The 57671-nt window shown below is 66.7% G+C and carries 35 protein-coding genes (2 of these 35 cut by a window edge); 21 read left to right on the top strand and 14 right to left on the bottom strand.

All coding sequences use genetic code 11. The features are described from left to right. The 4 genes from FVD38_RS18200 to FVD38_RS18185 form a co-directional block, all read right to left on the bottom strand. Positions 1–1504, bottom strand: partial view of a glycoside hydrolase family 2 protein gene (locus FVD38_RS18200; protein WP_147936128.1) — the 5' portion only. It extends 344 nt beyond the left edge of the window; only the first 1504 of its 1848 coding nucleotides appear in the window; it begins with the start codon at positions 1502–1504; the stop codon falls past the left edge of the window. Positions 1505–1515: 11 nt separating this feature from the next. Beyond that, complete coding sequence (locus FVD38_RS18195) at positions 1516–3801, bottom strand: TonB-dependent receptor (RefSeq protein ID WP_229493789.1); 2286 nt, start codon at positions 3799–3801, stop codon at positions 1516–1518. 331 nt (positions 3802–4132) lie between these two features. Then, positions 4133–5740, bottom strand: coding sequence for a phytoene desaturase family protein (locus FVD38_RS18190; RefSeq protein ID WP_147936127.1), 1608 nt, complete (start codon positions 5738–5740; stop codon positions 4133–4135). A gap of 104 nt (positions 5741–5844) precedes the next feature. Next, a complete protein-coding gene (locus tag FVD38_RS18185; RefSeq protein WP_147936126.1) occupies positions 5845–8046 on the bottom strand; it encodes an OsmC domain/YcaO domain-containing protein in 2202 nt (733 codons plus the stop codon). 265 nt (positions 8047–8311) lie between these two features. Here FVD38_RS18185 and FVD38_RS18180 point away from each other — a divergent pair, with 265 nt between their 5' ends. From FVD38_RS18180 to FVD38_RS18165, 4 genes are all read left to right on the top strand, one after another. Then, positions 8312–9253 carry an alpha/beta hydrolase gene (locus FVD38_RS18180; protein WP_229493787.1) on the top strand — a complete coding sequence of 314 codons (942 nt, stop codon included), beginning with the start codon at positions 8312–8314 and terminating at the stop codon, positions 9251–9253. Between the two features lie 122 nt (positions 9254–9375). Then, a complete protein-coding gene (locus FVD38_RS18175; RefSeq protein WP_147936124.1) occupies positions 9376–9972 on the top strand; it encodes a TetR/AcrR family transcriptional regulator in 597 nt (198 codons plus the stop codon). Positions 9973–10019: 47 nt separating this feature from the next. Beyond that, positions 10020–11471 (top strand): MFS transporter, encoded by a 1452-nt coding sequence (locus tag FVD38_RS18170; protein WP_147936123.1) that lies wholly within the window; start codon positions 10020–10022, stop codon positions 11469–11471. A 290-nt stretch (positions 11472–11761) separates the two neighbouring features. Beyond that, positions 11762–12754 carry a site-specific integrase gene (locus FVD38_RS18165; protein WP_147936122.1) on the top strand — a complete coding sequence of 331 codons (993 nt, stop codon included), beginning with the start codon at positions 11762–11764 and terminating at the stop codon, positions 12752–12754. An 18-nt stretch (positions 12755–12772) separates the two neighbouring features. Here the strand turns inward: FVD38_RS18165 and lldD are convergent, their stop codons facing one another. Continuing rightward, positions 12773–13906, bottom strand: coding sequence for an FMN-dependent L-lactate dehydrogenase LldD (gene lldD / locus FVD38_RS18160; RefSeq protein WP_147936121.1), 1134 nt, complete (start codon positions 13904–13906; stop codon positions 12773–12775). Between the two features lie 250 nt (positions 13907–14156). On the opposite strand from lldD, the gene FVD38_RS18155 reads away from it, so the two are divergent. Genes FVD38_RS18155 through FVD38_RS18135 form a run of 5 tightly spaced genes read left to right on the top strand, consistent with a single transcriptional unit; the run spans position 14157 to position 22225 of the window. After that, positions 14157–16028: a rhamnogalacturonan lyase gene (locus FVD38_RS18155; RefSeq protein WP_147936120.1), complete on the top strand. Its 1872-nt coding sequence runs from the start codon at positions 14157–14159 to the stop codon at positions 16026–16028. Positions 16029–16047: 19 nt separating this feature from the next. Beyond that, positions 16048–17268 carry a DUF4861 family protein gene (locus tag FVD38_RS18150; RefSeq protein ID WP_147936119.1) on the top strand — a complete coding sequence of 407 codons (1221 nt, stop codon included), beginning with the start codon at positions 16048–16050 and terminating at the stop codon, positions 17266–17268. A 4-nt stretch (positions 17269–17272) separates the two neighbouring features. After that, entirely contained in the window at positions 17273–19945 is a 2673-nt protein-coding gene (locus FVD38_RS18145; RefSeq protein WP_147936118.1) for an exo-rhamnogalacturonan lyase family protein, read from the top strand. Between the two features lie 19 nt (positions 19946–19964). Further along, positions 19965–21254 (top strand): rhamnogalacturonan acetylesterase, encoded by a 1290-nt coding sequence (locus FVD38_RS18140; protein WP_147936117.1) that lies wholly within the window; start codon positions 19965–19967, stop codon positions 21252–21254. Beyond that, the gene (locus FVD38_RS18135) at positions 21251–22225 is read left to right on the top strand and encodes a glycoside hydrolase family 43 protein (protein WP_147936116.1); all 975 of its coding nucleotides are present in this window, start codon (positions 21251–21253) and stop codon (positions 22223–22225) included. The genes FVD38_RS18140 and FVD38_RS18135 overlap by 4 nt, the downstream gene beginning before the upstream one ends. Before the next feature lie 9 nt (positions 22226–22234). Here the strand turns inward: FVD38_RS18135 and FVD38_RS18130 are convergent, their stop codons facing one another. Together FVD38_RS18130 and FVD38_RS18125 are read right to left on the bottom strand one after the other, a co-directional pair. Then, a complete protein-coding gene (locus tag FVD38_RS18130; RefSeq protein ID WP_147936115.1) occupies positions 22235–23659 on the bottom strand; it encodes a glycoside hydrolase family 88/105 protein in 1425 nt (474 codons plus the stop codon). A 15-nt stretch (positions 23660–23674) separates the two neighbouring features. Beyond that, positions 23675–25948 carry a DUF6250 domain-containing protein gene (locus tag FVD38_RS18125; RefSeq protein WP_147936114.1) on the bottom strand — a complete coding sequence of 758 codons (2274 nt, stop codon included), beginning with the start codon at positions 25946–25948 and terminating at the stop codon, positions 23675–23677. Positions 25949–26104: 156 nt separating this feature from the next. Here FVD38_RS18125 and FVD38_RS18120 point away from each other — a divergent pair, with 156 nt between their 5' ends. Next, positions 26105–27454: a TolB family protein gene (locus FVD38_RS18120; RefSeq protein WP_147936113.1), complete on the top strand. Its 1350-nt coding sequence runs from the start codon at positions 26105–26107 to the stop codon at positions 27452–27454. Positions 27455–27504: 50 nt separating this feature from the next. Here the strand turns inward: FVD38_RS18120 and FVD38_RS18115 are convergent, their stop codons facing one another. The 3 genes from FVD38_RS18115 to FVD38_RS18105 form a co-directional block, all read right to left on the bottom strand. Continuing rightward, positions 27505–27828 carry an L-rhamnose mutarotase gene (locus FVD38_RS18115; protein ID WP_147936112.1) on the bottom strand — a complete coding sequence of 108 codons (324 nt, stop codon included), beginning with the start codon at positions 27826–27828 and terminating at the stop codon, positions 27505–27507. A gap of 2 nt (positions 27829–27830) precedes the next feature. Then, positions 27831–29126 (bottom strand): L-rhamnose catabolism isomerase, encoded by a 1296-nt coding sequence (gene rhaI, locus FVD38_RS18110; RefSeq protein WP_147936111.1) that lies wholly within the window; start codon positions 29124–29126, stop codon positions 27831–27833. Positions 29127–29239: 113 nt separating this feature from the next. Then, positions 29240–31348: a bifunctional rhamnulose-1-phosphate aldolase/short-chain dehydrogenase gene (locus tag FVD38_RS18105; RefSeq protein WP_147936110.1), complete on the bottom strand. Its 2109-nt coding sequence runs from the start codon at positions 31346–31348 to the stop codon at positions 29240–29242. Between the two features lie 361 nt (positions 31349–31709). Between FVD38_RS18105 and FVD38_RS18100 the strand changes: the two genes are divergently transcribed. From FVD38_RS18100 to FVD38_RS18075, 6 genes are all read left to right on the top strand, one after another. Continuing rightward, on the top strand, positions 31710–32570 hold the full coding sequence (locus FVD38_RS18100) for a DeoR/GlpR family DNA-binding transcription regulator (RefSeq protein WP_147936109.1): 861 nt from the start codon (positions 31710–31712) through the stop codon (positions 32568–32570). Beyond that, on the top strand, positions 32567–33586 hold the full coding sequence (gene rhaS, locus FVD38_RS18095; protein WP_147936108.1) for a rhamnose ABC transporter substrate-binding protein: 1020 nt from the start codon (positions 32567–32569) through the stop codon (positions 33584–33586). Before FVD38_RS18100 ends, rhaS begins: the two co-directional genes overlap by 4 nt. Before the next feature lie 73 nt (positions 33587–33659). Further along, positions 33660–35219 (top strand): sugar ABC transporter ATP-binding protein, encoded by a 1560-nt coding sequence (locus FVD38_RS18090; RefSeq protein ID WP_147936107.1) that lies wholly within the window; start codon positions 33660–33662, stop codon positions 35217–35219. 14 nt (positions 35220–35233) lie between these two features. Next, positions 35234–36235, top strand: coding sequence for an ABC transporter permease (locus tag FVD38_RS18085; RefSeq protein WP_229493784.1), 1002 nt, complete (start codon positions 35234–35236; stop codon positions 36233–36235). Continuing rightward, positions 36232–37284 carry an ABC transporter permease gene (locus FVD38_RS18080; RefSeq protein ID WP_147936105.1) on the top strand — a complete coding sequence of 351 codons (1053 nt, stop codon included), beginning with the start codon at positions 36232–36234 and terminating at the stop codon, positions 37282–37284. The genes FVD38_RS18085 and FVD38_RS18080 overlap by 4 nt, the downstream gene beginning before the upstream one ends. 14 nt (positions 37285–37298) lie before the next feature. After that, entirely contained in the window at positions 37299–38696 is a 1398-nt protein-coding gene (locus FVD38_RS18075; RefSeq protein WP_147936104.1) for an FGGY-family carbohydrate kinase, read from the top strand. 331 nt (positions 38697–39027) lie between these two features. On the opposite strand, the gene FVD38_RS18070 is transcribed toward FVD38_RS18075, so the two are convergent. From FVD38_RS18070 to FVD38_RS18055, 4 genes are all read right to left on the bottom strand, one after another. Beyond that, positions 39028–42834: a beta-galactosidase gene (locus tag FVD38_RS18070; RefSeq protein WP_147936103.1), complete on the bottom strand. Its 3807-nt coding sequence runs from the start codon at positions 42832–42834 to the stop codon at positions 39028–39030. 46 nt (positions 42835–42880) lie between these two features. After that, positions 42881–43912, bottom strand: a complete 1032-nt coding sequence (locus FVD38_RS18065) for a glycoside hydrolase family 43 protein (protein ID WP_147936102.1) — start codon at positions 43910–43912, stop codon at positions 42881–42883. 69 nt (positions 43913–43981) lie between these two features. Then, entirely contained in the window at positions 43982–47146 is a 3165-nt protein-coding gene (locus tag FVD38_RS18060; protein ID WP_147936101.1) for a TonB-dependent receptor, read from the bottom strand. A 194-nt stretch (positions 47147–47340) separates the two neighbouring features. Further along, complete coding sequence (locus tag FVD38_RS18055) at positions 47341–50289, bottom strand: glycoside hydrolase family 2 protein (RefSeq protein WP_147936100.1); 2949 nt, start codon at positions 50287–50289, stop codon at positions 47341–47343. Positions 50290–50475: 186 nt separating this feature from the next. Between FVD38_RS18055 and FVD38_RS18050 the strand changes: the two genes are divergently transcribed. The 5 genes from FVD38_RS18050 to galK all read left to right on the top strand — a co-directional run. Further along, positions 50476–51285 (top strand): NAD-dependent epimerase/dehydratase family protein, encoded by an 810-nt coding sequence (locus FVD38_RS18050; RefSeq protein WP_222706946.1) that lies wholly within the window; start codon positions 50476–50478, stop codon positions 51283–51285. 7 nt (positions 51286–51292) lie between these two features. Next, positions 51293–54067, top strand: a complete 2775-nt coding sequence (locus FVD38_RS18045) for a glycosyl hydrolase 115 family protein (protein WP_147936098.1) — start codon at positions 51293–51295, stop codon at positions 54065–54067. 274 nt (positions 54068–54341) lie between these two features. Then, positions 54342–56012, top strand: a complete 1671-nt coding sequence (locus tag FVD38_RS18040; RefSeq protein ID WP_147936097.1) for a sodium:solute symporter family transporter — start codon at positions 54342–54344, stop codon at positions 56010–56012. Between the two features lie 18 nt (positions 56013–56030). Beyond that, positions 56031–57116 (top strand): UDP-glucose--hexose-1-phosphate uridylyltransferase, encoded by a 1086-nt coding sequence (locus FVD38_RS18035; RefSeq protein WP_229493782.1) that lies wholly within the window; start codon positions 56031–56033, stop codon positions 57114–57116. A gap of 7 nt (positions 57117–57123) precedes the next feature. Continuing rightward, positions 57124–57671 carry the 5' end (the start) of a galactokinase gene (gene galK, locus FVD38_RS18030; RefSeq protein ID WP_147936096.1) on the top strand. It continues 619 nt past the right edge of the window, so 548 of the gene's 1167 nt are visible here — the first part of the coding sequence; the start codon lies at positions 57124–57126; the stop codon falls past the right edge of the window.

Raw genomic sequence — 57671 nt, 5'->3', positions numbered from 1 at the left:
GACCGTACCAGCCGGCATACACGTTCACCGCCAATACATCGAGCTTGTCGATCAGCGGATCCTGGATCTCCAGCACGTCGCCCTTGCGCTCGACCAGCAGCGCAGCGCTTACCAGGCGGGTCGGATCGAGGGCGCGCACATTGTCGGCCATGGCGCCATGGAAGCGCGTGCGCGACGGAGAGACCGGCGTCTCGTTACCGACGCTCCACAGGATCACCGAGGCGCGGTTGCGGTCGCGGTAGATGGTTTCCGCCTGCATCACGAGCGCCTTGCGCAGCACGGCCGGGTTTTCCCAGTCGACGGTCCAATATACCGGGATTTCGCTCCACACTAGCAGGCCCATCTCGTCGGCCAGGCGCACCGTGGTCTCCGAGTGCGGATAGTGAGACAAACGCACGTAGTTGCCGTTCAGGCCGTGCTTGATCTCGTGCAGCAGCGCGCGCGAAGCCTGTTCGGTCATATTGCGGGCCGGATTCGGGCCGAACTCTTCCTCATGCAGCGAGATGCCGCGCAAGAACAGCGGCTTGCCGTTCAGGAGGATCTGGTTGCCCTTGACGGCGATGGTGCGGAAACCCATGCGATCACGTAGCTGGTCGCCACTGGCGCTAAAGCGCACGTCGTACAGGGTCGGCTTCTCGGGTGTCCAGCGCTCCAGGCCCTTCGGCGCCGGCAGCTCGATCAGCGCGCGGCCGTTGGCGTCGGTGGTAGCGCGCGCCGTACCGAGCGCACCGATCGCCACCGTCACCGCCTGGTTCGCGGCCTGCGGCCCCTGCAGCTGCACTTCGCCGGCGATGCGGCCATCGGAACGCAAAGTCAGCGTCGCATCGTCGATGAAGGTCGCCGGCGTGGTGATCAGACTGACCTTGCGGGTGATGCCGCCGTACAGGTCCCAGTCGGTGATCTGGGTCGGGATCGACTGGGCGTCGTGGCTCGAATCGACGCCGACCACCAGCCGATTGTCGCCCGCGCGCAGGGCCTCGGTGACTTCCAGCACGAAAGGCGTGAAGCCGCCCTCGTGACGGCCCACTTCCTTGCCGTTGAGGTAGACGTAGGCGCGGTAGTTGACCGCCTCGAAGCGCAGGAAGGTGCGCTTGCCGGCTTCTGGCCGCGCGTCGAACTTGCGCTGGAACCAGATCAGGCCATCGTAGTAGCGCAGCTCGGCCGCCGCCGCGTTCCAGGCGCCGGGCACGTTGATGAGCGGGCCGCGGTCCATGTCGAACTCGTAAAAATCGACGCCGCCCTTGGCTTCGACAGCGGCCACGTCGACGTCGCGCGCACGCTGCATGCGCGACTTGGCCACCCAGCCGTTGATGTCGGTCAGGCCGGTGCGGTACAGGTCCTTCGAGTAGGTCCACTGGCCGGACAGGTCCTGGCTGTCGCGGTGAAGCGCGCCGGTAAGCAGGAAGGCGGGGCGCAGAGAATCGGCCTGCGCCGCCTGCGCCAGCGCCGGCTGGCAGGCCAGCGCGCCGACAAGGATCCAGAATGTCGTGATGAGTTTTTTCATGTCTTTCGATCTCAGAAATCGTATTTCATGCGCACGCCGAAGTAGCGGTCCGAGTTGCGCGGCAGGGTCTGGGTCAGCACGTGCACGTTGCCGAACACATTGTAGTTATCGCCGACGAAGCTGGCATAGCTCTTGTCGAACAGGTTGTTGACGTAGAAGGTCAGCTTCACGTTCTGCGATGGATTGAAGAAGGCGATGCTGCCGTTGACGGTGCCGTATCCCTTCTGGTCGGCCAGCGGATTGGCAGCCAGGTCATAGTTCACGCTCGACTGGTACTGGCCGTTGATGTTGGCGATCCCGCTGTAGCCGCTCTCCCCGATCGGGAAATTATAGGTCGCGCCCAGATTGAGCTTGGTGCGCGGCGCGTTCGACAGGCGCTTGCCGGACAGGTCTTGCAGCGGGACCCCGCCGATCAGGATGCAGCCTTCGGCAGCGGTCTGGCCCGGATAGCAGTTCGTGTTCGGGAACTTCTTGATCGTCGCGTCGACCCAGGCCACCGAAGCTTCGAGCAGCAGCGTGTTGATCGGCTTGGCCTGCACCTCGAGCTCCAGGCCGCGGGTGCGTAATTCGCCGACGTTGGTGACGACGTTCTCGTAGGCCTGGGTGAGCGGATCGAGGCGGCGCGACTGGGCCTGGAAGTCCTCGTAGTCGGTGTGGAACACGGTGGCGTTGAGCTGCAGGCGGTTGCGGAAGAAGCGGCTCTTCATGCCCAGTTCCCACGATTCGGACGTCTCGGGCGCCACCGGCAGGCGCACGCGCGCCTCGTTGAAACCGGTCGAAACGTCGTAGCCGGCGCCCTTGTAGCCGGTGGCGAAGGAACCGTAGACCATCACGTCCTTGGCCAGGTCGTGCTGCAGCGCGATCTTGCCGGTGGTGGCGTCGTCGCGGCTACGGCCGTCGAAGATGGCCGGCACCGTCGGCAGGCGGTTGGCGAAGTCGACCTCGATTGTCTCGCGGTTGAAGCGCACGCCGGTGCTGACGCGGGTGGCCGGCGTGATCCGGTACTCGGCCTGGGCAAAGGCGGCGGCGGTCTGGTTGCCGGAACGCGCTTCCCAGTTGGCCAGGTTCGAGACCGGACCACGAAGGTAGCTGCGCTCGGTGCGCGAGTCGGCGTAATACAGGCCGCCGAGATATGTGAGCGCGCCGTCGCCGTTGGACGACAGGCGCAGTTCCTGGGTCGACATGCGCGAGCGGTACGGTCCGCCGGCGGTGACGCCGCCGTGGAAGCGGCCGTTCGACTGCGGGCCGAGCTGGTCGAGGTTGGTGCCGTCGAAGTCAGTCAGGAAGTCGAACTCCCAGTCCTGCCAGGTGGTGACCGAAGTGATCGTGTGGTTGTCCAGCTTCCAGTTCAGGGTGCCGGCGATGCTGCGCGACTCGTGTTCGGCGAAGCCCGGATCGTCCATGCGCACGTCGCGGTTGTCCGGGCCCGGCGTGATGCCGACCAGGGCCGGGCCGATCGGCGCCACGCCGCGCAGGCTGGCGCCTGGCGGCACCGACAGGAAGGTCGTCACCGGGCCTTCGATGCGGCGCTTGTTGTAGTCGGCGATCAGGCGGCCGTCGAGGCTCGTGGTCGGCTTGAAGTCCAGGCGCAGGCGTGCGCCCTTGCTGCGTTCGCCGTTCAGCTTGGCGCCCGACTCGAGGTTGGTGACGTCGCCCTCGCGGTTGCCGGTGTAGGCGTTCAGGCGATAGCCCAGCTTGTCGCTGATCGGGCCGGAGATGCCGGTTTCGAGGCGCTTCTCGCCGTCGCTGGTCAGGGTGACCTGCGCATGGCCTTCCTGCTCCTCGCTCGATTCCTTGGTGACGATGTTGATGACGCCGGCCGACGAGTTCTTGCCGAACAGCGTGCCCTGCGGGCCGCGCAGCACCTCGACGCGCGCGATGTCGCTCAGGTTCGAAAACGCCTGCAATTGCTGGATCACGGGCACGTCGTCGATGATCACCGAGACGGCCGATTCGATGCCGATGCTGAAAGCGAAGGTGCCGATGCCGCGCAGCGCGATATTGTTATTGTTCGGGTTCTCGTTGATGGTCAGGGCCGGCGCCACGCGGGTCAGGTCAGAGAAGCCGACGATCTGCTGGTTCTCGATCGCGCGTTCGTCCACGGTGCTGACCGCAACCGGCACGTCCTGCATCGCCTGTGGGCGTTTTTGCGCGGTCACCGTCACCACTTGCAGGCCGTCCGACGACTGCGTGTTCGTCTCTTGAGCCTGTGCGGTCATGGCGCCGGCGGCAAGGAGGGCCGCGGCGTGGGCGATGGCGGTCAGGGCCGAGCGGCGGCGCGAGGATGGAAAACTCATTGTGTCTCCTGATAATAATTATGAAATACGTTCTACGAGCGACGTGATCGACTAGTATTTCAGCGCTCACGCAGCCGTCCATCGCCGCCGCTGCCTGTGCTATCCGGCTGCGGCGGGTCCACGCCTGGCGTACCAGGCATGGGAAATCTCTGAAAAATGGCTGACTCGCACGGGGGCGAGCCAGCAAAGAGACAGCAGCTGACTCGGGTTGCCTCAGAGCATCCAATCGGCCCACTGCGGTGATATATTAGGATTCCAACCCACCATGCACAACAGCCTGGCGGGTTTAGTCATCAAGTTGAGCGAAGTGACAGTTTGGCGTGCGTTTCGATCACGCTCGTGATCGAAACTGTCGGACGTTGTGAAGGATCTCGCGTGCGGCATTGTGGCCGGGCGCGCCGGTGACTCCGCCACCGGGATGGTTGCCGGCGCCGCAGGTGTACAGGCCCGCCACCGGCCCGCGGTAATCGGCATGGCCCAGCATCGGGCGCGCCGAAAAAAGCTGGTCGAGCCCCAGCGCGCCATGGAAGATGTCGCCGCCCACCAGGCCGAACGTGCGTTCCAGGTCGAGTGGGCTCATGATCTGGCGGCCCAGCACCGCACGCCTGAAATTCGGCGCATAGCGGTCGACGGTGTCGATCATGAGATCGGCCACCTGCTCGCGGTGTTCGTCCCAGCTCGCCCCATCGGGTAGCTGGGGCGCGACGTGCTGGCAGAACAGGCTGGCCACGTGCTGCCCCGCCGGCGCCAGGCTCGGGTCGAGCGTCGACGGGATCAGGAGTTCGACGATCGGCGCTTGCGACCAGCCCGATGCCCGCGCGTCGTGGTAGGCCCGCTCCATGTAATGCAGGCTGGGTGCGATAATGATGCCGCTGCCATGGTGTTCGGCCATCGCCTTGCCCGGCAGGCAGCTGAAGTCCGGTAGTTCGGATAGCGCCAAGTTCATGCGGAAGGTGCCCGAACCGCAGCGCCAGGCCGACATCCGACGCAAAAAGTCGGCCGGCAGCGCGCCTGGATCGACCAGTCGGGTGTACAGCAGGCGTGGATTGAGGTTCGATACGACGGCGTGCGCATCGAGCCGTTCGCCGTCGCCGGTAACGACGCCGGTGGCGCGGCCCTTGTGCAGCACCACTTCGGCCACCGCGCAGTCGGTGCGGATTTCGACGCCGAGAGCTTGCACCGCCTTCGCCATCGCCTGGGTGATGGCGCCCATGCCGCCGATCGCGTGGCCCCAGGCGCCCTTCTTACCATTGACCTCCCCGAACACGTGGTGCAGCAGCACGTAGGCCGATCCCGGCGTATAGGGACTGGCGTAGTTGCCCACCACGCTGTCGAAACCATAGGCAGCCTTGATCGGGTCGCTCTCGAACCAGCCGTCCAGATAGTCGCCCGCCGATTTGGTGAACAGGTCCAGCAGTTCGCGCTGGCCGGCCAGCGACAGCTTGCGCATGCGGTTGCCGAGGCGGCCGGCCTTGAGCAGCTCGGGCAGCGCGGCCAGCCAGCCGCCCTCGATGCGGTTGGGCGGCGTCTGCAGCACCAATTCGCGCAGCAGGTCGGCCGCGTCGTCCAGCTGGCGGTGGTAGTCGTCCAGGTGCGCAGCATCGCGCTGCGAGAACTTGGCCACTTCAAGAGCGGTCCGGCCGGCGCCGACCTTCAGGTAGCGGCCGTCCTCGAGCGGGAGGAAGTTGGAGAGCGGGCGTTCGACGATCCGTAAGCCATGCCGGGCCAGCCCCATGTCATGGATCACCTTGGGATTGAGCAGCGAAACCGTGTAGGCGGCCACCGAGTTGCGAAAACCCGGATGGAATTCTTCGGTGACCGCGGCGCCGCCGACGACGTCGCGCCGCTCGAGCAGCGTCACCTTCAGGCCGGCGCGCGCCAGGTACCAGGCGCAAACCAGGCCGTTATGGCCGGCGCCGATGATGATTGCGTCGCGCATCTGGCGTCTCCCCGAAGCGTGCAAGCGAACGCGACGATTCTACCGAGGGAATGGCCCGATGGCAAAAAAAAGCCCCTGCGGACAGGGGCTGGGTCATGCTCGCCTTACTTCGCGGCCGCCGCCTTCGCGCGCGCCGCGTGCAGCTTGCGGTAGCTGTCGATCAGGCGGTGGTGGCGGTCCAGGCCTTCCAGTTGCATGCTGGTCTGGGTCAGACCGTGGAAGCGCACGCTGCCATCGACCGCGCCCAGCACCGCGTCCATCCGCGTGTCGCCGAACATGCGCCGGAACTTGACGACGTAGTCGTCCAGTTCCATCTCGTCGTCCAGCACCACTTCGAGCACCACGTTCATGGCCTGGTAGAACAGGCCGCGCTCGACGGTGTTGTCGTTGTACTGCAGGAAGGCGCCGACCAGTTCGTGCGCGTCCTCGAAGCGCTGCAGCGCGAGGTTGATCAGGAGGCGCAGCTCGAGCACCGTCAGCTGGCCCCAGTCGGTGTTCTCGTCGAACTCGATGCCGATCAGGCTGGCGATGTCGGAATACTCGTCCAGCTCATTGTTTTCCAGGCGCTCCAGCAGCGCCTCCAGGCTGTCGTCGTCCAGGCGGTGCAGGTTGAGGATGTCGGAACGGAACAGCAACGATTTATTCGTGTTATCCCAGATCAGATCTTCGACCGGATACACCTCGGAATAATCGGGCACCAGGATGCGGCAAGCCACCGCCCCCAGCTGGTCGTACACGGCGGTGTAGACTTCCTTGCCCATCTCTTCGAGGATGGCGAGCAGGGTTGCGGCTTCCTCGGCGTTGGCATTGTCGCCCTGCGCGGTGAAGTCCCACTCGACGAAATCGACTTCCGACTTGGCGCTGAAGAAGCGCCACGAGACGACGCCGCTCGAATCGATGAAATGCTCGACGAAGTTATACGGCTCGGTCACGGCTTCGCTGGCGAAGGTCGGCCGCGGCAGGTCGTTGAGGCCTTCGAAGCTGCGGCCTTGCAGCAGTTCGGTCAGGCTGCGCTCCAGCGCCACCTCGAAACTCGGGTGGGCGCCGAAGGAGGCGAAGACGCCGCCGGTGCGCGGGTTCATCAGGGTCACGCACATCACCGGGTATTGGCCGCCCAGGGATGCATCCTTGACCAGCACCGGGAAACCCTGCTCTTCAAGGCCCTTGATGCCGGCCACGATGCCCGGGTATTTGGCCAGCACCTCTTGCGGCACGTCGGGCAAGGCCATCTCGCTTTCCAGGATCTCGCGCTTGACGGCGCGTTCGAAGATCTCGGACAGGCACTGCACCTGCGCTTCTGCCAGCGTATTACCGGCGCTCATGCCGTTACTGGCATACAGGTTTTCGATCAGGTTCGATGGGAAATACACGACCTCGCCGTCCGACTGGCGCACGAAGGGCAACGATACGATGCCGCGCTCCACATTGCCCGAATTGGTGTCGATCAGGTGCGAGCCGCGCAATTCGCCATCGGGATCGTAGAACGACAGGCTGTATTCGTCGAGGATGCCGTCCGGCAGCGCATCGTCCGGGCCGGGCTTGAACCAGCGCTCGTTCGGATAATGCACGAAGTCGGCGTTGGCGATGTCTTCGCCCCAGAATACGCCGGCATAGAAGTGGTTGTTGTTCAGGCGTTCGATGTATTCGCCCAGGGCCGAGGCCAAGGCGCTTTCCTTGGTCGCGCCCTTGCCGTTGGTGAAGCACATCGGCGAATGCGCGTCGCGGATATGCAGCGACCAGACATTGGGAACGATATTGCGCCACGACGCGATCTCGATCTTGATGCCCCAGCTGGCCAGCATGCCCGACATATTGGCGATGGTCTGTTCCAGCGGCAGGTCCTTGCCCGCGATATAGGTGCGCGATTCCGCGTCGGGCTGCAGGGTCAGCAGGGCCTGGGCGTCGGCGTCCAGGTTGGCCACTTCCTCGATCACGAATTCGGGGCCGGCCTGGACGACCTTCTTCACCGTGCAACGCTCGATCGAGCGCAGGATGCCCTGGCGGTCTTTCTCGGAGATGTCGGCCGGCAGCTCGACCTGGATCTTGAAGATTTGCTGGTAACGGTTTTCCGGGTCGACGATATTATTTTGCGACAGACGGATATTCTCGGTCGGGATATCCCGGGTATTGCAATACAACTTCACGAAATACGCCGCGCACAGGGCCGACGAGGCCAGGAAGTAGTCGAATGGGCCTGGCGCCGAGCCGTCGCCTTTATAGCGGATGGGCTGGTCGGCGATGACGGTGAAATCGTCGAACTTGGCTTCCAGGCGAAGCTTGTCGAGGAAGTTGACTTTAATTTCCATGGAAAAATCCAGATACGGTGGGTAAAAATACAAAGCCCTGTCGGGACAGGGCTCATGGGGGTCACTGTACAGTACGGAATTTCTCGTGGAGAGTCGCGCTTCGCTCGATCCGCTACTGCCAAGATAGCGCGCGTATTTTAACACGCAGGTGCTTCATCGCCGCCCGGCCCGATGGTGCAATGCACTGCTTGCTCAGCCGTCACTGGGTTACCATAAGGATAATAATAACGAAGGGTAACCCATGCACACGACACGGAGACGCATCTTGAAACAAGTCGGGGCCGCCATGCTGGCCGCATCCACATCGGGGGCAGCGCTGTCCGCCACGCCTGCATCGGCAGCAAGCTGGCCACCGGCGCCCGCCACGATCCCGCTCTGGCCCGAAGGCGTGCCCGGCGCCCGCACCGGCCTGGAACCGGAACGCTACGTCGATGGCAGGATCAGCCGGGTTGCCGAACCCACGCTTACTGTCTATCCGCCCGCGGTCGACCGCGCCAACGGCAGCGCCGTCATCATCTGTCCCGGCGGCGGCTACGAGCGCCTGGCCATCGAGCGCGAGGGCGAACAGTATGCGCGCTGGTTGTCGAGCCTGGGCGTGACCGCCTTCGTGCTCAAGTACCGGATGCGTGAATTCGGCCATCCGGCGCCGCTGCAGGACGTGCTGCGCGCGGTGCGCCTGGTGCGCTCGCAGGCGGCGCAGTACAAGCTGCGGCCGGAGCGCATCGGCGTGATGGGCAGCTCGGCCGGCGGCCACCTCGCCGCCAGCGCCGGCACCCTGTTCGACCATCCGCTGGGACGCACCGGCGCCCAGCTCGACGCCGTCAGCGCGCGGCCCGACTTCCTGGTGCTGATGTACCCGGTGATCGCGCTCGACGGGCCGGCCGCCCACGTGGGTTCGCGCAACGCCCTGCTCGGCACGTCGCCCAGCGCGGCGGACGTGGAACTGATGTCGGTGGCGCGCCAAGTGACGGCGCGCACGCCGCCGACCCTGCTGATCCATACCCAGGCCGACGCCGCCGTGCCGGTCGAGAACAGCATCCTGTTCTACCAGGCGCTCACGCGCGCGAAGGTGCCGGCCGAGATGGTTTTGTTCGAGCATGGCGAGCATGGCATGGGTATGCGGCCCAATCTGGGAACAGCGTCGGCGTGGCCGCGGCGCGCCGAGGAGTGGTTGCAGGCGCGTGGGCTGCTGGACCGATCGAAATGAACCCGCTTGGCCGGCGCCCCGAATCCCGCCGGTCCGCCTGGGTCCTGCTTGCGTTGTCCTTACGCACGGTGCTAATATAGGAACCGATCGGTTCACATATTAGCCAGCACCCAGGAGTATCGATGACAAACCATAGCGGTCTCGGTCGCCCACGCGAATTCGAACTGGACGTCGCCGCGCGCGATGCAATGAACGTCTTCTGGCACCGGGGTTACGAAGGCGCTTCCCTGCCCGACCTGATCGAAGGCACGGGACTGTCGCGCGGCAGCCTGTACAAGGCCTTCGGCGACAAGAAGGGCTTGCTGCTGGCCGCGCTCGACCTGTACATGGACAAGGGTCTGCAAGCCACCGCCGACCTCCTGTCCGGGCAGGGCTCCGCCAGGGACGCAATCCGTGCTTCCCTGATGCGCCTTGCTGACCTCTCCTCCGGCGAAGCGGGGCGGCGTGGATGCCTGATCGTGGCGATGGCTACCGAAGTCGGCACGCACGACCCCGATATCGCCGAGCGCACCGGCCGCATGTTCCGCCGCCTGCAACAGCTGTATGGGCAGGCAATCGCGCGCGGCCAGGCCAGCGGTGAGATTGCGCGACGCGACCCGCAGGTGCTGGCCCACTTTCTTGTCTGCCAGATCCAGGGCATGCGCGTGCTGGGGAAGACCGGCGTTGGCAAGGCGGATATGACCGCGCTCGTCGACACCGCCATGCGCATTCTCGACTAATTTTTTTGTCCACTTCGGAACCGATTGGTTCCGTAAAAGGGAATCCTATGACGCACACAACCCCACCCGAACCGCGCCGCTGGGCAATCTTCGCCATCCTGCTGGTCGGTTCCTTCCTGCCACCGCTGGACTTCTTCATCGTCAACGTGGCGCTGCCGTCGATCCAGTCCGAACTGGGCACGTCGGCATCGGCCGAGCAGCTCGTCATCTCATCTTATGCCGCGTTGTATGCGGTCACGCTGATCAGCGGCGGACGCCTGGGCGATCTGTTCGGCCGTGGCCGCATGTTCCTGGTCGGACTGGCCGGCTTCGCGGCCGCCTCGCTGCTATGTGGCCTGGCGTGGTCGCCGGCGGCGCTGATCGCCGGACGCGCCTTGCAGGGGGTGACGGCGGCCATCATGGCGCCGCAGGCGCTCGCGTCGGTCCATGCGATCTTTCCGGAGGCCGATAAGCCGCGTGCCCTCGCCCTGTACGGCGCCGTATTCGGCCTGGCCTCCGTCATCGGACAGGCGCTGGGCGGCATCCTGATTTCACTGGACCTGTTCGGCATGGGCTGGCGCATGATCTTCCTCGTCAACCTGCCGGTGGCGCTCCTGGTCCTGGTGTTCGGCCTTCCCCTGCTGAAGGAAGCGCGGGCGCCGCGTTCGAGCAGGCTGGACCCTGGCGGCACGGCGCTGTCGGTGCTCGCATTGGGCGCCATGATCGTTCCGCTGATCGAAGGCCGGGAAGCTGGCTGGCCGTGGTGGTCCTGGCTGGGTTTGTGCGCCGCGCCCTTGCTGGCATGGTGCTTCTGGCGCTACGAAGCCGGCCTCGTCCGCGCGGGCGGTGCGCCCCTGGTCGATCCCTCCTCCCTGCGCGCACCGGGCATGCGACGCGCACTAGCGATCGCGTTGCTGTTGTACGCGCTCGCTGCATTTTTCCTGCTGTTCTCGATCTATCTGCAGAATGCGCTGCACGTGAGCGCCCTGGACGCTGGCCTGGTCTTCCTGCCGTTCGGCGTTGGCTACCTGCTCGGGCCCCTGGCGACACCGCTCGGCAGGCGCCTCCTCGGCGACTGGGTCAATCCGATCGGCATGGCATTGATGGCAGCGGGCTTCGTCGGCCTGGCCGCGCTGGTGGCGGCAATCCCGGTGGGCGTCGCGCCGCCGGGGGCAACGCTGGCCGCCCTGCTCTTCGCCACCGGCTTCGGCCAGGGGCTGGCGCTGCCGTCGCTGATGCGGATGATCACGGGCCGCGTGGCGCCCACCCATGCCGGGATGATCGCCGGCGTCGCAAGTTCGACCCTGCAAGTCGGCGCCGCGCTCAGCGTGGCCCTGATCGGGGGCATCTTCTTTACCGTCCGCGGCGTCCACGACGACCCGGCGGCGATCACGGACGCCTTCATCGTCGCGATCCTGTGCATCGCCTTTTGCCTGGGCCTCGGCGCGGTGCTGGGGGCGACGCTGGCCCGTCAGGCGAGCGACACCCCGGCAGTGACAGGCCGGACCAGCGGTGCGTAAGGCAGCCAACATCCACATCTTTTCCCGAGAGCGTCCCCACCGCGTCATCTCAGGAGCCTCAGAAAATGAACATCGATTCCCTCCCCGTGCGCCTGCGTAGGGTTGCATTGTAGAGCCAACAGGAATGGAAAAGAGCGTCTGCCAGGCGCCCTTTTCCTGCTAGCCGTGTTTGAGGATTGTTATCTTTTTCGTAGTCGTTAGCATTAGCTGATGTAGTTTGCGGAGCATCTAATGTTGGTTAGTTACGTTTTATGGTATGGTGACGCCACATCCATCCAACACGTCTCGCCATGCACACCTCTACTTCATGGGACGCCGACCCAGTCAAATCCTTCAAGGCATTCATATCCACCACGGCTTTCGCCGAAACCGGCCGGCGCCAGCGCGCCGACGGCACGCTGCGGGTGCTGTCCGCCGAGTCGGCAAAAATCTACCTGTTCATGTTCAACAACCTGGCGGGCTGGCTGCAGGAACAACGCATCACCTTCTCCCGGGTCACGCAGGCCGACCTGCTGCGCTTCATCGGCCGCACGGTCAAGGGCAAGCGCGTCCTGAACAGCAAGATCGCCTACCGCTACCTGCGCCTGCTCGAACGCTGCTACGAGCATCTCGGGGTCGTACCCAATCCGGCGCAAGAGGCGATCCTCGGCATCGACCGCGCCCACATCGCGAAGGACGAAGCCGGACGCACCCTGTCGGAAGACCAACTGCAGCGCTTCTTCGCCGCGCTGCCGGCCGAGGCGCCGCGGAAACGCCGCAACACGCCATTCGATGGCTGGAAGCGTCGCCGCGATCGGGCCATGCAGGTGGTCATCGCGCTGGCGGGGCTGAAGGTAACGGAAGCGGTCGGTCTCCTGACGACAGAAGTCGGCCGCCAGGCGTCGATCGACGGCGCGCTCGTGCTGACGATCACCCCTGAGGAAAAGCTCGACACCAGTCATGAACACGAAGTCGCCCTCCCCCGCGAAGGCGCCGACGAGCTGCGCGCCTGGCTCGAAGAGCGGGAAACGATGGCGATCCCGGGCGAGCTCGTATTCCCGGCCAACCTCACCGGCGCCAGGATGACCAGGAAAACCGTCTACATGCAGATGCGCGCCACCTTCGAGCGGGCCGGCATGGATTTGTCGCGCTCGGGCGGGCGCACCTTGCGCAACACCTTCGCCAAGCGCCAGCTCGATCAGGGCGCGAGCCCCGACGAACTGAAGGACGTGCTGGGCCTGGCGCTCGAGCGCTCCGCCGCCGACTACAAGCTCACGCGCGTGAAGCCCGACCCGGAAGCGTAAGCAGCGCGTGCAGGACTGTCAGGCCGCCAGCAGGTGCGGCCCGATCTCGCTGACCGAACGCACGCCGGTCAGGACCATATTGGTGCGCAAGTCCTTCTCCATGATCTGCAGCAGGCGCTCGACCCCGGCCTGGCCCTGCGTGGCCAGCGCATACACGAAGGCGCGCCCCAGCAGGACGCCGTCCGCCCCCAGCGCCAGCATCCGGAACACGTCGGTCCCGGTGCGCACGCCGCCGTCGGCGAAGATCGTCATCTGTCCCTGGACCGCGGCCGCGATCGCGGGCAGCACCGAGGCACTGGACGGCGCGCCATCGAGCTGGCGCCCGCCGTGGTTCGACACGACGATGCCGTCGGCGCCGAAGGCCAGCGCATCGCGCGCATCCTCCGGATCGAGGATTCCCTTGATCACCAGCTTGCCCTGCCACTCGTCGCGGATCCACTGCAGGTCAGGCCAGGCGATGCCGGGATCGAAATTGGCGCCGAGCCAGCCGATGTAGTCGGCCAGGCCGGTGGCGCTGCCGCGATAGGCCGTGATGTTGCCCAGGTCGTGCGGGCGGCCAAACAGGCCCACATCCCACGCCCAGCGCGGATGCAGCGCGGCCTGCAGCATGCGCCGCAGCGGCGCGTTCGGCCCGCTCATGCCGCTGTGGGCGTCGCGGTAACGCGCGCCGGGCACCGGCATGTCCACCGTGAACACCAGCGTGCGCGAGCCGAGTTCCCATGCACGGCGCATCACGTCGCGCATGAAGCCGCGGTCCTTCAGCACGTACAGCTGGAACCAGATCGGGTGCGCGGCCTGGGCCGCTACCTCAGCCAGCGGGCACACCGAGACGGTCGATTGGATGAACGGGATATTGCGATGGCAGGCGGCGCGCACCGCCTGCACCTCGCCGCGCCGGGCATACATGCCCGTCAGCCCTACCGGCGCCAGCGCGATCGGCAGCGAATAGCCTTCGCCGAACCACTGCACGTTCAAATCGAGCTGCTCGGAGCCGCGCAGCACGCGCTGGCGCAGCTTGATCGCCTGCAGGTCGTCGACGTTGCTGCGCAGGGTCTGCTCGGCGCCGGCGCCGCCGTCGAGATAGTGGAACAGGAAGGGAGGCAGCCGGCGGCGCGCGGCCTGGCGGAAGTCGGTGGCGGACGAAATGATCATGTACGGGGTCGAGATGGGCAGATGATGAGCAGATGAGCGGATCGAATCCGCAGTCTACGCCGCCGCGCGCCTCCTCGTCCATCGACAGGGCCGGGATAATCAGTGTCCTGATCGCGCGCGCGGTATTGACGTGCAGCGCAAACGCTCAAGCGCCTGATTAAATGGACCACGAAGCCGCCCGCCCGTTGACACTTCCCGAATGGAAAATGAATACTCGGCCGGGCAAGCCTTGATCAGCGACAGGATAACCATGGCGTCCCCCTCCCACTACCAAGCACTCAAACGCGGCGCGGCCCTCGCGCTGCTGGCACTGGCCTGCACCGCCTGCGCCGCCCCGGGCCGCCAGCTCGAACCGCTCGATCGCGGCGTCGTCGCGATCCACACCGGCGACGGCAATTTCGTCAGCTGGCGCGCGCTCGGCCCGGAAGACCCGGCCACTACCTTCAACCTGTACCGCGACGGCGTGCGCGTCAATACCACGCCGCTGAGCGCGACCAACTTCGTCGATGCCGGCGCCGCCGCCAGCGCGGCCTACAGCGTACGCGCCGTCAGCAAGGGGGCGGAGAGCGCCGTCGATGCGCGCGCCGGCGCCACCTGGCCGCAACCGTTCAAGACCATCCCCTTGCGCAAGCCCGCTAGTGGCGTCACGCCCGGCGGCGAAGCCTATACCTACGGCGTCAATGACGGTTCCGCCGCCGACCTCGACGGCGACGGCGTCTACGAATTGCTGGTCAAGTGGCAGCCGACCAACGCCCACGACAACGCCCATCGCGGCTACACGGGTCCGACGCTGATCGACGCCTACCGCCTGGACGGTACGTTCATGTGGCGCATCGATCTGGGCAAGAACATCCGCGCCGGCGCCCACTACACGACCTATCTCGCCTTCGACTTCGACTTCGACGGCGACGGCCGCGCCGAACTGATGGCCAAGACCGCCGACGGCACGGTCGACGGCGTGGGCAAGACTATCGGCGACCCGGCGGCGGACCATCGCAACAAGGCAGGCTACATCCTGGCCGGCCCGGAGTTCCTGACCGTGTTCGACGGCCGCACCGGCGCTGCCCTGGCCAGCACCGACTACACGCCGCCGCGCGGCGACGTCGCGGCCTGGGGGGATGCCTACGGCAACCGGGTCGACCGCTTCCTGGGCGGCGTGGCCTACCTCGACGGCAAGCGGCCGAGCGCCGTGTTCGCACGCGGCTACTACACCCGCGCCGTGCTCGCGGCCTGGGACTGGCGCGACAACAAGCTTACCCGGCGCTGGGTGTTCGACAGCGACCTTCCTGCCAATGCCGCAGCCGCCGGCCAGGGCGCGCACTGGATGGCCGTGGCCGACGCCGATGGCGACGGCCGCGACGACATCGTCTACGGCGCCGCCACTATCAGGAGCAACGGCACCCTGATGTACAGCACCGGCCTGTGTCACGGCGACGCCCTGCACGTCGGCAAGCACGATCCCAGCCGGCCCGGCCTGCAGGTATTCATGGTGCATGAGTCGCCATCGTGCTACCGCGGCAACGGCGCCGAGATGCACGACGCTGCCACCGGCAAGGTCTTGTGGGGCATCGCCAGCACCATCGATGTGGGACGGGGCATCTGCATGGACATCGATCCCGCGCACCCCGGCAACGAGTGCTGGGCCGCGATCGGCGGCATCAACGACCCGGCCGGCGGCCTGGTGAGCGCCGCCGGAGTGCAGATCTCGCGCACCCGCCCGCGCGCCTTCAACTTCGGCCTGTGGTGGGATGGCGACCTGCTGCGCGAATCGCTCGACGGCACCCGGATCGAAAAATGGAACCCGCAGGCGCAGCGCCTCGAACCGCTGCTGGACGGCGCAAAACACGGCGCCGCCTCGATCAACGGCACCAAGGCCAATCCCGTGCTGTCGGCCGACCTGTTCGGCGACTGGCGCGAAGAAGTGGTCTGGCGCGGCGCCAACGACGAGGCGCTGCTGGTGTTCTCCACCACGGCGCCGACCCGGCACCGCATCCCGACCCTGATGCACGACACCCAGTACCGGGTGCAGGTAGCGGCGCAGAATGCCGCCTACAACCAGCCACCCCACCCCAGCTTCTTCCTCGGCGAAGGCATGACGCTGCCGCTGCAGACTTCCGACTAATCCAGATAGAGCTTTCGATATGAATCTTCGCGTTTCCCTTCCTCTTGCTGCCGTCGCCGCGCTGTTCTCCTTCGACGCCAGCGCCTTTGATCGCCTGAGCGTGACCGCCAGCCATGCGCTGGACATCGCGCGCCCGGCCGAGACGATCTCGGTCCCCTGGGCCCGCGTCAACGATGCGCTGCCCCAGGCCCGTTCGCAGCAGCTCGTGATCAAGGACGCCGCTGGCCGCACCCTCGCTTACCAGGTGACCAATGTCGACGCCACCGCCAAGGACCCGAAGATGATCGGCGCCGCCTATGGCGAGCTGCTGTTCCAGTACGACTTCAAGGCCGGCGAGAAGTCGGCCACCTTCACGATCGAGAAGTCCGGCGCCACCGTGCCGCCGTTCCCGCCCAGGACCTATGCGCGCTTCGTCCAGGAGCGGCTCGACGACTTCGCCTGGGAAAACGACAAGCTGGCGCACCGCGCCTACGGCCCCGCGCTCAAGGCGCCGGCGGCGCCGGGCAGCGACAAGGAAGTGCTGGTCACCAGCGGCCTCGATATCTGGTTCAAGCGGGTGCCGTATCCGGTGGTCGACCGCTGGTACAACATCGGCCACGACCACTACCATGAAGACCAGGGCGAAGGCATCGATATGTACAACGTCGGCCCGACCCGCGGCGCCGGCGGCACCGGCATCTGGGATGGCAAGCAGCTCCACGTCGGCGCCAACTACCGCGAGTGGCGGATCCTGGCCAATGGCCCGATCCGCACCGTGTTCGAACTGCACTACGACGCCTGGGATGCCAACGGCGCCAAGGTGGCCGAAGTGAAGCGCTTTACGGTCGACGCCGGCCGCTATTTCGACCGCATCGACAGCACCTTCACCTTCAGCGGTCCGGCCACGCTCAATGCCGCCGTCGGCCTGCACAAGACACCGAGCGACAAGGGCCAGGAAGTCAAGGTCGACTTTGCCGAGAACAAGGCGGACGGCAGCCTGGTGCAATGGGTCACGCAGCGCAGCTTCGGCGACTTCGGCGTGGCGGTGATCGTGCCGTCGGCCTCCGCCTTCGCCGCCGACGCGCGCAACGGCCTGGTGACGGCGCCGGTCACGTCCGGCAAGCCGCTGCGCTACCACGTCGGCGCAGCATGGACCCGCGGCAGCCCGTTCGCGACCCAGGCGCTGTGGCAGAAGCACGTCGCCGACGAGGCGGCGCGCCTGCGCTCGCCGGTGAGCGTGAGCCTGGCGGCGGGACGCTGACAGCATGGCGCCGCTGTCCCGACGCACCTTCTTCAAGACCGGCGCGCTGGCCGCCGCATTGCCGCTGGGGGTGAACGCAGCGCAGGCCGATGCCGCGCCGACCGCGCCGGGCAGCGTGGAACTATCCTGGCTCGAAGGCAGGCCTGGTTTAATGACCGGCGCCACCTTCGGCGTGCCCTGGCCGCGCGGCGCGCTGCGCAAGGACCAGGCCTTCGTCCTGTCGGGAGACAACGGCGACTTGCCCTGCCAGAGCTGGCCGACCGCCTATTGGCCGGACGGCTCGCTCAAGTGGACTGCGCACGCGCTGCCAGCCATGGATGCGGCGCCGGATCGCCTGCGGCTGCGGCCGGGCAGCACGAGCGCCAAAGGTGGCAGGCAACTGACGATCAAGGAGAGCCCGGACGCCATCGTGATCGACACCGGCGTCATCGAATGCACGATCCCGCGCCAGGGCGCCGAGATCGTGCGCAGCCTGCGTCGTGGAGGACGCGACATCGCACGCGCCGGCAAGCTGGTTGCTCTGAGCGACGACAGCCCGGACGGCAGCACACGGCAGACGGCCTATGAAAGCCGACTGCAGCGCGTCACGCTCGAGCAGCGCGGCCCGCAGCGCAGCGTGGTCAAGGTCGAAGGCATGCACCGCGCGCAGGACGGTGCGCGTTCGTGGCTGCCGTTCACGCTGCGCCTGTACCTGTACGCCGGGGCGGAGTCGGTGCGCATCATGCACACCTTCGTGTTCGACGGCGACGAGCAGAAGGATTTCGTGCGCGGCCTCGGCCTGCGCTTCGATGTGCCACTGGTCGACGCGCCTCACGACCGCCACGTGCGCTTCGGCGGCGAGGCCGGCGGCCTGTGGGCCGAGGGCGTACGCAATCTCACCGGTTTGCGACGCGACCCGGGCGAGGCGGTGCGCAAGGCGCAGCTGGCCGGCCAGGCGGTGCCGCCGATCGCCGAGCGCGTGAACAAATCGCTGCACCTGATCCCGGCCTGGGGCGACTACAGCCTGGCCCAGCTCTCGCCCGACAGCTTCCGCATCCGCAAGCGCACCAAGGCCGGCCATGGCTGGATCGACGCGGCCTGGGGCCGGCGCGCGCCGGGCCTGGGCTATATCGGCGGCGCCAAAGGCGGGCTGGCCTTCGGCATGCGCGACTTCTGGCAGCGCCATCCGACCCAGCTCGACATCCGCAACGCGCATACGGACGCCGCCCAGGTCACGCTGTGGATCTGGTCGCCCGATGCGCCAGCGATGGACCTGCGCTTCTACCACGATGGCATGGGCATGGAAACGCATGCCGACGAGCTGCAGGCGCTGGACGTCACCTACGAGGATTACGAAAAAGGCTTCGGCACGCCGGTCGGCGTGGCGCGCAGCAGCGAGTTCACGCTGTGGGCGCTGGACACGACGCCGGCGCGCGAGCAGCTGGTGCGCATGGCGACCCAGGTCCAATCCCCGCCGCAGCTGTGCGCCGCGCCAGCCCATATCCTGGCCACGCGCGCCTTCGGCAATCTGTATGGCCTGCCGGACCGCTCGACGCCAGCCAAGGCCCATATCGAAGACCGGCTCGATGCCCACTTCGCCTTCTACCGCGACGAGGTGGAGCAGCGTCGCTGGTATGGCTTCTGGGACCATGGCGACGTGCGCCACACCTATAACACCGACCGCCACGAATGGCGCTACGACGTCGGCGGCTATGCCTGGGCCAATTCGGAACTCTCGCCCGACCTGTGGCTGTGGTACGCCTTCCTGCGCAGCGGCCGCGCCGACATCTTCCGCATGGGCGAAGCCATGGTGCGCCACACCACGGACGTGGACACCTACCACCTGGGCCGCTTCGCCGGCCTGGGAACGCGCCACAATGTCCAGCACTGGGGCTGCAGCGCCAAGCAGGTGCGCATCAGCACCGCGGTCTACCGCCGCATGTACTATTACCTCACGGCCGACGAGCGCACCGGCGACGTGATGCGCGAGCTGCTCGACGCCGACCTGCGCCTGGATGCGGTCGACCCGGTGCGCAAGCTGCCGAACCAGCCGCCCAAGGGCCCGTATCCGGTGCGCGCCAGCTTCGGCACCGACTGGGCTTCGCTGGCCGCCAACTGGCTGACCGAATGGGAACGCAGCGGCGACACCCGCTACCGCGACAAGATCCTGACCGGCATGCGCGACATCGCCGCCATGCCGCACGGCTTCTTCAGCGGCGAACGCGTGGGCTATGAGCCCCGCACGGGGCGCCTGCACAATATGGCCGGCGACAGCGTCAAAGCGTCGCACCTGAATGCCGTGTTCGGCGCGGTGGAAGTGTTCGACGAGCTGATTGCGCTCACCGGCGATAAAGCGTTTGAAAGCGCCTGGCTCGATTACTGCGCGCTGTACAACGCGCCAAAGGACGAGCAGCAGCGCCGCCTGGGCAAGCCGCATGGCGGCTCCGACGTGCTGGTGATCGGCCACTCGCGCCTGACGGCGTATGCGGCCTGGCGGCGCAAGGACCCGACGCTGGCGCGCCGCGCCTGGGCCGAGTTTGCTGGCATCCGCCCCTATCCGCCCTTCGTGGCCACCAAGGTCACCGGAGCAGCCGCGCTCAATCCGGTCCTCGAAGTGCCGTGGGCCACCACCAACGACACCGCGCAATGGGGCCTGGCTGCGATCCAGAACCTGGCGCTGATCGGTGACGCCCTCTGATCCTTCGACGCGATCCGCAATGACCCACACTTTCCACGCAATCTGCCTTGCGGCCGGCGCACTGCTGGCGGCACAGGCCCACGCCACCGCGCCCACTCAATATGTGTTCGGCGACGCCGACGCGCCCGCAGGCTACACCCGCGTCGCCCCCGGCACACCTTACGATGCGGGGCGCGGCTACGGCTTCGAGGACGGCGGCAGTTATTTTTCGGTCCGTCTCCCCGAGGGCAACTACGCCGTCACCGTCGTGCTGGGCGATGCCACGCAGCCGACCGCGACCACCGTGAAGTCCGAGCTGCGCCGGCTGATGCTCGAAAACGTGCCGGCGGCGGCCGGACAGCGCGTGTTGCGCACCTTCGTCGCCAATGTGCGCACCGCGCGCATCGCCCCCGTGCCCGGCGTCGCGGCCGGCGCTGTCGCCCTCAAGGCCCCGCGGGAGACCGAGTCCGAGGCCTGGAACTGGGATGAGCGCCTGACCCTGGAATTCAATGGCGACCACGCCGCCGTCCAGCGCATCGAGATCGTGCCGGCCAGGGTGCCTACGATCTTCCTTCTGGGCGACTCGACCGTGAGCGACCAGCCGGGCGAACCGTATAACAGCTGGGGCCAGATGCTGCCGCGCTTTTTCGGCCCCACGATCGCAGTATCGAACCACGCGCAGTCGGGCGAAACCTATCGCGATTCGCTGGCGCGCCGCCGCATCGACAAGATCCTGAGCATGATGCAGCCGGGCGACCTGCTGCTGATGCAGTTCGGCCACAACGACCAGAAGCAGATCAAGGATGGCCGCAGCGGCCCGTTCACGACCTACAAGGCCGAGATCAAGACGCACGTGGACATGACGCGTGCGCGCGGCGGCCTGCCGGTAATCGTCTCGCCGGTCGAGCGCCGCGCCTTCGACGCCGCAGGCCAGGTCAAGCCCTCGCTCACCGACTATGCCGAAGCGGCACGCCAGTCTGCCCACGAGCTGGGCGTACCCTTCATCGACCTGAATGCGATGAGCAAGACCATGTACGCCGCCCTCGGCGTCGAAGGCTCCAAGGCGGCGTTCGCCTCGCCGGCGCCGGGAAAGCTGGACAATACCCATCACAACCCCTATGGCAGCTACCTGCTGGCCAAGTCGGTAGCATTGGGCATGCGAGAGGCGAAGCTTGCGCATGCCGCCCACCTCGTGCCCGACTTCCGTTTCGACCCCGCCCATCCCGATCCGGTGGCTGGCTTCACGGTACCGCCCAGCCCCGGTCGAACGCAAGCGCGGCCGCTCGGCGACGACGGACAGCGCGAAGTGACCACCGGGGCTGCTCGATGAAGCGCCGTACCACCCTGGCCCTGCTGGCGAGCGGCCTGCTGGGCGGATGCGCCGGAGCGCTGCCCGCCAGTCGTTCCACCGAAGACCAGGCCTACCTGTTCTCTTACTTCTTGGGAAACGGCGCCGACGGCCTGCATTTCGCCGCAAGCCGCGACGGCTACCACTGGGAGGCGCTGCGCGGCGGCGCCAGCTTCCTGGCGCCCACCGTCGGCCCGACCAAGCTGATGCGCGACCCATGCATCGCGCGCGGGCCGGACGGGCTGTTCCACATGGTCTGGACCAGTGGCTGGAACGATACCGGCATCGGCTACGCGTCATCGCCCGACCTGGTCCAATGGTCGAACCAGCGCAGCCTGCCGGTGATGGCGCACGAACCGACGGCGCTCAATGCCTGGGCTCCCGAGGTGTTCTACGACACCGCGCGCAGCCACTTTTTGATCCTGTGGTCGTCGACGATCCCGGGCCGCTTCCCGCGTACGGAGGCCGGCGGCGACGCTGCCGGCGACAAGAAGTACGACCACCGCATCTACGCCACCACCACGAAGGATTTCGCCAGCTTCACGCCGACGCGGCTGTTCTACGATCCGGGTTTCTCGGTGATCGACGCCACCTTCGTGCGGGCGCTGGGTCGCGACTGGCTGGTCGTGAAGGACGAGACCCGCCATCCGCCCCGCAAATACCTGCAGGTCGCACAGGCGGCCAGCCTGGAAGGTCCGTTCGGCACATTGAGCACACCGATCACACCGGCAGGCCTGTGGGCCGAGGGTCCGAGCGCGTTGCAGGTGGGCGACGAGGTGCTGCTGTACTTCGACGCCTACACCGCCGGCCACTACGGCGCGCTGCGCTCGCGCGACATGCTGCACTGGGAAGACGTCAGCACACGCATGCGCTTTCCGCACAAGATGCGCCACGGGACCGCCTTCGCGGCCCCGGCCAGCCTGGTGGAGCGGCTCAGGGCGCTGGCGCCCTGAGGGTGAAGGTCAGTCGCGGCCGCCCTGGAACATCAGGCCGCTGTCGTTCAGGCCGAATTTGAACTTCTTGTTCATCTCGATGATCTCGGCGCCGGCCAGCAGGGCCGGACCGTAGCCGTGCGCTGCCTTCACGCTGGTCGGCCGATAAGCGTAGAAGGCCGGGTCGAACGCCATGCCGGTACCCACGCAGATCCCTTCGATCTGGCCGTTTTGCGTAACCTTGCTGGCGACTGCGTTCCAGGCCAGGTTGGCCATCGGTCCGTACATCTCCGGCTCGACATAGCCGCGATTGACCGCGCGCGCGATCGCGTAGGCATAGATCGCGGTGGCCGAGGTCTCCTGGTAGGTGTCGTTGCGGTCGATCAGCTGGTGCCAGAAGCCGTCGCGGGTCTGGTAGCCGGCCAGGCCGCGGATGTGTGCGCGCAGCTGCTCGAGCACGGCGTTATAGCCCTTGTGGGTCTTGGGCAGCACTTCGAGCACCTCGACCATCGACATCACCGCCCAGCCGTTGGCGCGGGCCCAGCGCAATTCGGGGTGATCGCGCTTGCCCTCGACGTAGCCGTGCATGTAGATGCCGAGCTTGGGGTTGAACATGCGCTTGGAGAACTGCTGCACCTGGCGCACCGCGTCGTCATAGTACTTGCTGTCGCCCGTGGTCTTGCCCAGGTAGGCCATGGTCGGCACGCCCATGAACATATCGTCCAGCCACAAGGTGTCCGGCAGCGGGCGCATCTTGCGGCCGCCTTTTCCGTCCGGGCCGCCGCGCGCGAGCGTGCCGTCCTTCAGGCGGTATTCCTTGTTGGTGACGAAGTCGCCGCACACGCCGATCATCTGGCCGTAGTCGACCTTCGAGCCGGCCACCTTGGCCTTCATGAAGCTGTGGCACAGGGCGCCCGCGTCATCCAGCGCATGCGGGTTCAGGAAGCTCTTGATCGGCGCATGCGAATTCTGCGCATCGGCCTTCACCACCGGCAGGTAGGCGCGGGTCAATTGGGACAGCAGGGTGTGGCGCTTGGTCACGTAATCCTGGTAGCGGGCGTCGCCCGTGGCCTGGGCCGCGGCCAGCATACCGATATAGGTCACGCCCCACTCGTAGCTGGTCAGGCGGAAGTCGCCGGGTTTGAGCACCGCATTCGGGTTGGCCTTGGCGACGTCGGTGATGGCGGCGCCCGTGGTCTTGTCGATCAGTTCCGCTGGCGTGGTGCGGTCGAGATACGTGAATACGCGGTCGAGCACGGCCTTGACTTCGGCCGCTTCCATCGCGCGGTACGGAGTCGGGTACGTCACTTCGAGCGCATGCAGCATGGCGTCGGCCGGGGCCGGCCCTTTTTCCTGCGGCGGCGGCGCGTCCTGCGCGATCGCGCCCAGGGAAAACGGGAACAGGCCCGCCACGAGTATGGCCATCATGGTGTGGCGCGGCTTGGGTGATTGCATTGCTTGTGTCTCCTTTTATTGGATTTGGTGGATGGTCAGTCCGTCGATGGTCTGGCGCGACCACGTGGTGCGGAAACCGAAATACCCGCGCGTGAACGGCTGCGGGTCGTAATAGGTGAAGACGTCACGGCCGTCCACGCACATGCGCGTGCAGCCGTGGCGCACGGCGATCTCGATCCGGTAATCGCGGTTCGCCTCCAGCAGCTCGTCGCGGCCAAGTCGTTCAGCGACCAGGGCGCGATCGCCCCCGCCGTAGCGCCGCATGCGCGTGGTCGTGTTGCCGTTGCCGCCTATGCCAGCGTAGTACAGCTCCAGGTCGTCGTAGTCCTCGAATTTGCCGGAGCGGGTGAAAAGCGAATCGCGCGCCGGATCGCGCGCCATCCAGAACTGGTTCAGGTCCGACAGGCGGTCGTTCGGTCCGCCGTCCATCACCACCCGGCGCGTGTAGGCGATCAGGAGGTTGCCCGACAGGGGCTTGTCGAGCCACACGGTGGCGCCCGAATCGACGTCGATCAACAGGCGCCCGTTGCGGTTGGCGACGACGTTGCCGGGTTTGCGCGCATACTCGCTTACATAGCCGGTCAAGGAGCCATTGAAATCATCCTGATGGAGCAAGGCGCCGCGCTCGCCCCAGCGCACGCACGCTTGCGGCGAAAAATAAGCGTCCAGCGGGTTACCCGGCAGCGCTGCGAGGCCTGCGACGACCTGGCGCGCATTGAACTCGGCGCCGGCGGCATTGGTATGGGTGCGGGCGTCCGAGAAGAAGGTGTCGACCGTCGCCGCGCCGACCTCGCGATAGGCGTCCGAGACCAGCATCGTCAAATCCATGAAGTGGGCGCCGCCAGCCTGGGCCACCTGCCGGCCCCAGTCGGCGAAATTGGCAAAATCACGCTCGCCCTGCCACTTGTCGCGGTGCGGGATGGGCGCGGCGATGACGACGGTGGCGCCCTTTTCCCTGGCGTCGGTGACGTAGCGCGCCATATACCAGCCGAAACTGTGCACCTGCTCCTTGCTGCCGTCCGGTCGTGTGTCCTCGACCGTCTCGGGGCCGATGCCGGGTGCGGAGGCACGATTCTTCGAGGCCGGGTCGCCGATGCGGCCTCCGTCGTTATGGCCGAACTGGATCAGCACCACGTCGCCGCGCTTGAGCTGCGCCCTGACCCGCTCCCAGCGGCCCTCGGTGAAGAAGGTGCGGCTGCTGCGACCGCCGATCGCAGCATTGACGACATTGATCTTGCCGGCGTCGAAGTAAGGCGCGATGCGCTCGCCCCAACCGATCGCCCCATTCTGTCCACCGCTCTTGACGGTGGAATCGCCGACCAGGATCAGGGTTGGCAGGGTCGGATCGCGCGCAACCTCGTCGCGCACGGTGCGCGCATCGACCACCGGCCGGACGTCGTCCATCGGTTTCAGGAAAATCTTCATGCGCGGGTCGCCCAGCTTTGCCAGCTCGGTCGCCACGACCTGGGCGTTCAGGACCGCGCCGGCCCAGTTAGTGTGGACGCGCTCGTCCGGCACGGTGACCGGAAACAGCGCCATGACGGCGTCACGCCCCATTGCATCGTAGCGAGCCGCCACGATCTCATTCAGGTCGATGAAGCCCACCTGTTCGCTGCGCGCCACCTCGGCTGCCCAGCCCGCGTAATCGGCTCGGTTGCGGCGCACCTTGCCCCCATCGTCGTTCCAGGCCTTGCGCGGGACCAGCGAGGCCACGAACGGCGTTGCCCCCTTGGCGCGGATGTCGGCGATGAACTTGCGCAGGTACCAGCCGTAGCTGTGCACCGTCTCGCGCTTGCCGGTCAGGAGATTGTCGATCTCTGTGGACTCGTCACCCACGCCACGGATCGTGCCGCGCGCACGCTTGTCGTCGTTGACCGGCGACGCATCGTTGTGCCCGAACTGCATGATAACGACGTCGCCCGCCTTGACCAGGGCCAGCGTGCGCTCCCAATGTCCGCTGCTTATGTAAGTACGGCTGGACAGCCCGCCCACGGCGCGGTTTACCAGATTGACGCGCGCCGCATCGACGTGGGCGGCCAGCGGATTCCCCCAGCCCCACTGCCCCTGCGCGCCCTTGCCCTGGCCGTCGTCATGGCCGTTGCGCACGGTGGAGTCGCCGATCAGGATGATCGAAGGCAGGGCCGGGTTGGCGGGTTCCGGCAGCACGACCTGTGCGCGCGCAGGGTCGGTGTTCACAGCAGCCGCCTGGCCTTGTGCATGGACCGGCGCCATGGCGCAGGCCAATACCAGCCATGCGAATACCCGCTGCAGTGCGCGCGAAACAGTCATTGCCACGGTCTCCGTCGGTCGTTGTTATAGGCAGATTCTATGCGGCGCGATCAACCACGGCGGTCAATACGCAGAAAGAATCAGCAATATGATTGGAAATGAGCAACTCGTACTGTAACAATGAGCGGACAACATCCACAAGACGGAGACACTCTCATGCGACCCCTCATGCATTCCGCGATCGGCCTGGCCGTCGCGCTGCTGCTGTGCGCCGACGCCTCGGCCCAGATCGGCAAACGCTTTCCCTCCGAGCGCAAGCTCGTCAAGGATCCGGTCACCGGCACCGAACTGACCTTCCTGACCAGCAAACCGCACGGCGATTCGAAGATCTATCCGACCCACCCGCAATGGACAGCCGACGGCAAGTGGCTGGTGTTCCGCTCGCGCCTGGCCGGCAGCGAGGCGCTGGCGGTGAACGAAGCGACGGGCGACCTGGTGCAGGTGACCGAAGGCGGCTACACCGGCATGCTGAACCTGGCGCAGAAGTCGATGAAGCTGTACTACATGCGCAAGGCAGATGCTGGTTTGCAGATCGTAGAAACCGACCTGGCGCGGGTTCTGGCCGACAGCGCCGCCAAGCGCATGCAGCCCGCGGCGACCTACCAGCGCGTAGTCTCGAACCTGCCGGCCGAACTGGAAGCCGGCGGCGACCTCGCGCTCGACGCCGATGAAGAGTGGGTCTACTTCAAGGTTGGCCCGGGCCAGGCCGCCAAGCACCTGGCGCCGGGCACGAAGATCGAGCCGGCCTTCGGCCCGCGCAAGATGGGCGCCGGCCCGCAAGGCATTGCGCGCCTGAACGTGCGCACCGGCGAAATCAAGCATGTGGTCTCGGTGCCGTTCCAGGTCGGCCACATTCAGGCCAATCTGTGGAATCCGGGCGAGATCGTGTTCTGCTGGGAGACCGGCGGCAAGTCGCCGCAGCGCACCTGGACCGTGCGCGCCGACGGCAGCGGCCTGCGTCCGCTGTATCCGGAAGCGCCGTACGAATGGGTCACGCACGAAGCGGTGATCTCGAAGGACGAAGTGGCGATGGCGATCATGGGCCACCGCGCGATTCCCGGCGCGGCGGCGTCCGTGGCCGGCCCCGCCACCGATGTCGGCGGCGCCAACCCGGGCCAGGACGACGGCTGGGGCGCCACCGGCACCCGCGAAAAGCCGACCGGCCTGGCGATCGTCAACCTGCGCACGCGCCAGATGCAGATCGTCGGCCAGACCGAATCGGGCAGCGGCCTGTGGCACGTGCATGGCTCGAGCGACGGCCGTTTCGCCGTTGGCGATGACTTCAGCCGCAGCGTCTACCTGATCGACCGCCGCAACCGCGAGATGATGATGCTCACCACCGGCCACAAGACCACCGCGGCCGACCATCCGCACCCGACCTTCAATGCCGACGGCACCCGCATCCAGATCCAGTCGGCCATGCTGTCGGAAGACGGCCGCTCGATGAATATCGTGGTGGTGCCGGTGCCGAAGGCCTGGCTCGAACGCAGCTTCCCGGTGCGCTGACCCGGATAGAAAAAAGGCCTGGCAATGCCAGGCCGTCGGATCAATCTGAATCAAGCCAGATGAAACACCTGGGTCAGCGGCCACTCCTTCGGCCGGTTACCCGGTTCGACCTCCATCAAGTCGGCCATGTAGTCCCACCATTTGCGCATCACCGGATGATCGGGCAGCGGCCCCAGATCGTGCCCAGGGCGCAGCTTCATCACCGCGAACAGGTCGAGCGTCGCTTCGTCGAGGAAGATCGCATAATCGTGGATGCCGGCGCCGGATAACAGCGCGGCCAGCTCGGGCCAGATGGCATCGTGCCGGCGACGATACTCCGCCTCATTGCCGGCCTTGAGCTTCATGCGGAAGGCCCGCGTGGCGTGAACGGTCATGGTCAGACGATCCCGCTGCCGCTGGCGCCGGCCTTTGCCGGGCGCAGGCCGGCCACGCGATCGCGGTAGCCGCTGGCGCGGTAGCAGGCCACTGGATCGGCGGCGCCGCCGGCACGCACCCGCGCCATCGCCAGGATCGGGCTGACGTCGGTGCGGAAGGCGCGCTTCAGCGTCTGCGCCGCTTCCAGCACGTCGTTCTGCTCCTGCAGGCCGGCCAGAACGGCGCGGTCGACCAGGGCCGACTGCACGAAGGCGCGCTGCACCTCGCCCGCGCTGCTCATCAGGCTCTCGATCGGGTCGGTCACATTGTGCGACTGGTCGAGCATATAGGCTGGCTTGAAGGCGTCGCCCTCGCGGCGCGCCGCGTCGGCCAGCTCGTTAAACACCAGGAACAGCTGGAACGGATTGATCGAGCCAGAATCCAGGTCGTCGTCGCCGTACTTGCTGTCGTTGAAGTGGAAGCCGCCAAGCTTGCCGAACTGCGCCAGGCGCGCCACGATCATCTCGATATTCGTGTTCGGCGCATGATGGCCCAAGTCGACCAGGCACTTGGCCTTCGGTCCCAGCTCGGTGGCGCAGGCGAAGCTGGTGCCCCAGTCGGCGATGGTGGTGGCGTAGAACGCCGGCTCGAACAGCTTGTGTTCGATGAACACGTTCCAGTCGCTCGGCAGCGCGGCGTAGATCTCGCGCATGCTGTCCAGGTAGCGTTCCAGCGCGCCGCGAAGATTATGCTGGCCGGGGAAGTTGGCGCCATCGCCGACCCACACCGTCAGCGCCTGCGAGCCGATCGCACGGCCGATCTCGATGCATTCGATGTTGTGGGCCACCGCCTGCGCGCGCACGGCGGCGCTGGTCGAGGTGAGGCTGCCGAATTTATAGCTCTGCTCCTGGCCCTGCTGGTCCTGGAAGGTATTCGAATTGACCGCGTCGAAGGCCAAGCCCAGCGCCTTGGCCGTGTCGCGCAGCTCCGATGCGTCGGTCGGTTTGTCCCACGGGAAGTGCGGCGACACGCTCGGGGTGGCGCGGGTCAGCTGGTGGATGACGGCGCAGTCTTCCAGCTTCTCGAACACATTGCGCGGCTCGCCGCGGCCCGGGAAGCGCGCGAAACGCGTGCCGCCGGTACCGGCGCCCCAGCTGGGCACCGCCACGGCGAAGGTCTGCGCCAGCGCGGTCAGTTTGTCGATGTCCAGGCCGCGGCGCGCCAGCATGCCGCCCAATCCCTCGTAGTCGGCCTGCAGTTGCGCGTCCAGTTTGGCGTTCTGGTCCGCGACCAGGCCAGCGTCGATAACGCTTGTCATTCTCGTCTCCTTGATGCTGGCGGCATAAGCCGCCGATGACCGGTGACGCGACCCTCTAGGGTCGGCGTCCCGGCTTGTTGTGATGTCCTGCTATCTTAGCGTATCGGTCGCGGTCAGCGCGTGAAGGCCGCGGCATTGCCGGCATCCACGTTCAGGATGTTGCCGGTGCTCTTGCCCGACTTGTCGCTGGCGAAGAAGTACACGGCTTCGGCGATATCTTCCGGCAGCACCGACAGCTTGAGCATGCTGCGCTTGCGGTAGAACTCCTCGACGTCGTCGGCTTCGATCTTGTTGGAGGCGGCGCGTTCTTCCTTCCACTTGCCGTCCCAGATGCGCGAGCCGCGGATCACGGCGTCGGGATTGACCACGTTGACGCGGATGCCGTGCTCGGCGCCTTCCAGCGCCACGCAACGCGCCAGGTGCAGCTCGGCCGCCTTGGCGGTGCAGTAGGCCGAGGCGCCGGCGGACGCCACCAGGCCGTTCTTGCTGCCGACGAAGACCATGCTGCCGCCCAGCCCTTGCTGCTTCATGATGCGGAAGGCCGCGCGGGAAGCCAGGAAATAGCCGGTGACGAGGATGTCCTGGTTGCGCTTCCAGATGTCCAGCGTGGTCTCGTCCAGCGGCGCCGCCGATGCGATACCGGCGTTCGAGATCAGGAGGTCGACACCGCCGAAGCGCAGCGCCGCCGCTTCCAGGATGCCGGCCACTTCATCCTCGCTGGTGATGTTGGCGCGCACGGTGCCGATGCTGTCCTTGCCGGCCACCTTGACCAGGTCCTTGCCGGCCTGCTCGAGCGCCTCGGGATCGATATCGGTCAGCATCACGCAGGCGCCCTCCTGCAGCAGCTGGCGCGCGACCGCCTGGCCGATGCCGCCGGCGCCGCCGGTCACCAGCGCGATGCGTCCGGCCAGGCTTTTCGGCTTGGGCATGCGCTGCAGTTTGGCTTCTTCGAGCAGCCAGTACTCGATGTCGAAGGCTTCCTGTTCCGGCAGGCCAACATAGGTGTCGACGCCGTTCGCGCCGCGCATCACATTGATGGCGTTGACGTAGAACTCGCCGGCGATGCGCGCGGTGGCCTTGTCCTTCGCGAACGACAGCATGCCCACGCCCGGGATCAGGTAGATGATCGGATTGGCGTCGCGGACCTTCGGGCTGGTGGCGCGCTTGCAGCGCTCATAGTATGCGGTGTAGTCGGCGCGGTAGTCGACCAGGGCCTGGTCGAGACTCGCGGCCAGGCGCTCGAAATCAGGTGCGCTTGGGTCGAAGTCCAGCACCAGCGGGCGAATCTTGGTGCGCAAGAAGTGATCCGGGCACGAGGTGCCCAGCGCGGCCAGCGGCGCCAGGTGGGCGCTGCTCACGAATTCGAGCACGGCGTCGCTGTCGTCGAAGTGACCGAGCTTGTACTCGTCCTTGCTGATCTTGCCGCGCAGGAGTGGCATCAGGCGCGCCGCCAGCGCCGCGCGTTCGGACGCCGGCAGGATCGGGCTGGCCTGGCCGCCGAACACCGGCTGCTGGATGTTCTGCGCCAGCCAATCCTCGGCGCGCTTGATGATGGCCAGCGTGGTTTCGTAGCACGACTGCGAGGTATCGCCCCAGGTGAACAGGCCGTGGCCTTCGAGGATGATCCCTTTCAGTTGCGGGTTCGCCTGCGAGACCGCTTCGAGCTTCAGGCCCAGGTCGTAGCCCGGACGCTGCCACGGCAGCCAACCCAGCTCGCCCTCGAAGATCTTCGCGGTGAGTTCCTTGCTGTTCTTGCAGGCGGCGATCGCGATGCAGGCATCCGGGTGCATGTGATCGACGTGGCGCCGTGCGATATAGGCGTGCAGCGGCGTGTCGATGCTGGCCGCGCGCGGGTTCAGGTTGAAGGTGCAGTGCGGCAGGTAGCCGACCATCTCGTCCTCGAGTTCGAGGCCGCGGTAGCGTCCCTTGAGCGCATGCAGCTTGCTCATGTAGAGGGTCGAGAAGCCATCCAGCTTGATGCTGCCCAGGTCACCGCCCGAGCCCTTCACCCACAGCACCTCGACCTGCTCGCCCGACAGCGGGTCGAGCATGTCGATCTTGGCCGAGGTATTGCCGCCACCGAAATTGGTGATCCGCAGGTCGGAACCCAGCAGGTTGGACCGGTACAGCAGCAGTTCCGGCTCACTCAGCGTGGCCGCGACGGCTTCATCCCAGCGCGAAGTGATCGGTTCGCGCTGCTTCGTTTCGCTCAAAGCGCCCATCAATATCTCCTAGTTGATTGTTTTGTCATCGAATCGATGCGTCTCTTCCATGTCCTGCGTCCGCACGCTGCCTGGGCAGCGCTACGGCATCGGCAGACAGTAGAAAGCAGCGGCCCACGGGGTGTCAACGCGGAAACAATCAACTTGCTGACCAAGTAGGAATCAATCACCGACTTGATCGATTTGAGCGTTTGTGCGCTGCAACGCGGGGAAATAATCAGTCAATTGATCATTTGGTGATTGACGATATTGCATCTAGAAACTACTCTTTTCGAACACCCCGCGATTCCTGCCCAAAAGAGGCATGGAACGACGGGCCCCATGCCGCAAACACCCAGACGGCTTACGGAGGAGACACAATATGGTGAATCACAAACGCCGCAAGCGTTTGCTGAAACTGCTTGCCGAGCATCAGTCGGCGACGGTCCAGCAGCTTGTCGAATGGCTCAGCGCGTCCCCGGCGACGGTCCGGCGCGACATCAGCTGGCTGGCGGGACGCAATCTGCTCACCCGCACCCGGGGCGGCGCAGAGAACCTGCTGCCCAAGACGCGCCAGTTCCCGCTGACCAGCGAAACGTTCCAGAACAATATCCAGTGCTTCGCCTCGCGCAAGCGCGCCATCGCGCGCCATGCAGCCGGCATGTGCAACGACGGCGAGACGATCATCATCAACGGTGGCACCACCACCTTCATGATGGCCGAATTCCTCACCGAAAAGCAGCTCAAGATCCTGACCAACTCTTTCCTGATGGCCGAGCGCCTGCTGGTCTCGAGCGAGAACGAGATCATCGTGCCGGGCGGCCGCGTATACCGCGAGCAGAACGTCATCCTCTCGCCGTTCGACAACGACATCACCCAGCACCACTACGCCACCAAGATGTTCATGAGCGTCTACGGCCTGTCGCTGCTCGGGTTGATGGAAGCCGATCCGCTGCTGATCCAGGCCGAAAAGCGCCTGATCAGCCAGGCCGAGGAACTGGTGGTGCTGGCCGATAGCTCGAAATTCGCGCGCAAGGCCGGCCTGATCCTGTGCGGCCTGGATCGCGTGTCCACCGTGATCACCGACACCGACGCCTCCGACAAGGCGGTGCAACTGCTCGAGCAGTATGGCGTGAAGGTCGTCACCGTCGAACCCGACGGCGACCTGCCGGCGCTGCGCACCACGCGCTACAGCCCCCAATATGACTTGCAGTCCGCAGCCCTGATGGAGATTTCGCATTGAAGATCAAACAGCTCCTGCTCGCTGCGGCGGCCGTCGGCATGATTGCCGGCCTGGCCGGCTGCGCCGACAAGAAGGCCGAAGCCGCGCCTGAAAAGATCCGCATCGCGATGGTCGTGAAAAGCCTGGGCAACGGCTTCTTCGACGCCGCCCACCAGGGCGCGAAAGATGCCGCCGCCGAAATCGGCGGGGTCGAGATCATCTACACCGGCCCGACCACGCCCAGCGCCGAAGGCCAGATCGAGATCATCAATTCGCTGATCAGCCAGAAGGTCGATGCGATCGTGGTCTCGGCCAACGATCCCAATGCCCTGGTGCCGATCGCCAAGAAGGCGATGCAGCGCGGGATCAAGGTGATCTCGTTCGACAGCGCCCTGGCCCCCGGTGGGCGCCAGATGCAGCTCAATCCGTCCAACCCCGAGATGATCGGCCAGAAGCAGATCGAGATGGCGGCGGCCGAGTTGAACGGCAAGGGCGAGCTGGCGATCCTGTCGGCGTCGGCCCAGGCGACGAACCAGAACCTCTGGATCGGCATCATGAAGAAGACGCTCGAACAGCCCCAGTACGCGGGCCTCAAGCTGGTGGCCACCGTGTACGGCGACGACCAGTCCGACAAAAGCTATCGCGAAGCCATCGGCCTGTTGCGCAGCCACCCCAACCTGAAGGCCATCATCGCCCCGACCACGGTCGGCATCGTCGCCGCCAGCAAGGCGGTGGCCGACGAGGGACTGGTAGGCAAGGTGTTCGTCACCGGCCTGGGCCTGCCGTCCGAGATGGCCGGCCACGTCAAGAGCGGCGCGGTGCGCGAGTTCGCGATCTGGAATCCGATCGATCTCGGCTACGCGGCCACCTTCGCGGCGCACCAGTTCGTGGCCGGCAAGGCGCAATCCGGCGACGGTGCGATCGTCTCGGTCGGCCGCCTGGGCGCCGTGACGCTGGATGCGAATGGCGAAACCGCCCTCGGCCCGCCGTTCACCTACAACGCCGGCAACGTCGACCAGTTCGCCAAGCTGTTCTGATCCGGCCCGTTCGCCGCGCGCATGACCGCCTGGTCGCTGCGCGCGGCGCCTTTCATCCGTTTGCAACACCAATATGCCAGTGACCCAACTGACAAGCCCTCCCCTGCGCCCGAACGACGGCGCGCCCGCCGCGCCGGTACTGCAGCTGACCGGCATCACCAAGCGCTTCAACGGCGTATGCGCCCTGAATGGCGTGCGCCTGTCCATCCGGCCCGGCGAAGTCATGGCCCTGATCGGCGAGAACGGGGCCGGCAAGTCGACCCTCGTCAAGACCCTGACCGGCATCCACCGTCCCGACGAAGGCGCGATCCTGCTCGACGGCAAGCCCGTCTCCTTCGGCAGCCCGCAGGAAGCGATGGCCGCCGGGATCACCGCCGTGCACCAGGAAACCGTGATGTTCGACGAATTGTCGGTGGCCGAGAACATCTATGTAGGACGCCATCCGACCCGCGGCCCGGCGCGGCGCATCGACTGGGCCGGGATCGAGGCCGAGGCCGAGGAGCTGTTTGCGCGCCTGGAGGTGTCGCTGCCGGTGCGCGCGCGGGTGCGCGACCTGTCGGTGGCCCAGCGCCACTTCGTCGAGATCGCGCGCGCCCTGTCGCAGGATGCGCGGGTGGTGATCATGGACGAGCCGACCGCCGCGCTGTCGCAGCGCGAGATTCGCGAGCTGTATCGCATCATCGACGGGCTGCGTACGCGCGGCACCGCCGTCATCTTCATCTCGCACAAGTTCGACGAAATCTATGAAGTGGCCGACTGCTACACGGTGCTGCGCGACGGCCAGTTCGTGGCCGAAGGCCGACTGGCCGACGTCAGGGAGCCGGAACTGGTGGCGCTGATGGTCGGCCGCGCGGTGCACCAGGCCTATCCCAAGGCCGCGGTGGAGATCGGCGCGCCGCTGCTGGAGGTTGCTGGTCTTTGCCATCCGACCGAGTTCCAGGATGTCAGCTTCACCCTGCGCAAGGGTGAGATCCTCGGTTTTTATGGGCTGGTGGGCGCCGGCCGCTCGGAAGTGATGCAGGCGCTGTTCGGATTGACGACGCGGGTGACCGGGAGCGTGCGGCTGGAGGGCCAGCCGGCGGTATTTTGTAATCCAGGCGAAGCGATCGCGCGCGGCCTGGCCTATGTGCCCGAGGACCGCCAGCACCATGGTGCGCACCTGACCATGCCGATCATGCACAACATTACACTGCCGATCCTGTCGACATTCGGATTCTTTCCCCGCGCCCGGGCAGAGGCCGCGCTGGCGCGCCGCTTCGCCGAACAGCTCGAATTGAAGGCCGCCTACCTGAGCCAGAACGTCGACGAACTGTCGGGCGGCAACCAGCAGAAGGTGGTGCTCGGCAAATGGCTGGCCACCGATCCCAAGGTCATCATCCTCGACGAACCCACCAAGGGCATCGACATCGGCTCCAAGGCCGCCGTGCACCGCTTCGTGAGCGGGCTGGTCGAACGGGGCCTGTCGGTGATCCTGGTCTCGTCCGAACTGCCCGAGGTGCTGGGGCTGGCCGACCGCGTGGTCGTGATGCGCCAGGGGCGCGTGGTGCGTGAATTCGCGCGCGGGCAGGCCTCGCCCGAGACCGTGGTCGCGGCCGCGTCCGGGGTCGACCTGGGACTGGAGGCGGCGCCATGAACAAGCGTGTCTCCATGACTGAGATATTCAGGCAGCGCGAAGCCCTGCTGGCCGTGATGGTGGTCGCGCTGGTGTTGCTGGTTGGCGTGCGCGCCCCGGTCTTCCTCACCACCGCCTCGCTGGCCAACCTGCTCACCGACAGCACCCTGCTCGTGATGCTGGCGCTGACCCAGATGCTGGTGATCGTCACCCGCGGCATCGACCTGTCGGTGGCTTCGAACCTGGCCCTGTCGGGCATGGTCGCGGCCATGCTGGCGTCGAACAATCCGGAACTACCGCTGCTGTTCGTGATGTTGGCTGCGGCCGGCACCGGCCTCGCGTTGGGCCTCGTCAACGGCGGCTTGATCGGGTATCTGGCGCTGCCGCCGATCGTGGTCACGCTGGGCACCATGAGCGTGTACCGCGGCCTGGTGTTCGTGATCTCGGGCGGAGCCTGGGTATCGGCGCACCAGATGCCGGCCAACTTCATCGGCTTCCCCCTGCAGCGCATGTTCGGATTGCCGCATCTGGTGTGGATCGCCCTCGGCGTGGTGCTGGCGATGGCCTTCCTGGCCCGTTACACGCGCTTCGGGCGTGACCTGTACGCGATCGGCAATGCGCCGCAATGCGCCGCCTACATCGGCATCCCGACCGCACGCCGGCTGCTGTGGACCTATGGCCTGTCGGGCATGGTGGCGGGCCTGTGCGGCTACCTGTGGGTGGCGCGCTATGCGGTCGCCTATACCGAAATCGCGTATGGCTTTGAGTTCACCGTGATCGCCGCCTGCGTGATCGGCGGCGCAAGCATCGCCGGCGGCGTCGGCTCGGTGCTCGGCACCGTGCTCGGCGCGCTATTCCTGTCGGTGATCGGCAATGCCTTGCCGGTGCTGCAGGTCTCGCCGTTCTGGCAAAGCGCGCTGACCGGCGCCGTGATCCTGGTCGCCGTGCTGCTCAATGCCGGCGGCAACCGCAAGCGCAGCCGCCAGATCCTGCCGCTGCACCAGACCGAACTCAAAGCCGCAAGGAGCGCAGCATGAATGCGACCAGCATCGCCGAGGTCGAAACCCCACCTGACACCAAGACCGTGAACGAATCCAGCCACACCTCGCGTTATACGATCCTCGACCGCCAGCGGCCCGGCCTGCGCCACGTGCTGGCGCGCTGGGAAACCCTGCTCGCCCTGCTGCTGCTGGCTGTATTCGTCGCCGGCGGCGTCACGCAGGAGCACTTCCTCGATCCCTACAACCTGCTCGACGGGACAGTCAACTTCAGCGAGAAGGCCCTGATCGCGCTGCCCATGGCGCTGTTGATCATCTGCCGCGAGATCGACATCTCGGTGGCCGGCACGCTGGCGCTGTCGTCGGTCGCCATGGGCATGGCGCACACGGCCGGGATGCCGGCGGGGGCCCTGCTGTTCGTGGCGGTCGGCACCGGCCTGGCCTGCGGCTGGCTCAATGGCTTCCTGGTGACTCGCTTCATGCTGCCCTCGATCGTCGTCACCATCGGCACCATCGCCCTGTACCGGGGCCTGGCCAGCGTGGCGCTGGGCGACCAGGCCTTCACCAATTATCCGCAGCTGATGGCCGACTGGGGACAGGGGACCTTCTTCGGCGTGGTGCCGCGCGCCTTCGTGATCCTGCTCGGTTTCGCGCTGCTGTTTGCCGTGGTCTTGCATGCCACCACGGCGGGCCGCCGCATCTACGCCATCGGCAATAATCCGGACGCTGCGCGCTTCTCGGGCATCGCGGTCGACCGCTACCGCCTGGGACTGTTCATGCTGACCGGCGCGATGGCGGGCCTGGCGGCCTTCCTGCTGACCGGCCGCATCGGCAGCACGCGGCCGAACATCGCCACCGGCTGGGAGCTCGAGATCATCACCATGGTGATTCTGGGTGGCGTAAGCATCGCCGGCGGCGCCGGCACCATCGGCGGCGTGCTGCTGGCGGTGCTGACGATGGGCGCCGTGACCTATGGCCTGGCGCTGGCCAACGTTCCCGGCATCTACATGACGATCGTAGTGGGCGTGCTGCTGCTGGCGACCATCGCGCTGTCGCGCCTCTTGCGCGGCAAGCCGAGCCGCCATTGATGGAGCGCGATCCCATGCAAGCGACCCCGGACGACGCCCTGATCGTACTCGACATCGGCAAGACGAACGTCAAGCTGGCCCTGGTCGATGCCGCCGGACGGCTGCTGGCCGAACGGCGCCGGCCCAACACGATCCTGCACGACGGCCCCTATCCGCACCACGATACCGACGGCATCTGGGACTGGATGCTGGCCACCTGCCGCGCCTTCGCCGGCCAGGCGCGGGTGACGGCGATCGTGCCTGTGACCCACGGCGCCACCGCCGCCCTGGTCGACGACGACGGCCTGGTGCTGCCGGTGCTCGACTACGAGGCGGAGCTGCCGGGGCTTGACTACGCCGCGCTACGGCCGGCCTATGCGCAGACCTACTCTCCACTGCTGCCGTCTGGCCTGAATCTCGGCCGCCAGCTGGCCTGGCTGCAGCAGCAGCACCCGGAAGCCTTCGCGCGGACGCGCCACATCCTGATGTACCCGCAGTACTGGGCCTGGCGCCTGTGCGGCGTGGCGGCCGGTGAAGCGACGTCGCTCGGCTGCCATACCGATATGTGGGACCCGGTGCGCCAGGACTATTCGTCGCTGGTGACGCGCATGGGTTGGGAGCCGCAGCTGCCGCCGCTGGCGTCGGCCTGGACCGCGCTCGGCGTGCTGCGTCCCGAGGTCGCGCAAGCCACCGGGCTGGCGCCCGACTGCGAAGTCCTCTGCGGCATCCACGACAGCAACGCATCGCTGCTGCGCCACCTGGGCCGCGACGGCGCCACCGCACCGCGTACCGTGCTGTCGACCGGCACCTGGCTGATCGCCGCGGCCTTCGGCGCTAGCCTGGACGGCCTGCGCGAGGATGCCGACATGCTGGCCAATACCAACGCACTCGGCCAGCCGGTAGCCTGCATGCGCTTCATGGGCGGCCGCGAATTCGGCGCACTGGCCGGCGACCAGCCAGGCACTTGTTCATTCGAGCAGCTCGAACGCCTGATCGCGCGCGGCACGATGGCGCTGCCGGGCTTCGCCGACGGCGGCGGCCCGTTCGCAGGCCGGCAAGGCCATATCAAAGGACCGCCTCCGCTCGACGTCGGCGAACGCTTCGCACTCGCCACGCTGTACTGCGTGCTAATGACCGACTACTGCCTCGACGCGCTCGGCGCCCGCGGCCCGATCACGGTCGAAGGCGCCTTCACCGCCAACCCCTGGTTCGGCCCCCTGCTGGCCAGCCTGCGCCCCCACCAGGCCCTGGCCTATTCCGACGACGCCAGCGGCACCACCTGCGGCGGCTGGCTCCTGCGCTACCGCGACGCCACCCCACCCACCCAACACCAGCCCAAGCCCCCCCGCACCGTCACCGGCCTCTCCGCCTACCGCACAGCTTGGCGCGCCGCCCTCTCCACACCCACCCCGCACCTATCCCACGCTCAATAACCCAACAATCAGGGTCAGAGTAAAATTATTGACCAATTGATTTACTGAAGTTGTCAAACAATTCGACTCCGACCCTATTTGCTTGAGCCCTACCGCAGGCCTCTTTTCGGGCAAACGTCAAGGCCGACGGCCACGACCTTCTCTGGCGACAACTTAAATGCGCAAGCGTCATTAATCGACACGTCGCAAGGCTCCAATGAGGGTCAGAGTAAAATTTCCGAGCAATTGCTCACCAAATTAATAGGGTCAGTGTCGAATTATTGGCCAATTGATTTACTGAAGTTGGCAAACAATTCGACACTGACCCTATTTATTGGTTGGATAGGAAGCGCTATTTTGGGGGTGGTTCGTCCTGGCCTTTCATGATCTCGAGGGGGACGCCGCCGCGGGTGGTGCGCAGGGGGAGGAGCTTGATGGGCTCCAGGGCGTTGTCGGGGCGGCCGTCGGTGGTTACTGCGAGCGCGACTGTGTTTTCGCCGTTCGGATTCAGGATGCCTGGAGGGATGACGAAGGTGCGTTGGGGGCCGATGTGGGCGATGAATTGGCCCATGTTCCAGCCGTTGACGAAGATCAGGGCGCGGTTGTCGCGGTCGGAGCGGGGCTTGGCGGTGTCGCCGAAGGCCAGGGCCAGCTGGACGTCGTGGTCGCGCGGCAGGTCGAGCTTGAATTGCGTGCGCAGCCAGTAGGTGCCGGCGGCTGGTGGGGCGTCGGTCGGACGCGTCGACTGCCAACCCTGGGACGGGGACGATGGCAGGTGCCAGCCGGCGCGCTCGCCGTACAGGCCGCCGTTGTTCATTGGGCCGCGCACGCGGTCGACCAGCTCCTCGCCGCCCTGGCGGCCCTGGATGCGCCAGGCGATCGGCGTGCCGAAGCGCTGGCCGCCGCGGCTCGTCAGCGAGGCCGAGATCAGGCCCCGCGCCTCGCGGTGGAAGTCGTCCGCCATCAGGTTCCAGTTATGGCCGTTGTTGCGCACCATGACCGCGATCACGTGCTCGCCCGGCGTCAGCTTGCCCAGGTCGAGCTTCACGCTGTCGGTCGTCTCCGGGAACGAGCGGCCGGTGTCCAGCTCGTGCTGGCCGACGAAGCGGCCGTCGATCCATACCTGGATCATGCCGGCGCCGCCGGCTCCGTAGAACAGCTCGAGCTGGTTGGCTTTCGGGTCGCTGCTGGTGAAGCGTCCGCGATACCAGACGTCGCCGTGGTGGAAGCCGTAGTCGCTCATCGCCAGCGTTGGCTGGCCGCGTTCCGGCATGGTCCAGGTCTGGGCCGCCGACGGACGCCGGTCGGCCTGCACCCAGGCGCTGTCGTCGAAACGCGGCGCTGCTTCCAGGCTGTCCATGCGACGGGTCCAGGCCAGGCGGGCCAGGTCCGGCACGCGCACCGCATCCGGGCCCTTCAGGCCGGCCGCGCGTACGCTGCCATCCGGCTGGCGCGTCAGCGCCAGTGCCTGGCCATTGAAGCTGGCCGTCTCGAACGCCGGTCCCCAGATCTCGATGGCGCCATCCTGGTCGGCGTCGCCCGTCATGGCCAACGCGCCGCCGGCGAGCCGCGCCGAGCGCACTAGCGCCGGCGTCAGCTGCAAGGCGCGACCGGCCCCGGTGTCCTGGGTCCAGAAACGCATGCTGGTCTGTTCGTCCGCCAGCAGGAGCAGCAACGGGGCCCGTCCGCCGCCCGAGATGCGGACTCGCGCCAGCCCCTCGTGCACGTAATTCAGCACCAGATCGCCCTTGGCTGCGTCCCAGCGCGATTGCACCCGGCCCGCCAGCACCTCGACCTTGGGCGCGCTGGCGTAGCGCAGCGCGGTCTCACCCTCCAGGCCATCGCGCCCGTGCAGCAGCGCGATGTCGCGCGCGCCGTCGCGCAGGTGGGTCTGCAGCTCGGAGGTCGAATACACCAGGCGCTGGCGTTCCATGTCGTAGGACGCCAGCAGCATGCGCGCGTCCTGGCCGCGCAGAAGCGACGCCACCGTGTACTCGCCGTCGCGCGTGGCCAGCCTGACGCTGAAGCGCTCTTCTCCCTTGCCGTCGGTGGGATTGTGGGCCGCGAACACCACATGGGTGCCGAGGCGCTTGTTGACGTTGTGGTAGACCTTGACCTTGCCGTCCACGGGCGCCAGCGATGGCCCTTTGTCCATCTCGGCCAGCACCGCCTCGGCGGCCTGCACGAACATGCCCTGCTGCTTGAGCGCATAGGCCTTGGGACGCAGGCCGCGGTCTTCCGAGATCGCCGCGCCGTAGTCGTACGAGGTATAGACCACCGGGCCGGCCAGCCAGCCCCACGACGTGCCGCCGAAGGTCATGTAGACGTTGTGGATCGTGATCCGGTTGATCAGATTGGTGCCGTAGAACACCCGCTGGTAGCCCTTGCCCTGGCGCTCGGCGGTGCAGGCATAGGTGCCGTTCGAGCCCCAGTAGTCGAACCAGCCGCCGCCCAGTTCCGCCGCGAAGCCTGGCGTCGCGGGGGAAGACAGCGCGCCCGCGCGCGGGCCCGGCGCGCCGTAGATGCCCCAGTCGGGCGCCTTGTTGGCGCCCGCGGGACTGGCGTGCACGTCGCAGCTGCCGCCCGGGTAGCCGTCAAAGGCGTAGATGTCGGTCGGGCCGGGATTGGCCCATGCCGCGCTGGATTCCTTCGGCGTCCAGTCCGGAAGGCGGCCGGCGGAGTTGTGGAAGAACGGCACCGTGATGCCGTCGCTGCGCGCCTTGCGCGCCAGGTGCTCCATCTGGCGTACGTGCTTGGGCTCCACCTTGCCTAACTCGTTTTCGAGCTGATAGGCGATCACGTTGCCGCCGCCATCGGTGACCTGGTGGCGCGCAATGATCGCATTCACCTGGGTCATCCACTCGTCCACCGCCGCCAGGTACACCGGATCGTCGGTGCGCGCTTCGCCGCGGTTGCGGAACATCCAGCCTGGATAGCCGCCGCCGGTCAGTTCCGAATTGATGTAAGGGCCAGTGCGCGCGATGATGTACATGCCCTCCTCTTTCGCGATCTGCAGCGCGCGCTCGACGTTGCGGATGCCGGAGAAATCGTAGACGCCTGGCGCCGGCGAATGGTAGCCCCAGTCGAAATAGAAGGCCACGCCGTTGAAGCCCAGCGCCTTCATCTTTTGCATCACGTCGCGCCACAGGGCCGGATTCGGCAGGCGGAACGGATGGATCTCGCCCGACCACACCACCACCCGCTTGTCGTCGATCTTGAGCGAGTACTGGTCCCAGCTCACCTTGCGCGGCTGGCCCTTGGGCGCGGACACGCTGGCCAGCGCCTTGCCATCGGCAGCCAGCGCGCCGAAACCTGACGCCATCGCGGCAGTGCCGGTCAGGCGCCGCCGTTCACTCCAGCTGCGGCCCCCATCGAGGCTGTCGGCATGCCATGCGCGCCGGCCGGCATCGCTGCCATACAGGCGCAGGGCCGGGCCATGACGCACCAGGGCCGCCGCCGTCACGCCGGCGCCGAATTTATCCAGGGTGGCGTCGATCTTCCACGGGCCGGCCAGGGCGCCGGCGCGCGCCAGCGCAAGCCGGCCGCCCTGCTGGCGCGCCACCGCCACATAGCCTTCGCCGTCTAGCAGCACGGTCGCGTCGAGGTGGCCGGCCAGCCCTTCCAGCCGCCGTGGCGCCGACCAGTTGGTCATTTGCGCATCCGGCACGGTCACGTGGATGCCCCCGGCGCTCGTGAACACGAGCTTGAGCGTACCATCGCGCTCGCGCACCCAGCCAGGCTTGCCGGCCTGGCCGGCACCGCCCAGCGGAATGTCGCGCACGAATTCCCATTGGCGCAGATCCGGGGAACGGGCCAGGCCAATGCCGCCCGAGCCGTTCGCATACGCCAGGTAGTAGCGACCGTCGGTGTGCTGCGCCAGCGCCAGATCGCGCAGGGCGCCGGATGGCGGCGTCCAGGCCTCGGAAGCCAGCGAGGTGAAATCGGCGCCGTCGTTTGACACCAGGATGCTCAGGGCGTTGGCCGCGCCGGCCGTCAGCGCCGGCATCAGGACCACTTGGCCGGCGCTGTCGCCGGCCTTGGCGGCGTCACGCGCCGCCTGCATGCCCGAACCTTGGGGAATGCCGAGTTCCTGGGCCGATACCAGTCCAGCCGTGCACAGGGCGGCGCAGGCCGTCGCCATCGATTGATACCACTTCATACTGCACTCCTTTGCTGCGAATCGTCGTCCAGAACATCAACGTTCTTCATTGATTCCCTACCTCTCTATCGGCGACCGGTTCGCCGAAGTCCGGCATGCCATCGGCACGCCAGCCGATCGCCTGCGCGCGCGTATGACGGTTCGGGTCGCGCAGCGGTTCGCCCACGATGTCACGATAGTTGCGCGCATGGTAGACCAGGATGTCGGTCTTGCCGTCCGGGCTGGTGGTAAAGCTGTTGTGGCCCGGTCCATACTGGCCAGCCTTCTCGCTGCTGCGCAGCACCGGTTGCCGCGACTTGGTCCACGACGCCGAGTCGAGCAGGTCGGCGTCCTCTTTCGCCCACAACAGGCCGAGCGCATAGTTGGCGTCGGTCGCGCTGGCCGAATACGTCATCAGCACGCGGCCATTCCTGACCAGCACTGCCGGTGCTTCGTTGACCCAATGTCCGATCTTTTCCCAGGCGTGTTCAGGGCGCGTCAGCAGCACCGCCGGCTGGCGGATCGCCAGCGGCCCGTCCATCTGCGCCAGGTAGATATTGGTGCCCTTGCTGCCATCCGGCGCGACCTGGGTCCATGAGAGATAGCGCTGGCCGCGGTGCGCGAAGGTGGTGGCGTCGAGGGCGAAGCTCTCCCAGCCGGTCTTGAGCTGGCCGCGCTCGATCCATTCGCCCTCGAACGGATTCGCTGCGCTGTTCTCCAGCACGTACAGCCGGATCTCCCACACCTTGTCGGCGCGACCGGCACTGAAGTACAGATACCACTTGCCATCGATGCGGTGCAGCTCGGGCGCCCAGATATGTGCCCCCATCTCGCCGCTGGCGTGCTTTTTCCAGACCACCTTACCCTCGGCCTTGCCGAGTGCGTTGAGACTGCGCGCGCGGCGCAGTTCGATGCGGTCGTATTCGGGCGCCGTGGCCGTAAAGTAGTACCAGCCATCAGGATGCAGCGTGACGTGGGGATCGGCGCGCTGGCGCACCAAGGGATTGGCGAATCCGGCGTCAGGCTCGGGGGCGGATGGCGCCTGGCAGCCGGCCAACGCCAGCAGCATGCACAGTACCGGCAGTGCAATGGGTTTCATGGAGTCCTCTCAAGCGAAAAAGCCAGCCACCCCATCAAGGGCGGCTGGCTGCAGACATCAGGGAAGGGATCAGATCTTGACGCCCAGGGTCAGGAAGTAGCGGCGTCCCGACCAGGCCAGTTCGTTGATCCGGAACGGGTCGCCCGCATCGCTACGCTGCACTTCGTCGGTCAGGTTCTTGCCTTCCAGCGCGAGCGACACGCGGTCGTTGAAGCGCCACTGGATCTTCGCATCGAGGAAACCGGTCTTTTCCTGGAACACCGGATTGCCCGAGACGTCGTTGGCGCCGGTGAAGAAGCGGTCGCGGTAGGTATAAGCCAGGCGCGCATTGACCGGACCCTGGTCATACCACAGCGAGAGATTGTAGGCGCTCTTCGACATGCCGGGATACGGCAGCACGGTGTCGTCGAGCAGGTTCAGGCGCTCCTTGCCCGGCGCGTACTTGAAGTCCATGCGGGTGTAGTTGGCGTCGACGCCGAAGCCGCTCAGCCAGCCCGGCAGGAAGGTCAGCGCGGTACGGCCGGCCAGCTCGATGCCCTTGGTGGTGGCGCCCTCGCCGTTGACGGCCTGGGTGACGTTGAAGCGCTGGCCATTCTTGAAGATGTCGACGTCGCGGGTGAGCACGCGCTCGATCACATAGCTCGAGATGTCCTTCTCGAACACCGCCAGCGACAGCTGGCTGTCCGGGGTCGGGTAGTACTCGAGGCTGAAGTCGCTGTTGGTCGAACGGTAGGGCTTCAGCTCCGGATTGCCGGCGGTGCAGGTATCGACGCCTTCGCCGCCGAACTGTGGATTGCCGCTGCCCAGGACGCAGGTGGCGTTCGGCGCCAGCAGGTCCATGCGCGGACGCGCCATCGCCTTGGCCCAGCCGACACGGGCCAGGAACTTGTTGTCGATGAACCAGAAGGCGCCATTAAAGCTCGGCAGCCAGTCGTGATAGGTGTTGTCGATCGTGACTACCCCATTACTCATGACGACGTCGGTGTAGGTCGAGGAGCCGGGCGAGGTTGCGGTACGCACCGAGTAGCGCTGCAGGCCCGAGGACTTGTTGTCGGTGCGGGTGTAGCGCATGCCGATATTGCCGTCGACCTCATAGCCGAACAGCTGGGTGGCCCAGTCCAGTCGCAGATAGGTGGCGGCGATCTTCTCTTCCACGCCGAACGCCGGGATCTGCGCATAGGTGTTGCCGTCGCTGCCAGGCGAGTTATACAGGTAGTCGTGGTTGAAGGCCGAGGTGTCGAAGTACGGCGCGGCGTTCGCAAACACCGGCGACATCCAGCCCGACGGCATGCCCTTGACGTCCCCCAGGCCGCCGAAGAACGTGCCGGGCGAGCGGCCGCTGACGGCGTTGATCAGCGCCGCCATCTGGGCCGCATTCATGTAGCTGGTCGAGTAACCCGAGTTGATGAAGGACTGCGCGTCGTTCGGACGCTGCGCGCCGCCGGTATAGAACGGATCGTAGATGGCGGTCTGGTTGACGTTGGCGCCGCGCACATTGATGTCGTCGGCCGTGGAGCTCAGATTGGCGCCATTGCTGGCGAGGTAGCCGCCACCGTTGTACTGCGTCGATTCGGCCTTGCGCGCCTGGGCGCCGAACGACACCCTGGTGAAGAACGGCGTGGTGAGGCGGTAGCGCAGGTCGATCTTGGCCTGGTCTTCCTGGTTCTTGGTCTCGCTCGGGCGGTACTGGAGCTGGGCCTGGACGTAGGAAGCCGGGTCGTCCGGGCTGTAGCCGGCCGGGAAGGTAAAGCGCGGCAGGCCCTGGTCGTCCAGCGTCACCTTCAGTCCCGGCGCATTCTGGGTCAGCGCGATATTGTTGCTGTCGCTGTCGTACATCGAGCGCGAGGTGCCGAACAGGCCCTCCATCTCGAGCCGGTCGCGCTTGTACAGGAAGCCCGATGTGGTATAGCGCGAATCGATGTCGAGCTGGAAGTCGCGCGCCGAAGTGCCGAAGGCACCCTGCCCGCCGCGGCCTGCCGCGTACAGGCAGTTGCCGACGGTGTAGGACGTAACGTGGTGGTTCGTGATCACCATATCGTCCGGCGTGGTGGCCGCCGGGACGCAAGTGCCGACCGTGGTCGGCACGCCGGTGGCCGGGTTGTAGACCGGCGCCTGGCCGGCGTTTGCCAGGCGATTCGCATCCGGGAAGTCGGTGCCGAAATTACGGTCGTTCAGGCGCTGGCGCTGGGTATTGGCCTGGTAACTGACCCAGGCATTGAAGTTCTTGCTGAATTCGTACTGCGCGGTGACCTCGCCCGACGAGCGCTTGTGGTCGCGGGTCCAGATGCCGTAGCGCGCAATGCCCGGCGAGTAGTCGAACCACTGGCGGCGGCAGGCATCCGCCTGGGCGCTGGTCAGACCCGAGGTGGCGCAGCTGGCCGCATCGCCGATCCCGGCCAGGCGCGGATCGGTGCTGACCACCGTCTTCTCGGGCGACCTGTCCCAGTCCTGGATAAAGCGCCACGATGTGTTGCGCGCGTAGTCGTTGCGTGTGTGAACCTCGTCGTACACGAAGTTGGCCATCAGCCCCAGCTTGCCGTCCAGGTATTTGTCGGCCATGTACAGGTTGCCGCGCGGTTGCACGCCGCCGCGCGAGGTCGAATGCTCGGCCGCGATGCTGGTGCCGATGGTCGGTTCCTTGAAATCGAGCGGCTTGCGGGTCTTGATCGACACCGAGCCGCCGACGCCGCCCTCGGTCATGTCCGCGGTGATGCCTTTATAGACGTCGATCGAGCCGATCAGCTCCGACGCCAGCTCGCGCAGCTCGGCGCCGCGACCGGCGCCGCCGCCGGTGCCCAGCACCGACATGCCGTTGATCTCGATGCGGTTCAAGTCAGGCTCGACGCCGCGGATCGAGATCTGCGAGCCTTCACCAAAGTCGCGCGACAACTGCACGCCGGTCACGCGCGACAGCGCTTCGCCCACGTTCTTGTCGGGGAACTGGCCGATGTCTTCGGCCACGATGGAATCGGATACGGTGCTGGCGCGCAGCTTGCGGTCGATGGCCGAGGCCACCGAGCGGCGCGTGCCGGCGATGTGGACCACCGCTGGCGCGGTCGCCGCATCGCCGATGGTGGTTGGCGGCGCGCTGGCCGAAGGTGCGGTGGAAGGTGCGGTCTGGGCGGCTTCCTGCGCCATCGCGCCATGCGCGGCCAGGATGGCGATTGCTGCTGCTACCGCGCGCGCGCAGCGGGTCGGGTGAAGCACTTGCGTGCGTGTCGTTGCATGGTTCATCGGTCGTCTCCAAGGGCTCTGTTTTAGGTGTACTGCTTGGCCTTGAAAACATTCTATGTGCGTATAGTTGCCTGATCCCATATGGCATTGAAAGAATCATGCACCTGATCGAAAGCGGCACTTCCAACCGGGAATCGCTCAATCGATTGAGCGATTCCCGGGATGTGCATGGTGCGTAAGCCGCACTGCACGCATCAGGGCAGCTCGTAGAACTCGGCTTCGACGATCGATAGCTGCGAGCGCGCGACCTGCTGCGCGCCGGTGTCGGCATTGGCCTGGTTGGCCACTTCGAGCATCCGGATCGCTCCCGCGTCATCAGCCTGTCCGTCGAGCGCGATCGTCACCTCGCTGCCGTGGCGCGGGGCCAGCGACAAGGTGACATAACCGAGGTTCTTCGGCGTCGTGCCCCGGTACACTTCGGCGCCATCGACGAGCACGCGCAGCGGATAGCTGCGCTCGCGCCATCCGGTCAGCTTCAGGACCAGCTCGCGCAACAGCGCCGGCCGCGCCAGGCGATACGTGATCTCGGCCGGCGCACCGGGTTCGTTGGCCCAGCTCGTGGTCTCGTCATCGTCGACCGACAGCGCGGCGCGCTCGCCGTTGCTGGCCGCGGTGCTGCCTGCCACCGGCACCGCGATGCGCGATGGTGCGAACGATGGCGTCAACGGCGTCGGGCCGCGTGCGAAGCGCAGCGGTGGCGGCGCCGGCAGCGCCGCCAGGCCGCCGCTGACCGCGACCGGTGCCGACGCCAGCGTGAATTCAGCTGGGGCCAGCCCGTCGGCGCGGGCCCGCAGCAGGATCTCGCCAGCCTGGGTCGTGCTGCGTACGAGGACGCGGTTCACGCCACCTTCCAGCGGCAGCACGCGCGCCAGCACGTGGTTGCCAGGCCCCTGCGCGATCCCGCCGCGCCATTCGGCCGGCCCTGCCAGTTCGAAGTGCACGGTGTCGAGCGCCACCGGATTGCGCCGGCCGGCGGCATCGACCGCCTCCACCTGCACCAGGGCCAGGTCGGCGCCGTCGGCGCGCAAGCCATGTGGGGACGGGATCGCCGACAGGCGCAGGGCGACCGCCGGCCCGGCGGTCATGAGCACCGCCTCGCACACCTGCCGCCCGCGCGCGTCAAAACCCACCGCTTTCAGTTCGCCCGCCTCGAACGCCACCGCATCGAAGGTAAAGGTGAAGCGGTCGCTCTGGCGCGCAGGTCCGAGGTCGCGGCCATTGAGCGTCAGCCTGACCTGCTCGGCGCTGGAGATGACGTGCACCGGCTTGACCGTCCCCGCGGCATAGTTCCAGTGCCCGACGATATGGGCGCGCGGGCGCTCGACGTCGACCCAGCCGTCCCACATCACCTGGTGCGCGAAGAACGCGTCCTTCGGGATGCGCATCGCGTCCACCTCGCCGCTGCGGCGGTAGTTTTCGGCGCCGCGGTGGTGGGTATTACTGTCGGAGAAGATGATGTTGACGCCGCCGCTCGAGACGCGCTTGCCGGTGCCGGGACGCTCGCGCCAGTAATCGTGCCAGCGGCGCACCGTCTCGAGCGCGAAGCTGTCGCCGTTGCGGTTATAGGTGGCCGCGCTCTGCCCCTTGTGCGGTGGGCCATCGCCGTCCTTGTGGAATGGCGGCGAGAAATCGTCCCAGAACTTTCGCGCTCCCTCGTCGCGCATGTATTCCATGGCCCACATCGGATTGCGCGCGCTCTTGTTAATGTACAGCATCTCGCCGCCGTACTCGGCGACCTCCTGCAACTCGCCGCCCAGCATCTCGCGGCTGCCGGCGGCGCGCCCGCCGTGCGGGTCGTAGCGGTCGCGCAGCGCCCGCATCTCGGCCATGTGGCCCGCGCTCACGCCCTTGTTGCCGGACTCGTAGAACAGGATGCTGGGGTTGTTGCGAAAATAGACGATCGCATCGCGCATCGCCTCCACGCGCTGGCCCCAGCGCCGGTCGCCGACGTCGCGCTCCGAATCGCCGGCCGGCATGGCCTGGATCAGGCCGACGCGGTCGAGCGACTCGACGTCCTGGCGCCAGGGAGCCACGTGCATCCAGCGTATCAGGTTGGCATTGCTCTCCACCGCCAGGCCGTTGCTGTAGTCGCTCAGCCAGGGCGGCACCGACACGCCCACCGCCGGCCACTCGTTCGAGGTCCGTTGGGCGTAGCCCTTCATCTGCAGCACGCGGTCGTTGAGCTTGACCATGCCGTCGCCGAACCCAGTCTTGCGAAAGCCGGTGCGGGTGACGACGCTGTCGAGCGCCTTGCCGTCGACCCTGAGGGTGGTGACCACGTCATACAGGTAGCCGTAGCCCCAGCTCCAGAAATGCAGACCCTCGACCTTCGCGCCGGCGCGGGCGGTGACGGTGGCGCCGGCGGCGACGGTCTGCGGCGGGGCCGCGAAACGGGCGACCGCCTTGCCGTCCTTGTCGCGCACTTCCACTTCATACGTGAAGCTGCGCACTTGGTGTGACCCATTATGCACCTCGGATTCTGCTGTCACCGTTGCGCTGCGGCCCGGGATATCGAAATCGCGCGCGTAAACGTACACGCCGGTGGTACCGAGGTTCGACAACAGGGGCAGCGTCTGGTACAGCGATTCGGTGACGTGCAGGCGCACGTTCTTGGGAAGGCCACCGTAGTTGGCGTTGAAATTGCGGTCGGCCCACTGGTAGCGCTGGCCGGTGGCCTGCTCACGGTAGTCCCAGCGATTGTCGGTACGCACCGCCACCACGTTCTCGCCCGCGACCATCGCGGGGCCGATATCGAAGCCGAAGGCTGTCACCCCATTCTCGTGCAGGCCGATGCGGCGACCGTTGACGAACACCTCGGCCGCCTGGCGCGCGCCTTCGAACTCGATGAATACCTTCTGCCCGGGCGCGCGGTCTTCTATGCTGAAGCGCTTGCGGTACCAGGCGATCCCGGTCGAATGGTCGACGATGTCCCTGGCATAGGCGTCGTCTTCGTTCCAGGCGCGCGGCAAGGTAACCGGCTTCCAGGCGCCGTCGTCGAAACCCGGCTGGTGGGCGCCGGCAGGGTCGCCGACCGTCAGCTTCCAGCCGGGGTTGAAATCGTATTGGGCCCGCGCGGCCCAGGCAGGCGTGGCTGCCGATGCAGCGGCCAACAGGGCGATCAGGGCCAGTGCGGTGCGATCCATGTATGTCTCCATCCGGCTAATGTATTAGTGCGCCAGTGCCGGTATTGTTCAGCATCCAGACCCGCCTGTGCGGCCCGATCTCGAATCACTCAACATCGTGACCGATCGCGTCATCCGGATTGACGGGCGCGCCGAATCATCCGGTAATGGCGGCCTTGACGTATTTCATTCACCAGCAGCGACATCATGAGCAAACCATTCAAACGCATCCTCCTCACCGGCGCGGGCGGCAACCTGGGCCGCCGCCTGCGCGAGCGCCTGCACGACTTCGCCGACATCGTGCGCCTGGCCGACGTGGCCGATATCGGCCCCGCCGGCCCTGACGAGGAAGTGGTGCAGTGCGACCTGGCCGACCGCGCGCAGGTGATGCGCATGTGCGAGGGCGTCGACGCAGTGCTGCACTTCGGGGGCGTGTCGACCGAGGTCGAGTTCGCGCCCATCATGCAGGCCAATATCCTGGGCATGGTCAATCTCTATGAAGCGGTGCACAAGCTTGGCATCCGGCGCGTCGTCTTCGCCAGCAGCAACCACACGATGGGCATGTACGAGACGAGCCAGCGGGTCGACGCCGGCATGCTGCCGCGTGCCGACGGTTACTATGGCCTGTCGAAAGTCTGGGGCGAGAACCTGTCGCGCTATTACTGGGACCGCTTCGGGGTGGAGACCGTCTGCATCCGCATCGGCTACTGCTTCCCCGAGCCGGTCACCCACCGCCAGATGGTCACCTGGCTCAGCCTGGACGACCTGGTCGAACTGCTGCGGCGCGCGCTGGTCACGCCGCGCGTCGGCCACACCATCGCCTTTGGCGTCTCCGACAATCCGGGGCGCTGGTGGGATGACCGCGAGGCGCGCCACCTGGCGTTCCAGGCCGGGGACAGCTCGGCGCGGTTCACCGTCGATGGCGGCCAGCCGTTCGCCTATCCGCCGCAGGACGACCTGAGCACCTTCCTGCAGGGTGGCGCGTTCGTCACCACCGGTCCGAAATATCCGCAATAAGGCCTCGATGAAGATTCCCGGCCTGCTTGCCATTGCCGCGCTGCTGAGTGGCGGCGCTGCCCATGCCCAGCCATTCGCGCTGGACCGCGACGGCGCCCTGCCCCTGCTCGTTACCGACGGCAGTGCTACCACCCGCCTGGCCGCCGACCTGCTGGGCCGCGACCTGGAGGCGTTGACCGGCTTAGCCGGCCGGCGCGTGGAACGACTTGGCGACTGCCCGCAACGCTGCATCGTGATCGGCAGCGCCGACACCGCGCTGGTGCGTGAGGTCGCCGGCGCCATCGGCGCCGACCTGGCGCCGCTCGCCGGTCAGCGCGAGCGCTACGTCCGCGCCATGGGCCGCGCCGACGGACGCGAGGTACTGCTGATCGCCGGCGCCGACCGGCGCGGCGCCGTGTACGGCGTGGTCGACGCCTCGCGCGAACTGGGCATCTCGCCCTGGGAATGGTGGGCCGACGTCAGGCCGGCGCGCAAGACAGGGCTCACGCTCGACGGTGCGCAGCGCCTGTCCCCCGCGCCCTCGGTGACCTGGCGCGGGATCTTCATCAACGACGAGGACTGGGGCTTGCAACCGTGGGCCGCCAAAACCCACGATCCCGCAAAGGACATCGGCCCGCGCACCTATTCCCGCGTATTCGAACTGATGTGGCGCCTGAAAGCCAACTTGCTCTGGCCCGCGATGCATGACAGCACCAAGGCCTTCTACACGATCACCGGCAATGCCCAGGCAGCCGACGATTACGCGATCGTGATCGGCACCTCGCACGCTGAGCCGATGATGCGCAATAACGTCGGCGAATGGCGGGCCGGCTTCGGAGAATTCAACTGGTTCACCAACCGCGACGCCCTGCTGGGCTACTGGCGGCAGCGCGTGGATGAGGTCAAGGGCTACGAGAACGTCTACACCCTCGGCCTGCGCGGCGTGCACGATTCGGCCATGGAAGGCGCCAGCGGGCCGGACCAGGCCCGCGCCACGGTGGAAGAAGTCATCACTGCGCAGCGCGCGATACTGTCGCGCAGCATCGGCCAGAACCCCGACCGCATCCCGCAGGCGTTCACGATGTACAAGGAGGTGCTGGACTACTACAACCGCGGCCTGCAGGTGCCGGACGATGTCACCCTGGTCTGGCCCGAGGATAACTACGGCTACCTGAACCAGCTCGGCACGGCGCGCGAACGCGCGCGTAGCGGCGGCAATGGGATCTATTACCACGTGTCGTACTGGGGCCGCCCGCACGACTACCTGTGGCTCGGCACCACCCACCCGACGCTGATCCGCGACCAGCTCCAGCGCGCCTGGGCCACCGGCGCGCATCACCTGTGGATGCTGAACGTGGGCGACATCAAGCCCAACGAATACCTGGCCGAGTACTTCCTCGACGCCGCCTTCGACGCCAGGGTGCTTGGACAGGAGCCGGCGCGCCACCTGTCCGCCTGGGCCGGACGGCAGTTCGGCGCCGCCCACGGCGAGGAAGTCGCGGCGATCAAGCTCGAATACTATCGCCTGGCCTGGGAACGGCGCCCGGAATTCATGGGCTGGAGCCAGACCGAACCCACGCGCCCGGTGCGCACCACCGAATACGTCCGCACCGGCGGCGAGGAAGCCGAGCGGCGCCTGGGCGCCTACCGCGCCCTGGTGCGCCGTGCCGAGGCACTCCAGGACCGGCTGCCGGCGCCGCTACGCGATGCTTACTTTCAGCTGGTGCTGTACCCGTTGCGTTCCAGCGCCAGCCTGAACGAGCGCATCCTGAAGCTCGACCTGGCCGCCGAATACGCGCGTCAGCAGCGGCCGTCATCGAACCTGTACGTGCGCCAGGCGCGACGGGCGCATGCCGCCATCGCGGCCGATGCCGCCGCCTACAACGCCCTGGCGAACGGCAAGTGGGCCCATTTCATGGACGTCGCGCCGCGCCGGCTGCCGGTGTTCGCCGAACCGGTCTACCCGACCTATGACACGTCCACGCGGCGCGGCTGCGGCCTGGTCTACCCGGCGCCGCACTCGGTCGAGTCCAGTCAGCTGGCGGTGCCGGCCGGACGCGCGGTCAGCCGCACGCTGACCCTGGTCAGCCATGGCGGCCAGGACGCCGCCTGGTCGGTCGCTCCCGAGGCGCGCGGCGTGCGACTGGATGCGGCGTCGGGCCGTCTCGACGCCGCCAACGGCCACGAACAGCGCCTGGTGCTGCATGTCGACGGAAGCGCCAGCCCCACGCTCACTCTGCGTTGCGGCGCGCGGGCGCTGAAGGTGAACCTGCAGGCGCATGCCGCCGACACTGCCCTGCCGGGCGAGCGCGAACGCATCGTCGTGCTGCCGGCGGCCAGCGCTTCGATGCCAGCATCGCCCGACTGGGAAGCGCTGCCCGGCCTGGGCACGTCCGGCAAGGCCATGCGCGCGCGCCTGGACCTGCCGTCGCGCGGCCCGGAGACGCTGGCAGGCGTGGCGCCGCTTGAATACCGCTTCCAGACCCGCACTGAAGGCGGCGCCACGCTGCGCCTGGTCGCCGTGCCCGTACATGCACTGACGGCTGAAAACCGCCTGCGCATCGCCGTGCAACTGGACGACGGGCCACTCGAAACCTTCGACTACACGACGGTCGGCCGCAGCGACGAATGGAAGCGCAATGTGCTGGGCAATATGGCGGTGCGCAGCAGCGCGCGGGCGAGGCTTGAGCCAGGCCAGCACACCCTGCGCATCTATGCGCTCGATCCGGGTGTAGTGCTGGACCGCATCGACGTCGTGATGGACGGGGCACCGGAATACTATGGCATGCCGCCTGCTGACTGACGCGGCCCAGGTCGCTCATTACAAAGGCAAACGCAATGCATGAATCGAAAGGAAACGACGAAAAACGCTTTCGAAAGCCTTCGAATAGGCCATTTTACTCATTAATCATCAGTTCGAGCAGAGCGGCTACCCGAAAACGAAAGTTCTGCGGTACTATCGCTGAGCTGGCGCAATGACGCACCACAGCAACGGCGACGGCCTGGCAAACGAGGCTGCGCCCGACTGACAACCACGACCGGGACATGAGACCCCGGCGGCATAGAGACATCGACCCATGACCCCATTCACCACGCTCGACACATTTGTCTTCCTGGTCTACTTCGTGGCCATCTCGGCCTACGGCATCTGGATCTACTGGCGCAAGAAGCGCACCAGCGGCAAAGCCACCCACGACTTCTTCCTGGCCGAAGGGTCCCTCACCTGGTGGGCCATCGGCGCCTCGCTGATCGCCTCGAACATCTCGGCCGAGCAGTTCATCGGCATGAGCGGCTCCGGCTACCGCATCGGCATGGCGATCGCCGTCTATGAACTGATGGCGGCCGTAACCCTGGTGATCGTGGCCGTGTTCTTCATGCCGGTCTACCTCAAGAACCGCATCTACACGATGCCGCAATTCCTCGAGCAGCGCTACGGCAAGGCGGTGGCCACCACCATGGCGGTGTTCTGGCTGGGCCTCTACGTGGTGGTGAACCTCACCGCCATCCTCTACCTCGGCGCGCTGGCGATCAGCAGCATCGCCGGCCTGGACGTGATGGCCTGCATGCTGTTCCTGGCGGTGTTCGCCACCGTGATCACGCTGGGCGGCATGAAGGTGATCGGCTACACCGACGTGGTGCAGGTGCTGTGCCTCGTGATCGGCGGCCTGGTCACCACCTGGATCGCGCTCGACCTGGTGGCGGCGCTGGCCGGCGGCCAGGGCGCGCTGCGCGGCATGAGCGAACTGTATCTGCGCGCCGGCGAGCACTTCGACATGGTGCTGTCGCGCGACAATCCGGCCTATATGGACTTGCCCGGCATGTCGACCATCATCGGCGGCATGCTGATCGTGAACCTCAACTACTGGGGCTGCAACCAGTACATCATCCAGCGCGCGCTCGGCGCCGACCTGCACACGGCGCGCAAGGGCCTGCTGTTCGCGGCCTTCCTGAAGCTCCTGATGCCGATCATCGTCGTCTTGCCGGGCATCGCCGCCTATGCGCTCGACCGCTCGGGCACCCTGGGCGACGCCATGCGTCCGAACGGCGAACTGAATCCGGACCGCGCCTATCCGACCCTGCTCGCCCTGCTCCCGGCCGGCATCAAGGGCCTGGCCTTCGCGGCGCTGACGGCGGCGGTGGTGGCCTCGCTGGCCGGCAAGGCCAACAGCATCGCCACCATCTTCACGCTCGACATCTACAACAAGCACTTCAACCGCGAAGCCAGCGAACAGAAGATGGTGTGGATCGGCCGGGTGTCGGTGGTGGTCTCGATGGCCATCGCCGTGCTGCTGGCGCCACTGATGGGCATCGACAAGAAGGGCGGCTTCCAGTACATCCAGGAATACACCGGCTTCGTCTCGCCCGGCATCCTGGCGATGTTCCTGCTCGGCTTCTACTGGCGCAAGACCACAGCGGCGGCGGCGATGTTCGCCACCATCGGCGGCCTCGTGTTCTCGGTGTTCCTCAAGTTCCTGCCGCTGGCGATGGACCTGTCGTTCCTGGCGCCGATCGGCTTCGCGGTCGACAACGGCGCCGGCGTGTACGAAATCCCCTTCCTCGACCGCATGCTGATCGTGTTCATCATGGTCGTCATCGGCATGGTAGTGATGAGCAAGATGGCCGTGCAGGACGGCACGCTCAAGCGCATGCACATCGACCGTTCGCTGTTCCGCGTCGATGGCGGCTTCGCGCTGGGCTCGGCCGTTATCTGCGTGCTACTGGTCGCCATCTATGGCTTCGGGTGGTAAGCTCGAAACCAACCGACCATGACGATCACGAGGAACGCGATGTTCAATCCTACCGACCACCCGCACCGCCGTTACGATCCGCTCGGCGGCGACTGGGTACTTGTATCTCCCCACCGCGCCAAGCGCCCCTGGCAGGGGCAGCAGGAAGCTCCCGACCGCGCGCCAAGGCCGGCGCACGACCCGGGCTGCTACCTGTGCGCCGGCAATGTGCGCGTCAATGGCGAGCGCAATCCCGACTACCAGGGTACGTATGTGTTCGCGAACGATTTCGCGGCCTTGACACCCGACACCCCGGACGCGCCGCCGGGCCCCGATCCGCTGTTCCAGAGCATGAGTGCGCGCGGTACCAGCCGCGTGATCTGCTTCTCGCCCGACCATGCGAAATCGCTGCCGCAGCTGCCCTTGCCGGCGCTGCGCGGAGTGGTCGACACCTGGTGCGAACAGGCGGCCGAGCTGGGCGCCAGCTACCGCTGGGTCCAGGTGTTCGAGAACAAGGGGGCGGCGATGGGCTGCTCCAATCCGCACCCGCATGGCCAGGTGTGGGCCACCAGCTTCCTGCCCGACCTGCCCGCACGCGAAGACCGCCTGCAGCGCGCCTATCACACCGAGCATGGCCGGCCGCTGCTGCTCGACGTCGCCGAGCGCGAGGCCGAGGCGCGCGAGCGGCTAGTGGTCGAGACCACGCACTGGCTGGCCGTGGTGCCGTACTGGGCGGCCTGGCCGTTCGAGACGCTGCTGCTGCCCCGGTTCCCGGTCCAGCGGCTGGAAGACCTGAACGACGAGCAGCGCACCGACCTGGCGCTCGCCCTCAAGCGCCTGACCACCCGCTACGACAACCTGTTCCAGACCTCGTTCCCGTATTCGATGGGCTGGCACGGCGCGCCGTATGGCGAGGGTGACAATACCCAGGCCTGGCAGCTGCATGCCCACTTCCATCCGCCGCTGCTGCGTTCGGCCTCGGTGCGCAAGTTCATGGTCGGCTTCGAGATGCTGGCCGAGGCCCAGCGCGACCTGACGCCGGAACAGGCGGCCGCCATGCTGCGCGCCGTCTCCGACGAGGTGCACTACCTCGACGCCGTTGACACCTCTGCTTCCAACCCTTGAGCGTACGATGAACGATTCTTTGACGGCCAGAGCGGCCGACGTCTTCCTGGCCGCCTTCGGCCAGCCGGCCACGATCCGGGTGCAGGCCCCGGGCCGGGTCAACCTGATCGGCGAACATACCGACTACAACGGCGGCCTGGTGCTGCCCTGCGCCATCGGCTACCGCACGGTGATCGTGGCGCGCCCGCGCACCGACCGCCGCATGCGGGTGGTGGCCGCCGACTACGACGACGCCATCGACGAGTATGCGCTCGACGCGCCGATCGCGCGCCTGGCCGCACCGATGTGGGCCAATTACGTGCGCGGCGTGGTGCACGAACTGCTGCAGCGCCAGCCAGGGGGCCAGGCCATGCACGGCATGGACATGGTCATCGCCGGCGACGTGCCGCAGGGCGCTGGCCTGTCGTCGTCGGCCTCGCTGTCGGTGGCGGTGTGCACCCTGTTCTCGGCCCTCCCCGACTACCCGGGCCTGGGACCGATCGAGGCGGCCCTGGTGGCCCAGCGCGCCGAAAACGACTTCGTCGGCTGCAAGTGCGGCAATATGGACCAGATCAG

Origin of the sequence: Massilia arenae, from assembly GCF_008014745.1 — a bacterium.
In the GTDB taxonomy this organism is placed as follows: domain Bacteria; phylum Pseudomonadota; class Gammaproteobacteria; order Burkholderiales; family Burkholderiaceae_D; genus Telluria; species Telluria arenae.
This window is presented reverse-complemented; position numbering and strand designations above follow the sequence as displayed.

Coding starts and splice junctions, on each gene's coding strand:
- FVD38_RS18135 (WP_147936116.1), top strand. CDS start 21,251: ATGAAGCGCCGTACCACCCTGGCCCTGCTGGCGAGCGGCCTGCTGGGC.
- FVD38_RS18100 (WP_147936109.1), top strand. CDS start 31,710: ATGGTGAATCACAAACGCCGCAAGCGTTTGCTGAAACTGCTTGCCGAG.
- FVD38_RS18045 (WP_147936098.1), top strand. CDS start 51,293: ATGAAGATTCCCGGCCTGCTTGCCATTGCCGCGCTGCTGAGTGGCGGC.
- FVD38_RS18060 (WP_147936101.1), bottom strand. CDS start 47,146: ATGAACCATGCAACGACACGCACGCAAGTGCTTCACCCGACCCGCTGC.
- FVD38_RS18130 (WP_147936115.1), bottom strand. CDS start 23,659: ATGCAATCACCCAAGCCGCGCCACACCATGATGGCCATACTCGTGGCG.
- FVD38_RS18170 (WP_147936123.1), top strand. CDS start 10,020: ATGACGCACACAACCCCACCCGAACCGCGCCGCTGGGCAATCTTCGCC.
- FVD38_RS18120 (WP_147936113.1), top strand. CDS start 26,105: ATGCGACCCCTCATGCATTCCGCGATCGGCCTGGCCGTCGCGCTGCTG.
- FVD38_RS18050 (WP_222706946.1), top strand. CDS start 50,476: ATGAGCAAACCATTCAAACGCATCCTCCTCACCGGCGCGGGCGGCAAC.
- FVD38_RS18115 (WP_147936112.1), bottom strand. CDS start 27,828: ATGACCGTTCACGCCACGCGGGCCTTCCGCATGAAGCTCAAGGCCGGC.
- FVD38_RS18185 (WP_147936126.1), bottom strand. CDS start 8,046: ATGGAAATTAAAGTCAACTTCCTCGACAAGCTTCGCCTGGAAGCCAAG.
- FVD38_RS18035 (WP_229493782.1), top strand. CDS start 56,031: ATGACGATCACGAGGAACGCGATGTTCAATCCTACCGACCACCCGCAC.
- FVD38_RS18065 (WP_147936102.1), bottom strand. CDS start 43,912: ATGAAACCCATTGCACTGCCGGTACTGTGCATGCTGCTGGCGTTGGCC.
- FVD38_RS18165 (WP_147936122.1), top strand. CDS start 11,762: ATGCACACCTCTACTTCATGGGACGCCGACCCAGTCAAATCCTTCAAG.
- FVD38_RS18145 (WP_147936118.1), top strand. CDS start 17,273: ATGGCGCCGCTGTCCCGACGCACCTTCTTCAAGACCGGCGCGCTGGCC.
- rhaI (WP_147936111.1), bottom strand. CDS start 29,126: ATGACAAGCGTTATCGACGCTGGCCTGGTCGCGGACCAGAACGCCAAA.
- FVD38_RS18195 (WP_229493789.1), bottom strand. CDS start 3,801: ATGAGTTTTCCATCCTCGCGCCGCCGCTCGGCCCTGACCGCCATCGCC.
- FVD38_RS18080 (WP_147936105.1), top strand. CDS start 36,232: ATGAATGCGACCAGCATCGCCGAGGTCGAAACCCCACCTGACACCAAG.
- FVD38_RS18105 (WP_147936110.1), bottom strand. CDS start 31,348: ATGGGCGCTTTGAGCGAAACGAAGCAGCGCGAACCGATCACTTCGCGC.
- FVD38_RS18040 (WP_147936097.1), top strand. CDS start 54,342: ATGACCCCATTCACCACGCTCGACACATTTGTCTTCCTGGTCTACTTC.
- FVD38_RS18075 (WP_147936104.1), top strand. CDS start 37,299: ATGCAAGCGACCCCGGACGACGCCCTGATCGTACTCGACATCGGCAAG.
- FVD38_RS18055 (WP_147936100.1), bottom strand. CDS start 50,289: ATGGATCGCACCGCACTGGCCCTGATCGCCCTGTTGGCCGCTGCATCG.
- FVD38_RS18155 (WP_147936120.1), top strand. CDS start 14,157: ATGGCGTCCCCCTCCCACTACCAAGCACTCAAACGCGGCGCGGCCCTC.
- FVD38_RS18140 (WP_147936117.1), top strand. CDS start 19,965: ATGACCCACACTTTCCACGCAATCTGCCTTGCGGCCGGCGCACTGCTG.
- lldD (WP_147936121.1), bottom strand. CDS start 13,906: ATGATCATTTCGTCCGCCACCGACTTCCGCCAGGCCGCGCGCCGCCGG.
- FVD38_RS18150 (WP_147936119.1), top strand. CDS start 16,048: ATGAATCTTCGCGTTTCCCTTCCTCTTGCTGCCGTCGCCGCGCTGTTC.
- FVD38_RS18175 (WP_147936124.1), top strand. CDS start 9,376: ATGACAAACCATAGCGGTCTCGGTCGCCCACGCGAATTCGAACTGGAC.
- FVD38_RS18090 (WP_147936107.1), top strand. CDS start 33,660: ATGCCAGTGACCCAACTGACAAGCCCTCCCCTGCGCCCGAACGACGGC.
- FVD38_RS18085 (WP_229493784.1), top strand. CDS start 35,234: ATGACTGAGATATTCAGGCAGCGCGAAGCCCTGCTGGCCGTGATGGTG.
- FVD38_RS18190 (WP_147936127.1), bottom strand. CDS start 5,740: ATGCGCGACGCAATCATCATCGGCGCCGGCCATAACGGCCTGGTTTGC.
- FVD38_RS18070 (WP_147936103.1), bottom strand. CDS start 42,834: ATGAAGTGGTATCAATCGATGGCGACGGCCTGCGCCGCCCTGTGCACG.
- FVD38_RS18125 (WP_147936114.1), bottom strand. CDS start 25,948: ATGACTGTTTCGCGCGCACTGCAGCGGGTATTCGCATGGCTGGTATTG.